Here is a 57374-nt window from a genome sequence, read left to right as displayed (position 1 = left end):
TCGCGGCCCCGGCGATCGGGACTCCCCTGGCGCCGGTGCCGGCGATGACCGACAGCATCCCGGAAGTGTTGACCTTGTCGATCTGGTTGTTCCTCATGTCGGCGACGTAGACGTTGCCGCTCGCGTCGACGGCCACCCCGTACGGGAGGTTGAGGGGGGAGGCAGTGGCGGTCCCGGTGATCGTGGCGCCTGCGACGCCGGTGCCGGCGATGACCGACAGCATCCCGTGAGTGTCAACTTTTTCGACCCGGTGGTTCCTCGTGTCCGCGATGTAGACGTTGCCGGCCGCATCGATGGCCACTCCCGACGGATTGTTGAGGGGGGAGGCGGTGGCGGTTCCGCTGATCGGGATGCCTGCGACGCCGGTGCCGGCGATGACCGACAGGTTCCCGGAAGTGTCGATCTTCTCGACCCGGTGGTTCCTGGTGTCCGCGATGTAGACGTTGCCGGTCGCATCGACGGCCACCCCGTACGGGAGGTTGAGGGGGGAGGCGGATGCTTGACCGGCTGCGGAGGCACCGGCGGTACCGGTGCCGGCCACGACGGACAACGTGTAACCGGCGGGAGCCGGTGTGGCGTGGGCAGCACTCGCGGAGGCGATCAGGGAGATCGGGGCGATCGCTGCCAGCGCCCAGCACACCGCTGCGCGACGGGAACGTCGAGGCGGGCGGGTGGTCAGCGGCTGGGGTGCCGGGCTGGACGTCATGGTGCTCTATCGGTGACTGCACCGTGGGCTTGATCGTTTCGGGTGGTTTGAAGCGGTGATGGGCCCCCATTACCAGGATGGCGGTCGTTGTACGGGGTGCCAGTGGTCCCCGCTGACCGCCGTACTTCGGTGGCCAGGAGGTTTCACCCTCGCTGGGACGTTGCTGTCGGACCCTCGGTGGTGTGAAGTCGCTGGCACACCTCGGCGTGCCCGTGCGACGTTGGCGAGGTGTCTTCCGATCTTCGCCCCACGACCGAGCAGTTGACCGCGGCGCATGCCGACACCCTCCTGGTCCGGGTCCACCGCGGCACGGGTGATGACGCGGGTGCGGGCGACATGGACTGGCTGGAGGGTTACGTCGTGGCCATCGGCCGGCGCTGGCTGCTCCTGGCCCGGGTCTCCAACGACATCTGGCTCACCGGCTGGAGCGCGGTGCGCCTGCGCGACGTGAGTGTGGTCGAGCCCCGCGCCAACGCCCGCTTCACCACTGAAGCCTTGCGTCGGCGTGAGCAGTGGCCGCTGCCGCCCGTTCCGCTCGATGTGGACTTGGACTCCCGCCGGGGACTGCTGTCCAGCCTGGTCGGCGGTGAAGTTGACGGTGAGGAGGTCGTCGCGTTGCACCCGGAGCGGCGAGATCCCGATGTCTGCTTCGTCGGTGTAGTGCGTGCGGTGGGTCGGCACTGGGTAGATCTGTTGGAGGTCACCATCGCGGCGCAGTGGGAGAGGGAGACCACCCGGCGTGCGGTGGAGGCCATCACCCGGGTCGACATCGCCGGCGGCTACGAGAGCGCCCTGCGCCTGGTGGCCGGGCCGGCCCCGAGATGAGCCACGTCGTGGCAGTGGGGGGCTTGGCCGGGCCCTCGCTCCCGGACGGGCCGTTCCCGCTGACGGGTCAGCCGGTCCCGGTGCGACTTGATGGGCGGACCCGCTACGTGTGGTGGGGGCAGGACCGCCATGGCAATGACTGTCTGGCCACCCGAGAGGGGCGGTTGGTGGTCGCGGACTCTGAGGTCGATCTCCTCGGGGCGGCGGTGTCGTACGGGTGGCAGGCCACGGATGAGGAGGCGCCGGGCGAGGAGGTCGTCAACGTGGGGGTCGCGGATGAGGCCGAGGACACGGTGGTGATCGATGTCGATGAGGTTCGGGGCTGGCTGTCCCACGCGGGGAGGGCGGTGCCGGTGGCGGCGGCGCTGAACGTGTGGAACCTGGCGACTGACGTCGCGTACAGCAGAGGCTGGGTGCGGAGTGATCGGGGGTATTGGGCGGATCGGGCATACGACAAGCTGTTCGCGGCCAATGTGCCATGGGCCCTGGGGTTGGCGGCCTATCGTCCGCGCTGGACGTCTCAGGAGCTGACGGCGTTGCGTCGCATCGAAGGCGAGGCCGTGGGCCTGCTGCGGACCACGTTCACTGGCGTCTGAGACTCGCGCGGATTGCGGGATGACCGTGCGTCTCGGAAACCAGCCCGGCTTGCCCCGGCGGTGTCGGGCGGGCAGCGTCGCGGCATGACGCAGCCGCTGGAAGGCCCCTCGACCTGGGGGTTGATTACCTCGCTGCCAATACCCGGGGAAGTGGAGGCGGTACTGAGGTCGCTGGCACCCCCACCACACCCGCACGGGCGCAAGCGTCTATCGGATGACTCGCTGAGCGGGTTCTACGCTCTGGTGGACGAACAGGACGTCCGCCAACGCCTCGGCTTTGCCCCACCCACCCTGTCTGCTCTGTGCAGCTCGGAGGTCTGCGAGCACTTCGGGGCCCCGGTCTACCGGCCGCTGCCCTCGGCCGAGGACATCACCGCCGGTGCCTGGCACCACCTTTCCATCCTCTACGTCCCGCGGGCGCTGCAGTGGGAGCAGGTTCAAGCGGCCCGCGCGGTGAATCACGGCGTGACCCACCTGTCCCTGACGTATGAACCCGGCAGCGCCTGGCCCGAACACCCGCCGCTGCACCGGCCGATAGTCCGCCGATTGCCCGTCAGCGGGGACTCCCTGCGCATCGACATCGCCGGCACCCGCATCGGAGTGCAGCATCGCCTGGCTGGTCAGACACGCCTGGCGTGGGTGCACCGTGCTCCGCACGGCGTCTACAACGTCGAGGTGCTCACTCCCCAGGAGCCGGTCGCCGCAGTAGAGACGCCCATCAAGAGCTGGCACGAGACCTGACGCCGCACTCCATCAGCGGGATGACCGTGAAGTCACCGAAACCCGTAGGCCTCTCTGAGACGCTGCCCGGATGGAGAGCTCCGGGTGGGTCGCGGTCCGCTACATCTTCCGTAGCCAGGCTGAGGACCACGGTGCTGAGGTCGTCTACGAGGAGCGTGTGACGTTGTGGCGGGAGGCCGACACGGACCGGGCCATCGAGAGGGCTGAGGCGGAGGCGCAGACCTACGCGACCGAGACGACGTGGCCGCCGGATCGGGTGACGGAGTACCTGGGGCTCGTCCAGGCCTACGCGCTGTTCGATGAGCCGGTGGACGGGGCGGAGGTGTTCAGCTTGATGCGGACGAGCAACCTGGCGTCGACGGCCTACCTGGACCGGTTCTTCGACACCGGACAAGAGCGTCAATGAGATGTCGATGAGTCCACCAAGCTGGGCTGAGACCGTCTTACGCCGTGAGGCAACGTCACGCGCACCGCGGGATGACCGTGCGTTTTGCGTGCACCGCAACGTGACCGCGCCTCCCGCAGCGCGACAGGACTGAGCGCGAGGAGGTGGGTGGTGAGGACTGCAGGCACCTGCTTGTCATCAGCCCGTAAGGCTGTCCGGCTGAATCACCCGCTCGTATTTCGCGCCGGTCAAGTGTGGGACCCATACGCGGTGTGCAGACCAACCCCATCCGGAGGTCTTTCGAGTTTTCAGGCCGCGTCAGCGAGGTTCCGCCGAGCTTGCTGCAGCTCTTCGATGACGGCGTCCAAATACTGGGTGCTCGTGAAATGACGGCTGTGGGCGCTCACCCGTGGTGTGGACTGGTCGGGGTGTGGACGATGGGCCTGCGTCCGAGTGCCGAACCGACGGGCCAACCGGGCCGAGCCTTGGGTAGGGGCGCGGCGTAGCTGTTTCGGGAGCTGGTGGCCAGTCCCAGCCGGGCGAGGCCTTCGGCGAGGACGACGGCGGCGGCGACGCCGTCCACCACCGGCACGCCCAGCTCAGCGCTCAGGCGGGTCTGCAGGTAGCTCATCCCCGCACAGCCCAGGATGAGGACGTCAGCGCCACCGTCGAGGGCCCGTCGAGCCGGCGTCATGAAAGCCGCCACGGTGGCGTCTTCGTCGCGTTCCAGGTCCAGCACGGGCAGGTCCACCGCCTCCACCGTGGAGCAACGTTCGAAGATCCCACTGCTGCGCAGGCTGTCCTCGATCAGGGGGATGGTGCGGGTCAGGGAGGTCACGATGGCGTACTTCTCACCGATCAGGAGCGCCAGCTGAGCTGCGGCTTCGGTGATGTCGACGACGGGGACCTCGAGGACCTCTCGGGCGGCCTGTCGTCCGTGCTCACCGAAACCGGCCATGATCAGCGCGTCGAAGGTGTTCCCGTCGCCCTGGTAGGCCAGGACTGCGTCCAAGACGGCGGTGGCGCTGATGAAGCTGTCCATCCACCCTTCGCACGATGCCGGACCCCAGGCGGGGGTCAGCCCCGTCACGATGGTGCCGGGTGCGGCCGCTGCTCGCGCCTGCTCGAGCATGACGTCGGTCATGGTGGCGGTGGTGTTGCAGTTGGTCAGGAGAAGTCGCATGGATCGGTGCCTTTGAGTGGGTGGTGCGAGCTGTGCAGCGTCGCGGTTTGGGCATCGAGCGCTTCGGCGTGCGCGCCCGAGGAACGTTCAGACGTCACCGCAGCGTTCAGACGTCGCCGCAGCGTTCGTGAGATGGCGGCGCGACGTTTGGGGCGCGACGTTTGGGGCTCGACGTTGGTGTCCGCGGCGGGAGCCTCAGAGGTCGTTGCTGAGGGCGGATCTGGCGCCGGTGGCGAGGTCTTGGGACGTGAGTGCCGTGGAGCGCACCGTGTCGCTGACGTCGTGGCCGGGTACCGACCCAGGTACCGACCCGGGTACCGACGTGAAGGCGTTGCGCAGTTTGGCCAGCGTCGGGGCCCGCCCGGCTTCGATGTGGGAGAAGGTCAGCGACTCAGCGAGCCGGTCGTTACCGGCGCGGACGGCGTCGAGGATGGCGGCGTGGTCTTCGCTTTGGCGGTGCAGGTCGCGGTTGGCGGTGAGGTAGAACAGCCAGGTCATGCGGCCTCCGACGACGCGCATGACGCTGTCCATGAGTTCGTTGCCGGCGGCCGCGACGAGGGCCAGGTGGATGGCGCAGTTGGCCTCGGCCTGGACGAACTCGTCGTCATCAGCTTCCAGCTGGGCTTCTGCCCGGGCCACCGCAGCCTCCAGGTCGAAGGGTTCAGCGCCCGCGGCGACCCGCCGCGCGGCACCCGCCGCGGCGGCGGTCTCCAGGCCGAGGCGGGTGTCGAAGACGTTGTTGATCCGCTGCTCGGTCCAGGTCGCGACCACGGCGCTGCGTCGGGGGGTGACCTCGATGAACCCTTCGTGTGCGAGCAGTGGCAACGCCTCGCGTACCGGCACCCGGGACACTTCCAGGTCAGCGGCTAGACGGGTCTCGTGCAAGACGCTGCCCTGGGGGTAGTGCCCTTCGATGATGGCCCGGCGCAGCCGCTGGTGCAGCTGCACGGCGAGCGGGATCGCGACTGTCTCCCGCTTGCCCATGGCTGGAGCCTAGCCAGCGGCGACGGTAGCGCTGAAGACGGTGGCGCTGGAGAGGCTGGCGGTGAAGCGGTCGTCGATCAGCGTGGCGTGGCTGGGGGGTGTGGGCACCAGACCACCCTCGGCCAGGATCCTGCTCCACCGTTCGCACGCGGCGGGGTCGGCGACGGTGGTGGCCCACACCTCACTCGCCCGCATCTCCTCCACGGCGCTGCGCAGGACGGTGAGGTCACCGTCGGGCCAGCGCGATACCAGGATCTCGTCGATGACGCTCGCCTCGACCTCGGGCAGCACCTCCATCGCTTCGGCGATCGCGGCGCTGAAGCGCCCGGCCCGGTCGCTGAGCTCTTCGAGGCGGTCGGTGCGGCAGTAGTAGACGCTGTTGGGCATCGTGCCGCCGCTGTCGAGGTGGCGGAAGACGATGGTTCCCGCGCCGGTCGCCTCGAGAGTCTTGGCGGTGACGAGGTCGGCGATGATGGCGTCACCGGTCCCGGCGCCGAAGAGCTCCACGAGCATGGCGGTGGAGAGGTCGCGGACGAAGCGGATCGCCGCGACGTCGACGCCGGCTTCGCGCAGTAGACCCGCGGTGAACTCATACGGCGCGCTGCCCCCGGCTCCCGGGGCGAGGACGACCTTTCCCTCCAGGCTGGAGAGGGTGAACTCCTCCGCCTCGGGGGTGCGCTGCACGATCGCCATGGGGAACTGGTTGTTCAGCTGGCAGAAGACGCTGAAGTGGCGGGGGCCGTTGGCATACATCGCGGGGACCCAGAGGCCGCCGAGGGCGATGTCGGCGGCGCCGGAGTCCAGGTCGTCCAGGACCCCGGTCCAGGGGTCGCAGGCGACGGTGGTGACCTGTAGGTCGCGTTGGGCGAAGAGGCCGATGTGGTCGGCGAGGTATTCGGGGAGGTAGTTCAGTCCGTTGGCGGTGGCGGAAACGGTGAGTTGATCCATGAGGTGCTCCTTCTGTCGGTGCGTCGAGCTGGTTGGTGCGTCGAGCTGGTTATTACCTCGAACGGTGGTGGGGTTCTTCAGACGGCGGCCCGCACGAGGACCTTGGCTTCGTTGACCTCTTCCAGGGTGCGCCCGCGGGTTTCGGGGGCGAAGCGGGAAGCGACGACGAGCAGGGCGTACATCACTGCGACCATGCCGAACACTCCGGCGAAGCCGTGGGAGTGGAACAGGGCGATCGCGGCGAAGGGCATGACGGCGCCGGCGACGTTGCCGATCCCGTTGACGATGGAGGTTCCGCTGGCGCGGATCGCGGTCGGGTACAGCTCCGGGGACCACACCGCGAGGGTGGTGTTGGTGATCATGGTGAAGAACTGGAACACCGCACCCAGGATGAGGATGGCCAGGGTCGCGTCGGCGAGGAGGGCGAAGGCCAGTGCGGTGAGGCAGCCCAGGGCGGCGGCGCCGCCCACGACGGTTCGGCGCCCGAGTCGGTTGGCTACCAGTGCTGCGGCGCAGGCTCCGAGCAGGGAACCGACGTTCATGATCATCGTGTAGAGCAGGCTGTCGCTGATGGAGTAGCCACGCCCGACCAGCATCGTCGGCATGAGGAAGTTCAGCGTCACCTGGGAGCCGAAGGCCATCCAGGACGCGAACCCGATGACCACGGTGCGGGGCAGGACCGCGCGGGCGAACACCGCGCGCGGGGAGGCGGTGACCTGGCGCTGCGGGATGTCCGCGGCGCTCAGCGGGCCGTCGATGACTGCGGTGGGTGCCTTCAGGGAGTCCGAGGTCAGGATGGCGAGGACCTGGTTGGCGTCCTGGACGCGTCCCTGGGAGAGCAGGTAGCGCGGGGATTCCGGGAGCTTGCGGCGAAAGACCACGATGAGCAGGGCGGGCACGGCCAGGAAGACGAACGTCCAGCGCCAGACCGCGCCGTCACCTCCGAGGCTGGGGGCCAGCGGGCCCAGCAGCAGGAAGAAGAGGCCGTAGGCGAGGAAGTTGCCGACGCCGCCGGAGCCGATGTTCAGGGTCGCCACCAGGGAGCCGCGGTGGCGGGTCGCGACCATCTCCGAGAGCATCGCGATGCCGATGGTGAACTCCCCGCCCAGGCCGATGCCGACGATGAAGCGACTCGCCAGCAGGACTTCGTAGTTCATCGCGAAGGCGCTGATCAGGCCACCGAGGGTGTAGACGAGCAGGTTCGCGCCCAGTGCGGTGCGCCGGCCCCACCGGTCGGCGATCCAGCCGCCGAGTAGGCGTCCGACGAGGCCGCCGAGGACGGTGGCGGTGTTGATGGTGGTCAGGTGGGTGTCGTCGAGGTTGAGGGAGCCTTTGATGTTGGAGGCCATCGCCCCGACGGAGTTCTGCTCGAGGGTGTCGAAGAACATCCCCGCGAGGATGAGGGCCATCACCCAGAACTGGGCCTTGGTGAAGCGGCTGCGGTCGAGGGCGGCCGAGAGACCGGCCGGTGCGTCCTGGAGCTGGTGCGGTGCGGTCATGGGACGTCTCCTGGGAGTCAGGGCGTCTCTCCGGGCGGTCGCCGGGAGCGAGGGGTGAAGCGGGGAGGCACCGGCAGAGTCGGTATCGACGATGCGTGTATACAGATTGACGGGCCGCAGTCGCCGAACTCAAGGGAGGTCGTGTTACATCGGCGTAAAATGTGCCGAGTCTGGCGGAGCCACCGCGAAACGCGTATACAGATGACATGACCACCCGCATCTTGCAGGCCGACGACTGCGAACGACTCCTCCGCCGCGCAGACGCGGTCGATGCCCTGGAGCGAGCTCACACCCAACTCGCGAGGGGTGGTGCGGTTCAGCCGCGCCCGCTCGCCATGCGCGATCCCCACGACAGTGCAGCGGATGCGCCGGCATTGGTCCCGATGACCGCTCTGGCGCCCTACCTGGGCCGTGGGCTGGTGAAGATGCTGGCCGACGCACCGGCGAATCGGGCTCTGGGGCGGGCGGCGCAGCGCTCGACGGCCGCGCTCTTCGCCACCGATGACGCCGAGTGCCTGGCCCTCATCGATGGGGCTGTCCTGACCCGGATGCGCACCGCGGCGGTCTCGGTGCTCGCCACCCGTGTCCTGGCCCGTCTCGACTCCGAGGTGCTGGGACTGGTGGGAGCCGGGCCGCTGGCGGTGGAGCACGCAGTGGCTCACCACGAGGTCCTCGGCATCAAGGAGGTGGTGGTCTGGTCACGCTCGCAGCATTCCCTCGACACCTTCCGCGACGCCGTCACCGCCCGCGCTGGGGGTCTTCGGGTAACGGGTGTGGAAGAGGTCTACCAGGTCTTCGAGACCGCCGACGTGGTCTGCACGCTGACCCCGTCGGAGTCCCCGCTGGTCACCGCCAAACTGCTGCGGCCCGGGTTGCACCTCTCGGCCGTGGGGTCGCCACCTCGACCGGAGTACTCCGAGCTCGACCCTGACGTCTTCGAGGACATCGATCGTGTGGTCGTCGATGACCATGCGGTAGCGCGGGGGGAGTCCGGCAACATCCGCAACGGTCTGGCTGCGGGGACCTTGGGGGATCACGAGATCACCTCGCTGGGAGAAGTGCTGGCCGGCAGCGCAGCAGGCCGGGCGCGTGACTCCGACGTCACCTTCTTCAATTCTGTGGGTTTGGGGCTACAGGACCTTGCGGTCCTCGACCTGCTCCACCGAGAGGCGGTAGCGGCCGACGCCGGCCAACAGGTCTCGCTGCGCCCCTGACGGCGCAGGAAGGTCCCAGAGCCACGCGTCCCACGTGCTGCTGGACCTCACGGCCATCGCCATGGTGATGTGTTCTGCGAGTCGGATCAGGCCGGACTGAGACCTCTGAGGGTCTTGATCGCAGGGACGTCCCCCCGGTGCGCTACTCGGACTTGGTGTCCCAGCGCAGAAGGAGGGCGTCGTGACCAAGGTTAGTCAGATGTCTCGTGGTGACAAGAGCCACAACGCCCGCCTGGGGCGGCTGCGGGAGTTGGTCCCGGGTAGCGCTCAATCGATGCGGAAGTCGATGCGGGAGTTGGCGGGAGCGGGTGCGGAGTGACTGCCGGCGTCCAGACTGATCTCCACGACGCGTGCGGTCAGGCGATCGGCCAGATCCGGGGGCAGGAGCAGCAGCCGGTCCTGGAGGGAACCGCGGGCCTGCAGCAGCTGGTGCAGCACCTCCAGCGTGAGGCCGTCGCCCTGGACGATGAGGTCGAGCGCGCGTCCGCGTTCGTCGTCGATGTAGACGGCGTCGGTCATGACCGTTTGCGCCGGGTCCTGACCCGGGGGTAGCTCCTCACCCCACAGCAGACGCAGCACGTCGACGGTGTGCGCGGCACGCTCAGCCTGGTCACCACCTCGGGGGTGGGGCTGGGGCCCGATGGGGTTGTCGTCCACTTCGTCATCCTCGGTGGGCGAGGGTGAGTTGCTGAAGCATCACCGTGGCCCCCTTTCGGGGCGCGTCCCGGAATCTCCCTCCTCGCCTGGGGTGAGGCGCTTAGGACACTTGGCCCGGTGTGGGGAGCGTGTCCCGCAGCAGCGCTGCAACGTCGGTGGGCAGACTCATCGTGCTGGCAACAACTCGGTCCCCGAAACAGGTGCCGCACGTGCAGATCGGGCAGGTGGGGCAGGTCGGCAGGTCGTCGGTACGTGTCGCTGGCCCGTTGCCCAGCTCCAGCCCCACTCAGCCGGAGACGCGCCTTCGCGTCAGTAGTCCACGCCGCTGAGTCGAGCAGACGCTGCCCACAGCTGCTGTGCGGCGTTCTCGTCGGTGGCGACGGCAGCGAAGGGGACGCCGAGGACGTCGAGGTGCGACCGGGAGCCGGTGGGTCCCCAGAACAATCCTGGGACCACCTGAGGTGAGGTCGCCGCGGCCAGGACGGCGACAGCGGCCGGTTCGGGGTCCCGGCCGATGAGCGTTGCGGCCAGCTTCGTCGCCCAGCGCGTGAGGGGTGAGGGGTAGCTCGTGTGTAGTGGGGTGCGGGCCATGCCCGGGTGGGCAGCGAAGCTTCGGACCGGACTGCCTGCCGCGTTCAGGCGGCGGCCCAGTTCTAGGGCGAACATCGTGTTCGCGAGCTTGGATCGGCTGTAGGCGCGTCCGGGTGAGTACCCACGGATGCTGGCGAGGTCTTCCGGGGCGTCATGGTCCTCCAGGTCTACGAGGTCCTCCAGACCCAGGACGCCGCTCTTGTAGAGCGCGGAGGAGACGGTGACTACGCGAGGATCCGTGCCCTCTTCCAGTGCGGGCAGCAAGTGAGCGGTCACAGCGAAGTGGCCCAGGTGGTTGGTGGCGAACTGGCTCTCGACACCCTGCGGGCTCAGGCGCAGCGCAACGCTGCTGATGCCGGCGTTCAAGATGAGGATGTCCAAGGGTCGGCGTGCTGCTTCTTCGGCGAAGCGGTGCACGGAAACGAGGTCGAGCAGGTCCAGGTGGGAGATCGTGACCCGGTCACCGCGTAGGTGCTCCTGCTCGATTAGGCGTCGGCGGACTCGTTCACCGCGGTCGGTGTCGCGGACACCGAGGAGCACGTCAGCACCCCAGCGGGTCAGGGTTCGCGCGGTGGCCAGGCCTAGGCCGCTGGCTCCGCCGGTGATCACGGCGGTGCGGCCGGTGAGGTCGGGCAGCGGGGACAGGGGGTCGGTGAGGCGGACACGACCGGACCCTCCGGTGACCAAAGATGCTTGAGGCTTCATGGATCGAACGGTAGAGTCTGACATCAGTGTCAGGGTCAAGCTGTGGCTGTTCTCAAGTCGGTGAGTGGTGGGGTGGCGCGGTGCAGATCGGTGAGTTGAGCGAGCTCAGTGGGGCCAGTGTCCGGTCGCTGCGTTACTACGAGCAGCAGGGTCTGCTGGTCTCTCAGCGCCGCTCGAACGGGTATCGGGACTACCCGGGCAACGCCGTGGCCACCGTGGCGACCATCCGCGCCCTGCTGGAGATCGGGTTGCCGACCGCGCTGCTGAAGGACGTCCTACCCTGCACGGTGGGGGAACGTTCAGACGCGGCCTGCCCGCAGCTTCTGGAGCGCATCGCCGTACTGCGCGATGACGTGCAGTCCAAGGCAGATCGGTTGTCGAGCATCAGCACGTCGCTGAGCGCTTACCTGCAGACCAGCGCCTGACCCGGCGCCGAACGGCATACTTTCGCTGGCGAGCTCAGGCTCACCTTTCCACCCACAGATCCAAGGAGCCTTTGTTCAGGCGGCTTGGGTTTCGCGGGTGTGGATGAGGCCAGCGGCTTCGAAGAGGGGAGCAAGGTCGAGGTCGCAGGCGTCGCAGAGGTGGTGCAGGTCGCTGAGGAGCTCCACGAGGGCTTCCTGCATGTCATCGGCGTCGCTGTGGCTGATTTGGCCGTGGCGGTGCAGGGCTTTGGCGGCGTAGGTGGCGCGGTCTTCACCATCAGGTGCGGCGTTGGGTAGGACGGTGACTCCGCCGGTGTGACCGGCGCTCGCGGACTGGTGGCTCACGGTGGTGGGAGTCGATCACGGGCACTTTCGGCGCACGTCGATGTGCTCGTCATCATCCCCGGTATTGGAGCGCTGCGGGAGGGTCGGGGACCGCCGTCGAAGATGCAGTCCACCGATGAGGTCGAGCCGGCGCGAAACGCGCGACCTGTCCTCCTACGAGCGTGCCGGGCGAACCGGAAGGCGTCGCCTACCGCGCCGGCGCCACCGCGGCGATGCCGTGCCCAGCGGCGAAGCCGTGCCCGGCGGCGGCGACGGTCTGGTCGCGGCCGCCGTGCTTGCCCTCGTACAGGGCGGCGTCGGCCCGGGCCAAGACGCTCTCGGCGCTCTCACCGGTCTCCCACTGCGCGAGTCCGACGGTGCAGCTCTGCCCCAGGGGAACGCTCGCGCGGATGCGGTCGGCGACGGTGACGGCGTCGGCGACGGTGCAGCCGGGCAGGGCCAGGGCGAACTCCTCCCCGCCCCAGCGGGCGAGGGTGTCGACCTCGCGCAGGTGGGTGGCGGCCGAGGCGGCGAAGGAGCGCAGCAGTTCGTCCCCGGCCAGGTGTCCGTGGGTGTCGTTGTAGGTCTTGAAGCGGTCCAGGTCGATGAGGGCGAAGGTGAGGTCGGTGCCGGTGCGGCTGGCGCGGGCGATCTCGTGGTGGGCGATCTCGTCCCAGCGGCGGCGGTTGGTCAGTCCGGTGAGTGCGTCGTGCTCGGCGGCCTGGGCGAGTTGGACGAGCAGGTCGGCGCGTTCGACGGTGTGCGCGGCCTCTCCGGCCAGGGTCTGCAGCATCGCGCTCACCGTGGCGGGTAGCTCGGGGACGCGTTGGCGCCAGATGACCCCGAGGACGCCGAGCGCTTCCCCGGAGGAGTGCAGCACCGGTTGCCACACCCCTGACACGGTGCCGGATGCGGTCAGCATCGCCGGGTCGGCGTGGGGGTGGGCGGCGACGTCGGCGACGAAGACCTGGTGGCGGGTCCGCAGTGCGTGCAGCGGCAGCCCGCTCCGCCCGTCCAGGGGCAGGCTGAGGTGGGTGCCCGCGGCGAGGCCGACCGTGGCGGTGGAGACCAGGGACCCGTGCCCGTCCGGTTGCATGAGGTAGGCGGCGTCGGCCCCGGTGAGTCGGCGCGTGGCTTCGCAGATGGCTTGGTGGGGGTCGGACGCGGTGACGACGGTGCGCAGGGCGGCGCTGAGGGTTTCCACCTGTCGGCTGTGGGTGGCCAGCTGCTCGTTGCGCCTCGCCAGCTCGGAGTGGATCCGTTCCAGCTCCGTGTGGGCGGCGCGCAGTTCCGCCTGGTGGCGGCGGGCTTCGGTGACGTCGTGCAGGGCCATGACCGCGCCCAGGACGGCGCCGTGGGCGTCGACGACGGTCCGCCCCGAGCACGTGATCGAGACGTCGGCTCGACCGGGGGCGCGCAGGAGCATCTCGACGTCACGGACCGCGCCCCGGTCCAGGACCTGGCGCAGGGGTAGGTCGGCCCCGGTGAGGGGTGTGCGCCCGTCGGCGCTGAGGAGGCCGTAGGTGCTGGCGTGCTCCTCGGCGGGCAGGCCGACGGTCGGTGCTCCCAGCCAGGCGCGGGCGGTGTCGTTGAAGGAGATCAGGCGCCCGTCGGGGTCGGCGACGACGATGCCGACGTCGACGCTGGCCAGCACGGCGGTGTTCAGCTCCGCGCGGTGCTCGGCCTCGGTCATGAGGAGCTCCACCAGGTCGCGCTGCTCCTGGGCCTCGGCGACCAGGTGAGCGTTGACGGCGGCTTGGCGGCGGCGTTCGAAGAGAGCGACCACGGCACCGGCCAGGTCCGTCAGGGCGCTCAGCTGGGCCGGGCTCAGCTGACGCGGTTCTTCGTCCGCGGCGCACAGGGTGCCTAGGGCGTGGCCGTCGGGGCTGATGAGGGGGATGGAGGCGTAGGAGCGGATCGAGGCGCGGCGTCCGTCCACCCAGGGGTGGCGGCTGTAGCGGGGGTCGGCGCGCAGGTCAGGTACGTGGACCGGTTCCCCGGCGGTGAAGTGGCTCGCGCACAACGACTCCTCCCGTGGGAGGTTCTGGCGGGGGGTGCCGATCGCGCTCAGGGGGCAGTGGTGATGGGCGTCGATGAGGTTGACGGTCACGGTGCTCGCGCCGGTGACGAGGGCGGTGACACGGGCCAGGGCGTCGATCTGCTCGTCGCCGGGCTCCCCGTGCGTTCTTCCGTGCGTTCCCACGGTTGCCGGGCCCACGGGCGGGTCGAACAGTTGGTAGCGGTGCACGGCGGCCACGCGATCTGTCTCGGTCCGCTCGACGTTGCCCTCCACCCGATCAGGTATCGGCAGGGGGCCTGCTTCCCTTGAGGGATCGGGATCGGGATCGGGAGCGGGAACCCGGTCGCTGCCCATGGTGGGGTGCAGGCGTCTCCCGTCCGTCCAGGGCCGTGGACTGGACCGCGAGAGGGCGAACCGGGAACCCGCGGGCCGGCGGCCGCAGGGCGGGTGGCGACGGGTTCAGAGGGCAGCGGGGTTGCAGGCGGCGGGCGCGCGCAGCACCATCTGCGTTGCTACCCAGGGACTGCGGTCGAATCTCGAGATGGCTGTCTGGTCCTGCGACCCTGACCAGAGCTGACGTCGCACGCGGTTCATCACGCGTCACGAGCTCTTCTCAGCTCGATGAGACCGCTGTGTGGACTGGAGCTGCGCCGATGGTTTCCGTCGTGATTGCTGTGTTGGTTTCTGTCCTGGCGGTTTTGCTGGTGGTCAACCAGTCGTCGAAAGCTTCGGCGGTCATGGGGCGGGCGTGGAGGTAGCCCTGGGTCTCGTCACAGCCCAGCGCGTGCAGGATGTCGAGCATCGAGGTGTCCTCGACACCCTCGGCGATGACACGCAACCCGAGGCGGTGAGCGAGGGCGACGGTACCGGCGATGATCTCCGCGGTGCGGGTGTTGGTGGTGACCTGCTCGGTGAGGGAGCGGTCCAGCTTGAGCTCGCTGGCGGGGAGGTCGTGGAGGTAGGCCAGGGAGGAGTACCCGCTGCCGTAGTCGTCGATGCTGATGTCGATGCCGCGTCCGGCGAGGTCGTGCAGACGGGCGATCGACTCCTGCGGGTCGGCCATGAGCGAGGTCTCGGTGACCTCCAGGACCAGGTGGGCGGCGTCGAGGCCGCTCACCTGCAGCACGTCGTCGATCAGGCCCGCCAGGCCGGAATGGGTGAGACAGGCCGCGGAGAGGTTCACCGACATCCGCAGGGGGTGACCACTCTCGTGCCATCGCACCGCCTGGCGGGCAGCCTGCCACAGCACCTTCTCCGTCATCGTCGGCATCAGGCCGTACTCCTCGACGAGGTCGAGGAAGCGGTCGGGGCTGAGGACGCCCAGGCGTGGGTTGCACCAGCGGACGAGGGCTTCGGCACCCACGACAACACCTGCGGCGCTCACCTGCGGCTGGTAGTGCACCACCAGTCGCCCGCCGTCGAGGTCGTCGCCGGCGTCGGGACTGCCCAGCAGCACCTTGAGCTCCTCCACCAGGTGTCCTCGCTCGACGGCGTGCACCGCGGCGTCCTCGTCGTGCACCGCGACCCCGGCCCCGCCGCTGCTCTTGGCCCGATACATCGCCGCGTCGGCGTGGCGCAGCAACTGTTCCGGGGTCTCACCGGGGGCGGCGGTGGCGATGCCGACGCTGGCACGTGCGAGCAAACGCCGGCCCTCGATCGACACCGGCGCTGCGCTCGCCTCAGCGAGGGTGGCGAACAGCGCCAGCGCGGTGTCGGGGGAGGCGTCGGGCAAGACGATGGCGAACTCGTCACCACCGAGGCGGACAGTCACCGCCGGCGGGGGAGCGACCCTCGACAGCAAAGCCCCGACGCGGCGCAGCAGTTCATCGCCGACGGTGTGGCCGAAGCGGTCGTTGACCTCCTTGAAGCCGTCGAGGTCGATGAGCATCAAGGTGACGGGACGGCCCGCACGGAGGTGCTCGCCCAGCGTGCGGTCCAGGGCGCGCCGGTTGGCGAGTCCGGTCAGGTCGTCGGTGAGTGCTTCGTGACGACTGGTGGCCAGGACGGCGAGGAGGCGGACCAGCTGCACCCCGCGCACGGTGACGCTCAACGCGCCCAGAGCGCCGGAGACCACGGCGGCGCGCACCATCGGTTCGGCCAGGTCGCCGCGCAGGGTGGCGGCGGCCGCGAGGACGGCGATGGAGGCCAGCAGGACGATGAACGCGCCGGAGGTGGGAGCTGCGGTGGTGGCTGGTCGTGACAGCGGGGGAGCGGCGCGGAGCACTGCAGCCACGGTCAAGGTCGCGATGGCCACGGTCCAGCCCACCTCGGAGAACGGGCCGTTGCCTGCTGCAGCGGCTTCGTCGTGCACGGCGGCGAGGTCGATGAGCACGACGAGGGAGAAGGCGAGCAGCAGCGCCCAGGCGCGCGCGTCGCGGACGAGGCCGCCGAGGTTGAGGACGGTGGCCGTGCTGCCCAGCAGCACGATCTCCGCCGACATCCGCAGCAGCCACAGCTGTTCCTGCCACAGCGGCCACTGCGCGATCGGAGAATCGAGAACGGGCAGCAGGAGGTTGCCGATGGCGGTCAGGGTGAAGGTGGCACCGACGCCGTTGAGCCAGTCACCAGGTGCGGACATCAGAGTTCCGTGACGGTTCCACCGCACGAGACCCTGATAGATCAGCGGGCACGCACTGAGGACACCCAGCCCCAGGACCAGTCCTCCGGCTCCAGAGGCACCTGAAGAGTTCTGCAGGGACAGGTAGTCGGTCGTGCCGGCCCCGACAGCGGCGGCAGTGGCGACCCAGGCTGCGCGGGCGAAGTAGCGCCAGACTGCCTCTTCGCTGCCCGCGGTCCGGGCTCGCCAGGTCAGCACCGCGGCAGCGGCTGCGAACATCACCACCCGTCCCACCCCGCGAAGCAGCAGCGTGGGCAGGGCCCAGGACTGCCCGCTGCTGGAGGACACGAGCACCGATCCGGTCGGCGAGACGACCTGACTCGCCAGAGCGGCCGCCGCGGTGAGGACGCACAGCAGCACCAGACGCACAGGTGCCCGGTCGATCACGTGACGTCGTGCTGGTTCCTCCACCTGGGAACTATCGGCAGACACCTGGTGACTCCCGAAGAGCCTGATCGGGTTACCTCTTCGACCGGATGGGGTTGCCCCGGCTTGGGCTGGCGTCACAACGACAACCAATTTCGCGCCGTCTCACGTTGATGGGCACAAGATTAGAGTACTCACGCCTCCTCAACGATCCGATCCATTCAACGGTCCGTTCTTCTCAACGAGGATCGGTCTCGCGAGCCATCGACGCGGAGAGGTGAGTGCGACGAGGAGAGGTGAGTGCGACGAGGAGGTCGGGTCGCAGTCACTCGACCAGAGAAACTTTGCTTCGGGGCAGGGCCAGATCCGCGGCGTCGACGGGTCGGGCGAAGAGGAACCCCTGTCCGCTGTCACAGGACGCGTCGATCAGGGACTGCAGCTGTCCGTCCTCCTCGATGCCTTCGGCCACGACTCCGAGGTGGAAGCTGTGGGCTGCGCTGATGACGAGGCGGACCAGGTCGGCGTGTCCTTCGCCGGGTGTCGAGACGAAGCTCCGGTCGATCTTCAGGACGTCGACGGGCAGTCGAGGGAGTTGGCCGATGGAGGTGTAGCCGGTGCCGAAGTCGTCGATGGCGATCCGGACCCCGAACTGGCGCAACGCGGTGAGCTGGTCCAGCGCGGTGGGTTCGTCCACCAGGACCGTCTCGGTGATCTCCAGCGTCAGTCGTGACGGGTCGATCCCGCTGCGCGCCAGCGCGTCGGCGACGTCGTCGAGGAGGTACCTGGCGGCGAGGTGGCGACCGGAGATGTTCACCGCGACGGTGAGACCTGCGAGTTCCCCGCCCGCGGTGTCCCACCAGCTCAGCTGGTCGAGGGCCCGGCCCAGGGCCCAGCGGCCGATGTCGCAGATGAGGTCGGAACGTTCGGCGGTGGGGATGAACTCATCGGGGGGCACGAGTCCGTGACCGGGGCGGTTCCAGCGCACCAGTGCCTCGACCCCGGCGGTGCCGCCGGTCGCGAGGTCCAGCACTGGTTGGTAGTGAAGTACGAGTTCCCCACCCAGCAGAGCCTCGCGCAGTGCTTCCTCCGTCTCGGCCTGGGCGCTGAGTTCTCGGCGCAGTTCGTCGTCGAAGACTTCCACGACACCCCGGCCGCTGCCCTTCGCGCGATACGCCGCGGCGTCGGCCTCCTGCAGGAGCCGCTCCGATGACGTCTGCGCACCACTCACGGCGACGCCGATGCTCGCCCCGACGCGCGCGGTTCGATCGCCGAGGAGCACGGGGGCGGAGACCGCGGCGATCAACCGCTCACCGAGTTCCACCAGCTGACGGTGATCCTCAGCCGGTTCGACCACGACGACGAACTCGTCCCCACCGAGGCGGCAGACGGCGTCCCCGCCCCGGACGGTCGCCTCCATCCGCGCGGAGACGACGCGGAGCAGTTCGTCACCCGCGGCGTGGCCGTAGGAGTCGTTGACCTGTTTGAAGTGGTCGAGGTCGACGAAGAGCAGACCGACGGGCTGGTCGTGGCGCGCGGAGCGGTGCAGCGCCCGCTCGATCAGGACGAGAGCTTCCGCACGGTTGGGCAGTTCAGTCAGAGCGTCGTGGGAAGCCTGGTGAGCCATGCTGGCCTGCAGCCGTTCCCGCTCGTGGATGGCGCTGATCATCTGCGTGATCGAGGCGTGCACGACCGCGCCCAAGGACCCGGCCAGGGGTTCCCGGACGAGGTCGGAGGTGATCTCCCCGTCGGCGACGGCCTGAGCCTGGGCGCGTACCCGCCGAAGGCTCGCGACGGTCGCGGCCAGTCCCCGGGCGACGGTGCGCACCTCACGCGGTCCCCCTTCGGCGACGTCGAGGAGTTCACCGTCGCGCACGGCTTCGGCCTGGGCGGCGAGGCGGTGCAGCGGACGGGCGATGAAGCGGTGCACCACCACCATCACGCTGGCGGTGACCACGAGCAGCACCAGCGCGGCGAGCAGCAGGTGGCGCAGGTCCTCAGCGGCCCGTCGGGCCGGTCGCGAGGTGGCCGCGACGGCCCGGTCGCCGATCTCGACGACGGCCCCGCGGATGGCCGCGTTGCGGGCGGTGTTCGCGGTGGTGAGGGTGAAGAACTGGGGGAGCGAGAGCGCAGTGCCGGACAGAGCGGCGGCGTTCGTGATCTCGTCGACCTGCTGCCCGGCGTCCCCGGTCGTCGCGGTGCGCCACCCGGTGACCGCGTCGGCACTGCCGTGTGCGGTGAGGTCGGCGTCCGCGGCCCGGTAGCCGCCCCAGGCCTGCAGGAAGGAGGAGCGCGCGTCCGCCGCGGTGGCGGGGTCGAGGGAGACCGAGCCGAGGTAGAGCGGCACCTCGAGGCTGGCGTAGGTCGTGGCCTCCTGCGCCCGGTCGAGGTCGGCGACCGCGCGGGCTCCCGGACCGTCCAGGGACTGATCGCGGGCGGCGTCGAGGTGGGCGTCGACCTGCCCCGTCAGGTCCGCGACCACCTGGCGGTAGGAGTCGAACGTGGCGGTGGCGTCGCCGCCGGTGGTGGCGCTCTTGCGCAGTGCGGCGACGGTCCGTGCGGCGGCTGTGGCTTCGGCTGCCGCGGGGGTCCCGGTGGTCGCGGTGACTGCCTCGTCGGTGGCGCTCTGGACGCTGCGCAGCTGCTGGGTGATCGCCGGCCCGGCGAGGGCGGCGATGCCGGCGATGCTGGAGGCGTCGAGGCCGAGCGCGGAGGCGGTGGCGGGCTCGCTCAGCACCGACTGGGCCAGAACCGGGACGACCTCCTGGGCCACGCTGCCGCGGACGGTGTCGAGCAGGACGGCCGCGCGCACCTGCGCGGCTGCTGCTTCTGCGGCCACTGAGACGTCTCGGCGTTGGTCGACGACGACGCCGACGACGCTCACCAACCCGACGACGGGGACGAGGACGAGGGCCATCAGGCTGCGCTGCAGGGTGGGAGACCGACGGGAGGGGGGACGCACGCGGGGGAATCGACACTGGATGCCGGTTGATCAAGCAATCAGAGGGGGATTCACCCGGATGCCGCCTCTTTGCCCGACGGAACAGCGTGATGGTGAGTAGTTCACCAGATCGCCAGGTGACGTGTCATCTCTCAACGTCGGCCAGTGTGGACCGGGTTTGGATGATCAGTGCTGCGACTCATGCACCGAGACAGCAGTTGCTGAAACGTTAAGGACGGCTGTCGGTGAGTCGATCGGTCCCTGTCTGGTGCCGCTCGGGTGCCCTGGTGATGGGCGGATGTCGTGTCGAACGGTGTACTGGCTGCAGTGCGCAACCTGCGGGTCTCCTCGAAGTTGTTCGCCGGGTTCGGTGTGGTGTGCCTCCTGCTGCTGGTCGTCACCGGCCTCGGCATCGCCCGCCTGGGGCAGGCTCAGACGAACCTGGACAACCTCTCCACCTCCGGGGTGGCCTCGGTGGACACCATCGACAAGGTCCAGACCGCCTACCTGCAGGTCCGCAAGGACCTCAGCGACGTCGCGGTGGCCCTGGACGCGGCCGCCACCCAGAAGGCTGCCGATCAGTTGAGCAAGGACCAGACGGCCCTGGATGACGCGTGGACGGCCTACCTGGCCACGGGTCCGGCCAGCACCCCTCAGCAGCAGGGCGTCTACACCCAGTCCTTGGCCCAGTGGCGCACCGCCAGCGAAGCGCTGCTGCCGTTGGCGGGCGAGGCGGATCTGACCGCGTTCGTCACCCAGCGCGCGGCCACGACCACCGAGGTCGGCAAGACGGTCAACTCCGCCCTGGACACCATGAACGACGTGGAAGCGCAGGCCGCGAAGACGATCGCCGATGACGGGGCGACGGCCTATCATCAGGCCGTCATCGTGCTGGCCGGCTGCGCGGGGGTGGCTCTGCTGCTGGCCGTGGTCATCGCCGTGGTCATCGCCCGTTCCATCGCCCGCCCTTTGGCGAAGGCCGTCACCGTGGTCGAGGGCCTGGCCCAGGGCCGGTTGGATCAGCGCATCGACTACGTCGGCAAGGACGAGGTCGGGCGTCTGGCCGCCGCGACCAACGCGTCGATGGATTCTCTGGCCGCGGTGATGCGTGAGGTCACCGACAACGCGAGCACCCTCGCTGCTTCCAGTGAGGAGTTGACCGCGGTTGCCACCCAGCTCTCCTCGGGTGCGGAGGAGTCCGCGTCGCAGTCGCAGGTGGTCTCCGCGGCCACGGAGCAGATCAGCGCGAACATCGGCACGGTCGCTGCGGCGGGGGAGGAGATGACGGCGGCAATCAACGAGATCGCCACCTCCACCGCGCAAGCCTCTTCGACGGCGGCGACCGCGGTCGCCGCCGCCGGCGACGCCGGGACCACGATCGAGCGTCTGGGGGCCTCGAGTCGGGAGATCGGTGATGTGGTGAAGTTGATCACCACGATCGCGGAGCAGACGAACCTGTTGGCGTTGAACGCGACGATCGAGGCGGCGCGGGCGGGGGAGATGGGTAAGGGGTTCGCGGTGGTGGCGGGTGAGGTGAAGGAACTGGCGCAGCAGACCGCGCGGGCCACGGAGGTGATCGTGGCGAAGGTGAACGCCACCCAGGCCGACGCGTCCGCGGCGACGGCGGTGATCGCGGAGATCGCGGAGGTCATCTCTCGGATCGATGGGTTGCAGGCGACGATCGCGGCGGCGGTGGAGGAGCAGTCGGCGACGACGGCGGAGATGGTCCGCAACGTCACCGAGGTCTCGACGGGGAGTCAGGAGATTTCGGCGAACATCGCGGGGATCGCGGCGGCGGCGGTGGAGACGACGACGTCGGCGTCGCACACTGCGACGACGGCTGCGGATGTGTCTCGTAGTGCCGCGCAGTTGCAGACGCTGGTGGGCCGCTTCACCTTCTGATCCGCTTCCGCCTCGGTGTCCGCGAGGTTCCCCCTTCCGGTGAACCCCGTCGCTGCGTCGGTTCCGGCTGACGCTGTTGGCCGCGTCTGACGCCGGCGACGTGGATGGTCAGGTTGGCGTTGGGTCGAGGAAACTATCCGTTCTGTATCGCCCACTGCCCACCAGTCACTGCCCGCCAGTTACTGCCCACCGCATACCTCGAGCTGTATCCGCATCCACGCAAATCCTGGGAGGTGAAACCAATGAAGTTACCGCGCGATGTGAACGTCGCCTCTCAGTTCCGCGACGGCGCCAGCGGAGGTGACGGAGCCGAAGCGTTTGACGTTGTCAAGGCGTTTGACGTCGTCGAGACGTTCGACGTCAGCGGCCGGTGGGTGTGGCGGGGATCCGGTGGCCGCAACGCCCATCTGGTGCGGGAGCGTTCGGTGCGTAGTTCCAGCCCGTGGTCGTTGTGCGGGAAGCGGGTCCGAGGGCCCCGCTTGGCTTGGCGCGGCGTGTGTCACGTCTGTCGTCGGCGAAGCGTGGACCTCGACACCGAACCCACCCCGGTGAATGACCGCGTGCTGATGACGACACCCGCTGTGGTGCGCGTCAACAGGTAGCTCGGCTCCAGCGGTTGCCGGCAGGGCCACGTCGATATCGCTAAGCCCTTCACGCACAGCACAACCTGACCGCTTGGTGTCCGAGGAAGCGGCTCAAGTTCCCGGCCCCGCCCACGGCGGTATGACCGCGAAGTCGCTGAAGCCCGTGGGCGTCGCTGGGGACTGTCCGCATGGAGGAAGCTCTAGGTGGGTCGCGCTCCGCTGCATCTTCCCCGGCCAGGTCGAGCACCTTACGGGCCAGGCGGGATGAGCAGCTGGGCTAGCGCTGCTGCGTCAGCGCCAACGACCGGGAAGTGATCACGCCGGAGTCATCGATGCTGAGCTGCAGCCTGCGGCGACGCGTCACGCGCATCGCAACGGTGCTCACCCAGGCCGAGGCCCAACCGCACAGGCTGCACGCCGAGGCAACGGCATGACGCCGGTGCGAGGTGCTGGGCCGGTAGCTGATGACCGCCTGGTGGGCGGACATCGACTCCAGCACCGCCCCGTGAGTCACCGCGTGTTGCACGGCTTGGTGCAGCAGCCGAGCCCGTTGCACGTCTCCCAACGGGTTGCTGGTGCCCAGCTCGAGCATGGGGTCGTCGACAGCTACAGCGGAGGAGTGGGTAGGCGACGCCATCGTCGATCGAGCACCCTGTCGCTGAAGTCTCCAGCGCGCGGGGAAGGACATGACGAGTCTCCAGAAGTGGTGAGGTACAAGTTTCTTCTAGATGGTTCGGAACTTCTCGTTGCCAGCTTGAGTACTTTTCCGGGGCTGAGCGCCACCATCCGCCTGCGGAAGGACCTGCGCGATGGCGGGTATCTGCTGGTGCCGTTCGCGTGCACGGACTGGCGCCGCCGACAAGACGGTGAAGCCGCCTACCGTGCGTCCGTGGGTGCCGCGGTATGACCGTGCGCCCGCACGCCTCCGCACCGAGTACCCGCGGACGGGGGCTGTCCGGGTGAGGCGCGGGGTCGGCGAGGGCCGCTGCGGGTCGCTGCGGGTACGGTCCCTCAGTGCGTGCACTTGTCACTGGAGCCACCGGCTACGTCGGCTCCCGTCTCGTCCCCGTCTTGCTGGAGGCGGGCTTCGACGTGCTCGCCGGTGCCCGTGATCCGGGGAAGCTCGCGGCCTTCGACACCTCACCGGAAGGCACGTCACCGGGACGAACCTCACCGGAAGACACGTCAGCGGCACGCACCGGATCCCAGGACCTCACCCCGTCTGGGACCGCGACCAGCGTGGAGCTGGACGTCATGGACGCCGACTCCTGCGCCCGCGCGTTGAGCGAGCACGGCCAGGTCGACGTGGCCTACTACCTCGTCCACGGTCTGGGTGAGGGTGACTTCGCCGAGACCGATCTGGTCGGCGCCCGCACCTTCGCCGCCGCAGCAGCGGCCGCCGGGGTTCGGCGCATCGTCTACCTCGGCGGGCTGGTCCCGCCGGGGCAGGAGCTGTCGGAGCACCTGGAGAGCCGTCGCGTGGTCGGGGAGACCCTGCGGGAGTTCGGGCCGGGGGTGGACCTGGTGTGGTTGCGGGCGGCGATCGTGCTGGGGGCGGGGTCCACCTCCTTCGAGCTGATCCGTCACCTGGTGGACCGGCTGCCGGTCGTCCCGGTACCGGTGTGGATGAAGCACCGGGTGCAGCCGATCGCCGTCGACGACGTGGTGCACTACCTGCGCCACAGTGCCGAGCCCGACGTGCCGGCCGGCGCCTACGACGTCGGCGGACCTGATGCGCTGCCCTACCGCGACCTCGTCGCCACCTACGCGCAGGTGAGTGGCCGTCGACGGTTCCTGCTGCCGGTCCGAGGGGTCAGCACCGCTCTGGCGGCGCGGGTCATCGGGTGGATCGTGCCGTTGCCGTCGCCGTTGGTGGCCGACCTGGTCGACAGCCTGAGCAACACCATGGTCGTGACCGAGGACACCATCTCAAGGTTCGTGCCGTCGCCGCCGGGCGGTGCGGCGGGGGTGCGGGAGGCGTTGCGTCGTTGTGCCACTCCGCCCGGGGTGGCGGTGGTGGGGCCCGGCGCGAGCGCTGATGCGTTGCGCCTCAACGACACCGACCCTGAGTGGGCGGGCTGAGCCTCACCGCGTCGGCGTCTGGTGTGACGGTGTTGAGGGGGTGCTGAACCCGCTGTAGCGCAGGCAGCCTGTCCGTCCGGTTGCGTGGGCAGCTCTGATCACGAGGCACCAGATGCGTCCTGGGCAGCCCTTCCGAGCGAAGCGCGGTGTGACTCTTGGTGTTCCCCGGTGAGTCGACATCAGCCGTGGGCGGTGACCGCCTGCGCGGAGCGGATGGCCTCGGCTGCGGTGAGCACTTCGTTCTTCCAGGAGCGGTAGTCGCTCTCGGTGATTCCGTGTTCCGCGCACAGCTCCGCCAGGGGGCATTCCTCCCGGATTCCGGCTAGGACGATGGCCAGCTTCTCCCGGGCGGGCAGTACCCGACTCTTCCGCTTCTGATCGAGGACGGCGGCGGCGATGACCAGGGCAGCGCCGAGGAGGACGACGTCTTTGAGGACGTACTGCCCCTCCAAGGTCGGTGCGTGGTGGGGCCCGGCGAAGAGACGGTGCGGCAGCAGGATGATCGGGGAGAGGATCCCCGCCAGCTGGGGCATCAGGAGGAACAGAGCAGCGGGCAGGAACTTCCCGCCGAGCAGCAGGCACGCACCGATGACCGTTTCCAGTGAGGCGACGCCGATCAGTGCGAGGTGGTCGGGGATCAGACCGAAGGTCAGTATGTGGGTGGTGGTGACCGCGAGGTCTTGCGCGGGGCTGACCCCAGGGAAGAATTTCAGGACGCCGAAGCCGAAGAACACCAAGCCCATGCTCAGCCGCAGCACCAGCAGACTCTGCGTCATCAACAGCGTGTAGGCCGCGGTACTTGCTCGGTGCAGGTGTTCCCGGGGCGTCATCACGGGGATCGTTCGGAGCGAACGACGTGGGCGATGGGTCCAGTGCGGTGTTACCAGGACCGGGGGGCGTTTTCACCCGACTGCTTAGCTCGCACAGGTCCTGGTTGGAGTCTCGGTGATGCGGGTCCGGGTGATGCGGGTCCTGCCCTGGGTGGCTGCGGTCGTCGCCAATCCGACGCTGATGACTGATGGGGTCCACGTCACGATGACGTCACCGCGGTCGGTGACGACGTGGGCTGGAACCTGTTGCGAAGCCCGAGGGTGCGCTGACCTGGGTGATCTTGAAGAACGCCATGAGTGCGGTGCGATGCGGTGCGGTGCGGTGATCTCCCGCTCACCGCACCGCACCGTCACATCATCACGTTCTTGCCCGGCGTTGAACGGATGGCTCGTGTCAGCTGACGAGTACCTTCAACGAGCCGGGGCCTTCCTAGGCGTTCTTACTGGACTGCTGCGGTGGCAGCATCAGCCGCGGCCTGGGGGACGGAGGGGGTTCCACCGAAGATCCAGCCGGTGCCGCGACCGGTGTAGCTGGTCTTGTGCGCGGAGAGGTAGCTGGTCGTCGTGGCGCCGAGGGAGCCGTCGAAGTCGATGAAGACCAACGGCACCCCCTGCGACCCAGCGACCGGCGCGGCGGAGAGGGCATCGGCTGCGGTGGTGTCGGAGCCGCCGACCAGGGCCACGGACTGGGTGTCGAAGTTCTGGCTGGCGGTGGCGTAGTCGGCGATCTTGGTGGCGGTGTCCTGTCGGCTGGTGCCGCCCAGGCGCTGGGTTCCACCGGCCTGGGAATACACCGCGTCGGAGACCGAGGCGGAGCTACCGAGGACGACGCGGTTGCTGCTGCCCAGCTCCTCCAGCGCGGTCTTGGTCACCGCCGGAAGGGTGCCGGCTTCGGTGAGCAGGATCGGGTAGTTACGCGCCCACGCGATCGGCCCGGCGGCCAAGGCGTCGGCGGTGGAGGTGCCGGAGGCGAGGAAGACCTGCTCGGGGGCGTTGCCGTTGGGGTTGTCCCCGTCTTCGGCGGTGCCGCCGGCTTCGGCGACCAGGGCGGCGGTCTCGTAGCGGTCGGCGCCGGCGATGCGGGTGACGTCCTTGCCCGCGGCCTTCCAGGCGTCTTCCTGGGCGGTGGAGACGCGGTCGCTACCGCCGATGATCCAGACGTTCTTCGCGCCCAGGCGGGCGATCTCGGCGGCGGTGACGGCGGGGACCGCCGTGGTGTCGGTGTAGAGGATGGGTGCGGACTTCAGCCCCGCGAGGTAGGAGGCGGTGAGGCCGTCGACGGTGGCGTAGCCGTTGACGATGACGACGTCGGTGGCGGCGCCGTCGGTGGGTTCGAGCAGCTTGGAGGATTCCACGGCGGTGGCGAAGCGGTCGGCTCCGGCGATGCGGTGGTCGAATGTGAAGCCGGTGGCGGCCTGGGCGGGGGCGGCGATGGCGGCGGCGCCGCCGAGGCCGACGAGTAGGGCCAGCCCGGCGCTGAGGGCGGTGTGCTTCTTCACGAGTGTGTACTCCAAAGTGGCGAAAGTAGGTGGGTGGAGCGGGGGAGTGCCCTGTGACGCGAGCCCATGCGAGAGTCCATCTCCGGGCCCATCTCCAGGCCAGCCCGCAGACGGGACGAGGGATCAGTAGGACGGGTCCCGTAGTGGTTGATCACCAGCGGCGGGGCAGGTACTGAGGGGTGTGGCTCAGCTGGTCTTGATCTCGCCGTTGAGCCCGGCGGGGTAGAACCCACCCTTGCTGACACCGGTGCCCGAGGTCAGGTACACGATGTTGAGGACTTCCTGGGGCGAGCGGCTGAACGCGATCGAGTTCGCGTCGGTGGGGACGAGGTTCGCGCGCCCGGAATCACCGGTGGTGATGCCCTGGTCCTTGTCCGCGCCGGTCCCGTCGAGGGAGTCACGGGCATCGGAGATGAGGTTGGTGGGGGCGGAGAGGCCGTTTTCGTAGAGCAGGGTGCGCACGATGCCGGAGTGGTAAGCCTCCACGGCGAGGATGCCGGCGGCGGCCTCGAGGTAGTCCTTGTTCTGGATGAGCGGCGCTGCGCCCTTGTAGGCGGTGACCCCGACGTCTTCGAAAAGGAAGGCCCCGAGCAGGAAGAACGCCTCGGAGGAGAAGGGGTCGAAGGTCTCGCCCGCCTTGATGACCCCGGCGGCCTGCGCGGCACCGGTGAAGGAGCTCTGCAGGTCGATGGCCGGGCGGGAGACGGCGGCGCTGCCGAGGGCCGTACGCAGGAACTTCACGTGGGCGATCTCGTCGTTGGCGATCTCTTCGGCGTAGTAGCGCATCGCCTTGGACTTGAAGGGGACCCGGTGTCCGCCGGTGACGCCACCCATGGTGCCGGTGCCGCCGGCCATCGCTTCGGAGAGGCCGTGGCCGTAGGCGGCGTAGCAGTAGAACTCCGCTTCGAGGTATTCCAAGTTGAGGGCGAAGTTGAGGACGCTGGCATCGCTAGGAGCGTCGGCCGCTTCCGCGGGGGCAGCGACGGAAGCACTGAGGAGGCCGGCGCCGACGGTTCCGGCGGAGAGCAGGCCCATGCCGCGCAGGAAGTTGCGGCGGTCGGCGGGGGTCTCGGAGCTGCGGTTGATCATGTTGACGAGGAGGGACTTCTTGAACATGGCCAGCTTCCTGTCCGGGCACCCCCGTTCGTGGGGGTGCCGTCATCACGCCACGGGGTGCATCCAGTGGCAGCTTTTCCGTGCCTTCGACCCCTCGGGATGGGAACCATCGGGAACCAGTGAGACGTCGCAGGCGGTGATCATTCGGATCATGGGGCGCGGTGGATGGTGTCCCTTCGCTGCCCGGATCACTGGTGATCACTACAGACCAGAGTGCCGCACCTTCGGCCCCATCACCACCCCTAGTCACACTTCGATCACTTGCAGTAGGCAAAAGTTGGCTTGAGGTGGCCTCCTGGACGGGGCGAACGGACGGGCGTAGCGGAAGTCGAGGCGAAGGTCCTCGACGGGATCTGAGTCGAGGGGAGCTGAGTCATGGCGGGATGCGTCCGAGCTGGCTGGACCCCTTGGGCCGCGCTCGTGTGTCGAGCTCGTATGTCGAGCCCGTGTGTCGAGGTGCGCCGAGCGTCATGTTGACCGTGTCGGAAGCTCAAGTCCGGGCCGGGAGCTGTCGATAGAGCGCCAGGGAGCACGCTGCTTCGATTTTCTGGGAGGGCACTGGATGAGCGAGTGGCGTCACCGTGCTGTCTGCCGAGACCAGATCGAGTTGTTCGATCAGACGTTTGACGTCAATCGCCGCCACCACGACGCCGCGGTCGCGGTCTGCTGGCAGTGCCCGGTCCGCCAAGCCTGCCTCGAGGACGCGATGGCCTACGAGATGCGGGGCCCGGGTCGCTTCGGTGTCCGTGGTGGTCTCACCGCGCGTGATCGTGAGCGGATGATCCGCCTCGAGCGCAGCGCGTAACGCACGGCGTGCCCACACGCCCCGTCAGATCCAGGCCGGTAAGCGGCTTGCCTTGAGTCCAGGAACACAAGCCGTGGTCAACGGATGGGTCTGACCTCAGCGCGTAGGGGGCGGAACGGCTTCGACGAAGTGATGCGCTCTGGCTGCGAGGCTACGAGCAAACTGAGCGTGGATCCGTGCGGGTCAATGGATTCGGTGATGATGGTGACTGTGAGCGTCATCGGCCCTCAGCAGCACCTGCCGGGAATCTTCGCTGCCCTGCCCTTCCCCTGCATGCTCTTAGACCCCGACCTGGTGATCCTCGAGGTCAGCGGTGCCTACCTCCAGGCCATGGGTCGCCCCCGTGCGGAGCTGGTCGGTCGCTACCTCTTCGAGGCCTTCCCCTTGGCGCAGGCAGCTCTTCCAGCCCTACCGGGCCACGAGATCGGCAGTGGCGGCGGCGATGGGGGCGGCGATGGCGGCGGCAATGGCGGCGGCAATGGCGGCGGCAATGGCGGCGGCGAAGCAGACGCGCAAGATCCGCTGGTCCTGGTGCGGGCTTCGATGCTGCGGGTGCTGGCCAGCGGGGTCGCTGACCCGGTGCCGCTGCAGAAGTACGACATCCCCGACGCTGACAGTCCCACCGGCTTCAGCGAACGGTGGTGGAGCTTCACCACCTTTCCCGTCTTCGGCGCCGGCGCCGGTCCCAGTGCTGGTGCTGGTGGGCAGGTCACCGCGTTGCTGCACGTGACCGAGGACGTCACCAAGGAGATCACCCGCACCAACACCACCCTTTCAGGTGGGGGTGCGACGCAGGAGGAGGTCGAGCAGGAGGTCCAGCGCTCCACCGCGGCCCTGCGTGGTCGAGCCCAGCAGTTGGAGGCCGACCTCTACGAGCGCGCCGTCCAGGTGCAGGCCCTGACCGCGGCCCGGGAGCAGGCCGTGGCGCGCCTGGCCGGGTTGGCACGCACCGCCCTGGCCCTGGCCGAAGCCGGCAGCGTCCTGGAGCTGACCGACCTGATCACCGAGCACGGCTTGGCCGCGACCGGCTGCGACAGCGGCGCTGTGGCCGTCTTCATCCCTGACGATGCCTCGGTGATGGATCTGACCATCTCCGACGGGTTCGGCGCGGCCGCTCAACGTGACTACGCCCGGCTGCCCGCCGACAGCGCGTTGCCGGCCTGCGTGGCGGCGAGCACCGGACGCACGGTGCTGCTGAGCGATGCCGCGGCGTGTCTGGCGTGGTCACCGCAGATGCGGGCGGTGATGGATTCCACCGGTTCTCAGGCCTTCGCCTGCCTGCCCCTGGTCGCCGACGGGCGGGTGCTGGGTTCGTTGACCGCGGGGTGGCATCAGCCGCAGACTTTCGACGTTGAGCAGATGGAACTGCTGGATGCCTTCGCCGCCCAGTGCGCGCAGGTGCTGGACCGGTTGCTGGTGCACGAGGCCGAGGTCGCCGCCCACGCCGAGGCGGCTGCGGCGTGGGAGACGCTGCAGCGCTCGATGCTCACCGAGCCACCCGAACCGGACCACCTGCAGGTGGTCGTCCGCTATCGCGCCGCCGCGCGCACGGCGCAGATCGGTGGGGACTGGTACGACGCCTTCTTCCAACCCGACGGCTCCACCGTGCTGGTCATCGGCGACGTCATCGGGCACGACACGATCGCCGCGGCGGCGATGGGACAGGTGCGCACCATGCTCCGCGCGGTCGCGGCGCACACCGGGGACGGGCCGGCCGCAGTGCTCAGTGCTACTGACCGGCTCCTAAGGCTCCTGATGCTGTCCACCAGCGCCACCGCGGTGGTGGCCCGCCTGGAGCAGGACGCCGAGGAGCACGAGCAGGGTGTCAGTCGGCTGCGGTGGTCTAACGCCGGCCACCTTCCTCCGCTGGTCGTCGACCCCGACGCGCGCGTGCGTTTGCTGGAGACGCAAGAGGCGAACTTGTTGCTGGGCTTCGACCTGGACACCGCCCGGCAGGAGTCGGTGGTCACCCTCGAGCGCGGCTCTACGGTCCTGCTGTACACCGACGGGCTCATCGAGCGGCGTACGGAGTCTCTGCAGACCGGGCTCAACCGCCTCGTCCAGACCGCCGAGGAGCTGGCGCTGGAGAGCGCAGACCTTGACGCCCTCGTCGACGGGCTTCTCGAGAGGCTGGTACCCGAGCGACCTGAGGACGACGTCGCCCTCATCGCCGTTCAGCTGCACCCTCAGGATGTTCCCCGTCCCGCGGTGGCCGGCCCGAACCGCATCCCCGACGTCGTCCCGCCGGAGTAGTGACGCCGGATCCGTGATGGCGAAGTAGTGACCGAGAAGTAGTGACGCCGGATCCGTGTCGGCGGAGTAGTGACGGCGGAGTAGTGACGATGAAGCCGTGACAGCGCCTCAACGACCTGATCCGGATGTCGTCAGGCGGTGCCGGTGGCGCGGTGTCACTGTTCACCGACCCCCGCCCCGGGGGGTTCGCGGTAGAAGAGGTGGATCTGTGCTGGTCGATGGTGGTGTGGTGGTGGTGTCTGGCAGGGCTGGGGCTGCCGTGGTCTCGGTGACTTCGGTCGTGATCGGGGTGCGCAGGTGAGGGGCCGCGCGATGCGGCTGCGGGCGGCAGTGACCGCTGCGCGGACCTCGTTGTGGCCGGTGCCGGTGGCCTGCGTGATGCTCGGCCTGCTGGCCGGGATCTTCCTGCCCCGCCTGGACCGCCTCGCCGACGACCACGTCCCCGCCTGGATCTCGGACCTGCTCTTCAGCGGCGGTCCCGGGGCGGCGCGCACCATCCTCGACGCCATCAGCAGTTCCCTCATCACCGTGACGTCGTTGACGTTTTCCCTCACGGTGGTGACCTTGCAGCTGGCCAGCAGTCAGTTCTCCCCCCGGCTGCTGCGCACCTTCACCCGGGACCGCTTCGTCCACGTCACGTTGGGGATCTTCCTGGCCACCTTCACCTACGCCTTGACGGTGGAGCGGACGGTGCGCTCGGCTGATGAGGAGGGCGCCGCGTTCGTGCCGCAGTTCTCGGTGACGGTGGCCTTCGTGCTGACCATCGCCAGTGTCATCGCCCTGGTCCTCTTCTTGGCCCACCTGGCGGGGGAGATTCGGGTGGAGACGATGCTGCGGACCGTGCATGAGGACGCCAGCGACACCGCCCGGGCGGTGCTGGATGGCCCCCGACCCCGCGGTCCCGTCGCGACCGGCTTGACCGGTGACCCCGCCGCGGACCTGCATCCCCCGCGGAGTGCGGTGCCGCTGCTGGCCCGCCGTTCGGGGTTTTTGGTCCGGGTCGATGAGGACGCGGTGTTGGCTGCTGCGGTGCGAGCGGACGTGCTGGTTGTCGTCGAGCCGCTGCCGGGAGCCTCGGTGGTGGCCGGTACTCCCATCGCCTGGGTGTGGCCGGCCGGTAGCGGCACGGTGGTGGGGCAGGAAGTGCTGAGTGAGTTGGAGGAGGCGGTGGCCGATGCGGTGGTCATCGGACCTGAGCGCACCGAGGCTCAGGACGTCGCCTTCGGGTTGCGCCAGTTGAGCGATGTGGCGACGAAGGCGCTGTCGCCGGGGATCAACGATCCGACGACCGCGGTGCATGCGCTGGGGCATTCTTCGGCTTTGTTGTGTGAACTTGTGGGTCGCCCTCTGGGCCCGAAGGGCCTGTACGACGGCGAGGACGGCAACGGCAACGGCAACGGCAACGGCGATGATGACGGCGACAGCGACAGTGAAGGCGGCAGGAATCCTCGGGGGCTACGGGTCCTGGTGGCCCGGCCCTCGATCTCGGGCCTGCTCGACCTGGCCGTGGCCCAACCGCGACGCTACGGCGCGGCCGATCCCAGCGTTCTGGCCGCTCTGTATGAGTTGTTGCGGGCGCTGGCTTGGTGCGCACGCGCGGATACCCCTCAGGCGGCCGAAGCGGTCACCGCGGTCGGGAACCAGCTGGCCCGTCTGGACGCCACCGCGGCCGCGGCGGCTCGGGACGGGGATCACGACGAGAGCGAAGCGGCCGCTCTACGTGCCCAGGGTGAGCAGGTGCGCCGGGCTCTGCAGGGGGTGTGGCGATCCACCACCACCGAGAACCCCGCACCGTTCAGTGACGGGCAGCGGTGAACGCGGAACTGGTTTCGGGCATCGCGAGCACTGCAACCGAGACGGGTGTGGATCCCTCGGGTGCGGTGCACATCCTGGGGGTCACGCTGGTCGGGGTCAGTGCCACCACCGGAGTGAAAGTGCTGTTCAGTCCGGCGCTGATCGTTGTCGTGGTGGCGTTGCAGGCTGCGGCGCGAGTGGTGCTACCCGGCAGGTGGAAGAAGTTTTCAGGAGCAGATCAGTGCGCACGCCAGGTGCAGCAGAACCAGGTGCAGACCAGCTCGCACTTCGTAGTGGAGCCGCAGCCTTGAACTGGTACAGCCAGGAGACCCCGTTCTAGGACCCAGGAGTGTGTTCTCGTCCTGAGCCGTGGACGATGCCGCGGCCGGCGATGCCACGCTCTCGCACGGCGCGGCCGTGAACGTCATAACCGTAGCCTCGCTGATGTCATAGTCGGTGTCGAGGTAGGGCCTGCACGGGAGCAAGCCAGTTCGGTTGTCACTGATCAGCGCAGCAGACCCCGCACCGTGGGATGACCGTGCTGTCGAGAGTCGATGGCTGCTTCTACAGGGTTGAGCAGGTGGCGATGTCAGCGGTCGGGGCGTCCAGCGGTCCGGCGGGGATGACCAGCGAAGCTGTCTGCAGCGAGGATGGGGATTGTGAGCCGCTGCGTAACGTTGGAGGAGATCACCGCGCTGGAAGCGCTGTACACCGCAGGTGCCAGCAAGACCCTCGCCCCGGCTCGAGCTCAGCTAGCTGGACGTTGGCGGGCGGGTGAGCGTGATCGTGAGACAGCGCTGCGCTTGGCGTTCTTGGACTGGTACTCCTGCTCCGAACCGCAGTTTCTGACGGGGCTACCCGATGTGTCCAGCTCCCAAGCGGTGGAAGAGGGCTTCTTCCTGCCAACCTGCGAGCACCTGCTGGCGGCTCACCCGGGCGACGTCGAGGTGCTCTTCGCCCTCGGATGGATGCTCACCTCCCATCCCTGGTGCGCTGGCGGTGCGTCGACGAGCGACGTCGAGGCCCGCGGGCGCGTGGTGTGGACGGCCTACCTCACCTCCCCGATCGAGCTCGGCGATGCGGTCTTCAACGATCGCGGCACCTACGGGATCTACTTCGCGCACATCCAGGCGACTAAGCGCCGGTGAGCGTCGTCGCGACGCAGCGTGAGGTCGTGCTCCTTCAGGTACTTGAGGCATCGTCCGCTTTTCGACACGACCGCGACGTCGCCGGCAGCTCAGGACCGCACAACGCGGGATGAGCGCGAAGTCGCCCGCAGGACGTCAGAGGCTGGTCAGCTCGTCCAGGCGAGCAGTTGGCGTGGTGCGTCCGGACCGCTGGAGGGCCAAAGACGGATGCGCCAGGCATCGCCGGGGGCGGTGCTTCCGGGCCAGCCGCGGCTGATGAAGCCCCTGCCGGTGATCAGAGCGTGGTACTCCCCGGCGGGGACGGGCAGCTGGGTGCCCTCCAGGGTCGGGGATTGGTAGTAGAGGCCGTATTCATTCACGCTCACGTGCGCTTCGTACGCCTCCTGCCAGTCCTGCAGGTCCTCTTGCGGTGCGGCGTCCCAGCGCTCCAAGCGCAGCGGCATCTCGAAGTTGTTCTGGTGAGGGCAGGTGATGATCAGCAGGTGGTCTTCTTGCGCGATGTGGTTGCCGTTCAGGGCCCGTTGGAGGACGGCTTCGGTGTCGAGGTCGTCGCTCCAGTAGTCGGTCCACAGCTCGAATTGGCCGTAGTTCATGGCCACGAGGTGGTCGTGGGCGTCGAGGAGATGGGCTTGATCCACGTCTTGCACCTTGGCATATCGGCCTCGGGCATGTGCTCGATCTCGCAGCTTGTTTCAACCTCGCTCGTCGGCAGATGAGTGAAGTCGAGAGGCGTCAGTGACAACGTCCGCATCGGGATGATCGGACGGTTGGTCCCGGCTGGTGATGCCTCAGCGCCTGCCGTTACTCCAACCGGTCGCGACCTGGATCCCCTTCCGAGCGGGCCGCTCGGATACCGTCTCTGACGCCAGCGCGCACGACGCGGTAGGCGACGTAGGCGGTGATGGCCACGCCGACGGCCCATACGACGATCGGGACGAGCACCGACAACAGGAGCCAGGGGCCGGGTTGCTGAAACATGGACCGAAGGTACCGACGGTGATCACGATGTCGGGTCCGTTCAGATGGATCCGTGGGGAGCTGACGGGTGTTGCCGGCGCGAGGACGTCGACAGGTTCGGAGGGTCTGCAACGTCTATGACGGCGCCCAAGCCGCGACGTCACGCGCAGCGCGGGATGACCGTGACTTGCGACGAGTCGGTTCGCTGGGGTCGGAAACGCTTTGCCAGGGAACGGGCGGACCCGGCAAGATCGTCGTCATGCTCGTCGACGAGGTGGCCGAAAAGGTCGACTGCGTCTTCTGTCAGCTCATCGCCGGTGCACCCGCCCGATGGGTCGCTCAGGAAGACCTCGCCGTGGCGTTCAGTCCCCGCCCCCAGGGGCAGTTGGCGGAGGGCCACACCCTCGTCGTTCCTCGGCTGCACTGCGAGGGGGTGCTCGATGCGCCAGCTGAGGCGCTCCAGGCCACGACGGCGTTGGTTCAGCGAGTGGGGCGAGCGATGCAGCAAGCCTTGGGCGCTTCGGGTGTCGTCGTCTTGAACGCCAGCGGTCCGGCTAGTGGGCAGAGCGTGCCGCACCTGCACTTCCATGTTGTGCCCTGCTGGCCCGATGACGGCGTCACGCACTGGCCCAATGGTCGCTCTGCGCACCGCCTCGACGGGGACGACGAAGTTCACGCTCGAATCGCTGCAGCCATCGGCTGGGAATCCTAGGCGCCCGGTCCTGCTCACGAGCCCTGATGTCTCCCCGAGCGCGCACCGCGGGATGACCGGGCGTCTGATGGGCTGGGTTGAAGCGCGGTGACACCGGGAATGCCGCTGCCCAGCGACGGCTTGTGGAGGATGGTCGATCCGCTGCATGTCCCCGGGCCTCACCTTCAGCCGCCTCGAGCGGCCCATCGCCGAGAGGCGACTGCCGGATCGACCACCACGTCACGGCCGCCGGGCTACTCAGCCCGGCGGCCGTCGCGCGTCCTGAGCCTGGATCCACCGTCCCGTGATGCTGCGGGGGCCAGTACGTGAGGCGGCGGGTGGCTTCTGACCTGCAACGATGGGACTTCTCTACGGTTCCAACGCAGCAGCAAGGAAGACACCCGCCAAATGCAAGTCTCGCACGCCCTCCCCACCACCGCGGCGGCGTCCTCGATCACCTTCGACGACCCAAACCTCATCGCCCACGCCGGCCTGGCCCCGGCCCTGCAACTGGCCCAGACCGCGGGCCTGCACGACCTGCTCGGCCAGCACCTCACCCTCGCCGGGCCCGGGTCGGCTAACGCTGCGGCCAAGGCCACCGGCCTGGTCGCCGGGATGTTAGTCGGCGCCGACAGCATCGACGACATGGACGTCCTGCGACACGGCGCGAGCACGAAACTGTTCGACGACGTCCGCGCCCCCTCGACCTTGGGGACGTTCCTGCGGACCTTCACTCACGGCCACGTCCGCCAACTCGACGCCGTCGCGGCCCGGTTCCTGACCGGCCTGCAGACCACGACCGCCGCGGTTGGGTCACCGCTACTGGCCGATGCCGACCAGATCCTCTACGTCGATGTCGACGACACCATCCGCCAGACCTACGGCTACGCCAAGCAGGGCGCCGGATACGGCTACTCGAAAGTCAAAGGCCTGAACGCGATGCTGGTGACCGCGACCACCCCGGCCAGCACGCCGGTGATCGTGGGAACCCGCTTGCGAAAGGGATCGGTCGCCAGCGCTAAGGGTGCGCCGAAACTACTGGGCGATGCCCTGGCGACCCTCAAACGCACCGGCACCGGCACCGGCACCGGCGCCGGCACCGGCACCGGCACCGGTGCTGGTGCTGGTGCTGGTGCGGCTACCGGTGGCGGGTTGGTGATCGTGCGGGCCGATTCGGCTTACTACAACCACGCCGTGATCGCCGCCGCCCGCCGCGGCCGGGCCCGCTTCTCCCTCACCGCTCGCAGCAATCCCGCTGTCCGGCGGGCGATCGCGGGCATCGCCGACGATGCCTGGACGCCGATCAAGTACACCGACGCGGTCTGGGATGAAGACGACCGGCGCTGGGTTTCTGATGCCGAGGTCGCCGAGACGACCTACACCGCGTTCACCGGCCGCAGGAAGGCTGAGCACGTGAGGGCGCGGTTGATCGTCCGCCGCGTCAAACGGTTGAACCCCGCCGCTCTCGGTCGGGGGCAGGGTGAGTTGTTCGAGACCTATCGCTATCACGCGGTGTTCACCGACTCCCCGCTGCCGATGCTGGTCGCGGAGAAAGATCACCGCGCGCACGCGGTGATCGAGTCGGTGATCGCCGAGGCCAAGGACGGGCCGTTGGCGCATCTGCCGTCGGGGAAGTTCCAGGCCAACGCTGCCTGGTTGGTGTTGGCCGCGATCACGCACAACCTGACCCGAGCCATTGCCGCGTTGGCGGGGACGACCCACCGTCGCGAACGTGCTGGGACGATCCGGGGCAAGCTGATCAGCTTGCCTGCGCGGGTCGCGTTCTCGGCTCGTCGGCTGCGGTTGCACGCCCCGTCCGGCTGGCCCTGGCAGTCCGGCTTGGAGAACGTGTTGGCCGCCATCGTTGAGATCGACCGGCATCAGCCGGTCGTGACCCGCCGGATCTGAGCACTGCCCGACGCCCACCGCCCGAGAGGGCACGACCAGGAATCGCCGTGGAAGAGCCGACACCCGGTCGGCGGCTATCTGATGCCCTGCTCGTGGTGACCTGCCTTCGGCAGGTCACCACGAGCTCATCGGTCATTCGGTGGTGGATCCAGGCTGAGCGGCGTCCGACTCATCACCTCCGACGCCCACGCCGGCGTGGTCGCAGCGATCGGGGCGCCCCTGCCCGGCGCCAGCTAGCAGTGGTGCCGGACGCACTACGCCGCGAACCTCATGTCGGTTACACCGAAGACGTTGTGGCCTTGGGTGAAGACGTTGCTGCACAGCGTCTACGACCAGCCGGACGCGGACTCGTTGCACGCCCAATTCGACCGCCTGTTGGACGCCGTGGAGCAGAAACTGCCGAAGGTCGCCGCCCATCTGGACGCGGCCCGCGCCGACGTTCTCGCGTTCACCGCGTTCCCGAAGGAGGTCTGGCGTCAGGTCTGGTCGAACAACCCGCAGGAACGGTTGAATCGGGAGATCCGCCGCCGCACCGACGTCGTGGCTATCTTCCCCGACCGCGACTCCCTGATCCGCCTCGTCGGGGCCGTCTTGGCTGAGCAGGACGATGAGTGGACCGAGGGCCGGCGCTACCTCGGCCTGGACCTGCTGGGCCGTTGTCGGTTGATCGCGATGCCCGGCGGAGCCGACACCATCGAGACCGCGTCGGAGGTGAACTCCGACCTCACTCTGCAGGCCCTGACGGCCTGATCACACGGAGCATCTCGCGGCGAACGTCGTACACCACCTCCATGGACTTGACCTTCGGGAGGTACTGGCGCAGTAGTAGCTTCGTCAGCACTCCTCGATGTGCGTCTACGGGTGGAGGTCGTATGTTCAAGTCCTTAACCATCGGGTCGTCGCCGGTGGCGACCGTCGACCTAAACCTGATCTCCGTTGAAGCGGCGCAGGCCACGTTCACGCTGAACGTTCGTCACACCAGCCCCGTGACGCATGACGTCACCTCTGACCTGTTCGATGAAGCTGGCGCTTTCGGCGAGGATCCAGGCGGGCCAGCGAGGCTACGACTGACGTTGAACTTCTCTGACGGGCAGTCGGTGGGCAACGTGTCCTCACTACAGCGGCAAGCCCCCACCAGCGGTAGTAGCGAACACTCCTCACCATCGGCCGGCGACTTGCCCCTGCTGGCCGGCGGTGAAGGCGGCTCGTACATGACCGACGACGACCCGACGCGAACCGCAGAACGGACTCTCCGGCTGCAGCCGCTGCCGGCGGGGAAGCTGGTGAGCATCGACTTGCGGTGGCCGGGACTGCAGATCCCTGACACGCGCACCGGTTGGACGTAACCCTTCTCGAGTCCGCCGTAGTTCCGTCGCGATTTCGTGGTGGTTCGACTCACGTCGTGGCGCGGTTCATCGAAGGCGCAGCATGATGCAAGCGAGGATCACCTTGAAGCGTCACGGCTTTGATGCCGCTTCCTGATGGGTCAGGATGACGATCATGCCCAAGCAGTACCCCGCCGAGATCAAAGACCGAGCAGTGCGGATGGTCCTGGACCACCAAGGCGACTACCCCTCCCTGCGCGCAGCGTGCGTAGCCATCAGCGAACGCCTCGGCGTCTCCCGCGCCAGCCTGCAGCGCTGGGTCGACCAGGCTCAGGTCGATGCCGGCGCCAAGCCCGGTCTCAGCAGCGCCGAGGTGGAGGAGATCAAGGCGCTGAAGGCGGAGAACAAGCGCCTGCGTGAGGCCAACGAGATACTCCGTTCCGCCTCGATTTTCTTCTCGTGGGAGCTCGTCCCCCGCAAGCGGGAGGTGCCCCCACCGCGCCAGCGTTGATCATCGCCTTCGTCAACGAGATGAGGGTCAGGGGTTTCGCGGTCGAGTCGATCTGCGCCGTGCTCACCGAGCAGGGTTACCAGGTCGCCGCGAGAACCTACCGGGCCTGGGAGCAGGGCCCGGTCCCGTCGATGAGAACCGTGTCCGACGCGCATGTCGTCAACGCCCTGCGCAGCACTGTTGGGCAACCGGAGTCGCTGTACGGGCGGCGGAAGATGGTTGCCCATCTGCGCCGGGCGGGCCTGGCGGTGGCGCACTGCACCGTGGACCGATTGATGCGCGCAGAAGGCATGAACGGGGCCCGGCGGGCGAAGAAGATCCGCACCACCGTCCCCGGCAAGGACGGGGTGCGGGCCGGGGACCTGCTGAACCGGAAGTTCAGCGCCCCGGCGCCGAACGTTGTCTGGGTGGCGGACTTCACGTATGTCTGGACGTGGGCGGGGTTCGTCTACCCCACCCTTGCGGTCGCTTTCATCGTCGACGTGTTTGCTCAGCGGATCGTGGGCTGGCACGCGAGGACCAGCAAGCGCACCGAGCTGGTCCTGACCTGTCTGCGGATGGCGACCTGGGGACGGGAGCATGCGGGGACACCTGTGGCGCCGGGGTTGATCGTGCACTCGGATGCCGGGTCGCAGTACAAGAGTTTGAGGCTGACCGAGCATCTGTTCATCGAGGGTTTCGCGGCGTCGATCGGTTCGGTCGGTGACGCCTACGACAACGCCCTGATGGAGACGGTGATCGGCCTCTACAAGACCGAGTGCATCCGCACCGGTCCCTTTCACGCCGGGCCGTTGAAGACTCTCTCCGATGTGGAGTACGCCACGGCTACCTGGGTGGAGTGGTGGAACAACTCCCGGCTGCACTCCCGGTTGGATTACCGTCCACCTGCTGAGGCTGAGGCCGCCCACTACGCTGACCTCAGCGACTCCATCCAGGAGTTGTGCCCCATGTGAAGACGGCGGAGAAGCCGTGACGCTTCAGACTGATATAGCGCGGTGATGTCCCTCGACTGGGTGCGGTTCTTTGGGTGACCGCAGCGCGGTATGAGCGTGCGGTCGCAGCGTCCATAACCCGACGACGTATATCAATCTCTGAGTTGCCCCGATGATCTGGCCTCAACCGTCGCTCCGCGAAAGATCGAGGCTAGACATCGACGGTGGCCACGACGGTCGACCTCGCGGCGACGACGATCTCGACCGCGACGAGGGACTCCGTCGGCAGGCTGGACGCGGCCACAAGACCGCCTGCGGTGCCGTCCACGGCGCTCCACGTCGCGACGACGGTGCGGGTGCCGTCGTTGGCGATGGCCACGAGGTCGTACACCCGTGACGATGCGGTGCCCCTGTCATCTCGAAAGGTCCAGTCGAACCGTGTTCCCCAGCTCTTGGCGCTGACGGCCAGTTCGGCGCTGATCGCGGACCCCTGCGTGGGCGTCATCGCTTTCGCCGAGCTGGCAGACAGCGCGGCAGATGGCGCGGGGGCTGCAGGATCGCCTGCAGCGCCGATCGCGTATCCGCCTGCACCGACGACGACCACGGCGGCGGTACCCAACGCCACCAGCACGCGTCGTGGACGTCGGATGCTGGCCCAGTGCCGTCCCAGCAACGGTCTCCTGACGGCTACCTGCCGTGGCGCGGTCTCGTGGGGGGCCTCGTCCAAGAGCTCGACCGCTTCGTCGATCGGTACCGATGCCAGGAGGCCGGGCACGCCGGCGAGCTCGGCGACCGATGCGGTACAGGCTGCGCAGCTCTCGAGGTGGCGCTCGTAGGTGGCTCGCTCCCGGCTGGTCAGTCCTCCCAGCACGTAGGCGGCGTCCCACTCGTGCATCTCCCGCGGCGCATCGCTCACCGGACTGCTCCTCGCTCTTGCAGGGCCAATTTGAGGGCCTTGAGGCCGTAGTGCAGCCGGGACTTGATGGTGCCCGCAGGAACCCCCTCACTGGCCGCGATCTCAACGACGGTGCGCCGGAGGTAGTAGCAGCTCACCACTGCCCGACGGTGCTCCAAGGACAGCGACGACAGCGCGTCGGTGACCAGCCAGCGCTGCAGGAGCACGTCCGTCGCGTCGTCGACCGCGGTGTCCGGCGGATCCGCCGTCATCAGCTCACGCCTGTACCGGGCGCGACGGTGTTCGTCGATGGCGAGGTGCCTGACGACGGTGAACAACCACCGCCGGGCCGCTTCGTCGTCCACGTCCAAGATCGCGGGAGAGCGCCAGGCACGCAGGAGAGCCTCCTGGGTGATGTCCTGCGCCGTCACCGGGTCCCCGCACAAGCGCAGCGCGAAGCGCTCAAGCGCCGGTGCGTGGTTGTCGTGCAACAACGCGAGGCGGTCGGCGTGCTCGCTGGTCATCAACACCTCCTGCCCTAACGACGGTGCGGTGACCCGAAGCGTTCAGCGGACTCGCACCGGATCTGCCTGGCCGCAAGACGGGCTGCCCGCCGAAGCGACCGGCGCCGCGGGTCGCCAGGTGAACCCTTCACGGAGGCGGTCCGTCGTAGAGAGCGTTGGGTCCACCGCGCACCGGTGCGGATGGATCCCGGCCGACCCAGGAAGCAGGACCCATGAAGATCCGGTACATCCTCCCCGCCGTCAGCGCCGCCTCCCTCCTCGCCCTCGCCGGATGTGGCTCCTCCGATACGACCGCAGCAGCGCCCAGCTCCTCCGCGGCGTCCTCTTCTGCGGCGTCCTCATCTGATACCCCCTCTGCTTCCTCTTCCTCGAGCAGTCCGGCAGGGACGTCCACGGCTGACCTCGCGGTCGCGCAGACCTCTCTGGGTGAGGTGCTCGTCGATGGCCAGGGAAAGACGGTGTACGTCTTCGACAAGGACGCCATGGGCGCGACCGCCAGCGCCTGCACGGACCAGTGCGCCACGACGTGGCCGGCGGTGGTCGCGACTGCTGCGACCCCTACCGGTGATGGTGTGGACGCCGACCTCGCGAGCATCACCGGGGTCAGTGGTGAGCCTCAGGTGACCGTGGATGGTCTGCCTGTCTACACCTTCGCCAAGGACACTGCTCCTGGTGACGTCATGGGTCAGGGCGTCATGGGCAAGTGGTGGGTCCTCTCGCCGACCGGGGAGAAGATCACGGCCAGCTGAGCTCGGCGGTGCGGGAAGGGCCCGGTGAGCGGTCGCCAGTGGGATGAACCGATCGGGCTGATCACCGCACAGTCGATCTCGTGAGTTCTCCAGGTGCCCGTGACGTCTTCGACGACCGCGAGTCGGCGACCTCTTCGTGATCGGCTTTCCGCGGATGCGGTGCAGGAGGTCGGTGAGGTCAGCGCCCCGGGACATCAAGGGCCTCGCACCACCGGCGGTGACTGCGCCTTCGGCGGGTAGCCCGGTGGCCGCAGATCAGAATGCGGTCACCGAGCTCGTGCCCGCCGGGGGGTCGTGTTGACGATGGCGAGCAGGTCCTGGGCGGGGCCCCGGGGGCGCTGGCCACTCGGCCACACCGCGCGCAGCGTGCGCCGCAGATCCACCCCCTCGACCTGCACGAGCACCAGACGTCCCGCGGCGACGTCCTGTTCGACGGCGAGGTGGCTGAGCACCGCCGGGCCGGCGCCCTCGGCGACGGCTGCGCGCACCGCGGTGGTGGTCGAGAGTTCCAGCACCGGCCGGGCCGGTGCCATCTCGTGCCACCCGCCGCCGGGCTGCTTGCTCCGCAGGGCGGCCCGCAGCGCCGCCTCGGCCGCGGCGCGGGTGCCCGACGTCGCCTCGCGGGCCACCAGACGGGTTCCGGCCAGCTCGGCGGCGTCGATGCCCCGCCGGCGCCGGGTCCACGGGTGGCCGGGAGCGACGACGACGACCAGGCGGTCGCTGCCGATGCTCCTGGTCTCCAGCCCGGCAGGGACGTCCGGGCCCTCGACGAATCCGATGTCGGCGTCGCCCGCCAGGACCGCGGCGGCGACCTCGGTGGAGTTCATCGCCTGCAAGCTGACGGCGGTACCCGGGCTGGCCGCGGCCAGGCGCACCAACCAGCTCGGCAGCAGGTGCTCGGCGACCGTCATGCTCGCCGCGACCCGCAGCCGGCTGGCGCTCTCGGCGTTCAGGGACGCGATGCCCGCCCCCAGTCCGGCGGCGGCCGCGAGGACATCGCGGGCCCAGCCGACGACCAGCGCCCCGGCCGGGGTCAGGATCGAGCCGCGGGCCGAGCGCTGCACCAGGGCGGTCCCCATCCGGCGCTCCATGCCGAGCACACGGGCACTGGCGGCGGGCTGACCGATGCCGTGCGCACGCCCGGCACGGCTGAGGCTGCCCAGCTCGGCCACCCGCACCAGCAGCTGCAGAGAATCCAGGTCCGGTACCCGACGCAGGTCGACGTCCACCCCCCCACGCTACGGCAGTCATCGAGACCTTCGATGACTACATCATCAGGACACCGCTACCGGTCGCGGCGGTACCGGCCCACAGTGGTGGCGTGAGCGAAGAGAACGTCTCGATCCCCTCGACCGGCACACCCCGCACCGCCGCGACGCCGTCTTCTCCATCGGCCTCGACGGGTCCCGCCCCGCGCCCCGAGCGTGCGTCCCCGTGGCCCGGGCTGCTCGTCGTGGCTGCGGCCACCGCCGCGGCCTACGGCATCGCCTGGCTCGTGCCTGCCGTCAACGCCACCACGGCCGGGGTCGTGCTCGGTGTGCTGCTGGTCAACTGCGGCTTGCACCGCCCCGTTCTGCGCCCGGGCACGCGGATCGCGTCCAAGCGCCTGTTGCGCATCGCCGTCGTCCTGCTCGGTCTGCAGCTGTCCCTGGCGCAGCTGGCCTCCCTGGGCCTGGGCGGGTTGGCCGTCGTCGTGGTCACGGTCGCGGTCACCTTCACCGGAACCCAGCTGCTCGGGCGTGCGCTGGGCGTGGGGCGGGCCCGGTCGCTGCTGATCGCCACCGGCTTCTCCATCTGCGGGGCCTCGGCGGTCGCGGCGATGGAACCCGTCGCCGACGGAGACGAGGAGGACACCAGTGTCGCCATCGCGCTGGTCACGCTCTGCGGCAGCCTCGCGATCTTCCTCCTGCCGGTGCTGCGGGGGCCGCTGCACCTGGACCCGACCGCGTTCGGCAGCTGGGTCGGCGCCAGCGTGCACGACGTGGGACAGACCGTCGCCACGGCCAGCCGCGTCCCCGGAGCCCTCACCGCAGCGGTGGTGGTCAAGCTCAGCCGCGTGGTCCTGCTCGCCCCCCTGGTCACCGGCGTGGCGCTCGTACGGACCCGGCGCCTGCGCCGCGCCGCTGCTGAGCAGCCCTCACGCGAGGGCGCACCCGGCGCCCAGGCGCGGCGGCCGCCCGTCCTGCCGCTCTTCGTCGCGGGCTTCCTGGCCGCCATCGTCGTGAGCAGCACCGGTGTGCTGCCGGCGGCGGCCCTGGCCGACGTCAAGGTCGTCCAGCAGGTCCTGCTCGTCGCCGCCCTGGTCGGGCTCGGCACCGGCATCCACCTGCCGGCGCTGCGCCGCACGGGTGGGCGCGCCCTGCTCCTCGGGCTGGCCTCCTGGATCCTCGTCGCCGCTGTCGCCTACGCCGGGGTGACCCTCCTCGACCGCTGAACCAGGTCCGGCGCTAGCCCGGCTGCCTGGGGCCCGCTGGACCGGCCCGCCCCGTCGCTGCTGCCTTGATCCTTGATCATGGCGTGTCGGGCGATCATGGCGTGTCGGGCGCGGCCGGGACCACGACCACCGTCGCGGGCTGGCGCGAACTCAGGTGCACTGCCACCGAGCCCTCTACCAGCTCGTGCAGCGAAGCCCGCCAACCGTGGGCCCGAGCCCCGACCACGACGAACCGCGCATCGACCTCGAGGGCCAGCTGAGCCAGGGTCGTCGCGGGTTCTCCCAGGAGCCCTCGCACTTCGATGGCCACGTCCTCGACACCACTGTCGGTCATGATGCCTTCGACCCGTGCCCCGACCTCGGCGACCTGCGGTGCGGGAGCGTCGTCGATGATCTCGCTGGTGTCGGAATCGACGGGCACGACGATGGGACTCCCATCCGCGCGGCGCCCTTCGACGAAGCGGGAAGGGTCGCTGAAGACCACGATCAACGGCACGTCGTAAGCCCGGGCCAGGCTGGCAGCTTCTAGGAGGATCCGCGGGGAAGCCGTGGGGGTGAAACCGACGACGACCGGGCGTCTCGGCGGGCTCACAGCCACCACCCGAGGCCTAGACCCGTGCCGCCTGCGGCCGTCGCGGCCACCAGGGTGCCCAGGGCGTACGTCATGCTCGCGATGGTGGCCTTGCCCTGTGCCAACCGCAACGTCTCGACCATGGCTGTGCTGAAGGTGGTGTAGCCACCGCAGAATCCCGTACCGACGACCGTCTTCCACACCGTCGGCTCCCCGTGCGCCACGACGACACCGGTGACGATCCCCAGCAGCAGCGAGCCGGTGACGTTGATGACGAGCGTCGCCCACGGGAACGACGACGGCCGGCGTCGGCGGATCTCCCCGTCGACGACGAAGCGGCTCACCGCTCCCAGCGAGCCGGCCAGGCACGCGGCCGCGAAGACCCAGATGGTCATCGCTTCCCTCCTGCTGCGGGGCTGGTGTCGACCGCGTCCGGGTCCTGCGGCAAGCGGCTCAAACGCCACCGGTGGTGACCTGCGGCCAGCGCTATCCCGGCCAGTGCGACGATCAGCCCCGCGGCGACACTGGCGAGGGAGTAGGCCACAGCCAGGGCGGGTCGGGCAGCGTGCACCAGCATGTCGGTCTCGACGGCCAGCGAACTGTAGGTGGTGAACGCCCCCAGGAAGCCGGTACCGACCCCGAGTCGCACGAGCCGTCGACGGCCGGCGTCCTCACCCCGGCGCGCCAACGCCTCCAGCAGGAAGCCCAAGGCGAAAGCGCCGATCAGGTTCACGGTGAACGTCGCCCACGGCCAGGCTGCGGTGCGCACGGGCCAGTGCAGCGCGAGACCGTAGCGCGCGGCGGTCCCCAGCAGTGCCCCGCCGGCCACGATGGCGATCATCGGGGCCGACAGATGCACGGGACGAGGCCTAGCGCGTGGTGCAGGAGCGCCGCCCGCAGGCTGGGTGTTGGCAGACACGAGGTGGAACCTTCCGGCATGAAGGCGGGGGCGGCAGCAACAGGGCTGGTAGCGGGAGTGGTGGCCGACCCCGAACGAGAGTAATCTCTGGCGTGGTGATGGATCCCGCCTGAGCGTACAACCGCTCGAACCGCCGAGTCGGCTGATGGTTCCTGTCCCTGATCGAGTCAGAGGGGCAGGTCTGTTGTGCGCGAGTATGCTGCGGATGGCGTGGCGGGATTGGTCCTGCTGCGTCACGGTGAGAGTTCAGCCAACGCTGCCGGTCGCTTCACCGGGCACTGGGATGTCTCACTTTCTCCCGATGGGGTCCGTCAAGCGGCTGTAGCCGCGGAGTTGCTGCACCACAGTGGGTGGCGGCCGGGCATCGTCTTCTCTTCTCCTCTGCAGCGAGCCACCCGCACCGCTGACCTCGTGCTCGACGTGCTGTATCCCACCGGTGCTCGACCTGAGATCCATGTTGACGCGGAGCTGATCGAACGTGGGTACGGCGTCCTCACGGGGATGCGCAAGAGTCGGGTTCGAGCGGAGTTCGGTGCGGACCTGGCCCACATCTGGCGGAGGTCACTTTCGGTGCGCCCACCTACTCCCAGCGAGCTGCAACGCACTGGTCCTGCAGTCGACTGGGACGGTGCGCCCGGTCAAGGCCCGCCCGCCGCAGCCTCGGAGATCAGTGAGTCCTTGACCGACGTGCTTGCCCGTATCGATTGCTGGCTCGACGAGGCTCTCTACCCCGCCCTCGCCCTGCGGATGCGGGTGCTGACCGTGGCTCACGGAAACTCATTGCGTGCGCTCCTCATGCGTCTGGACCACCTTTCTGAGGAACAGGTCATCGAACTCAATGTCCCAACGGGCCAGCCGCTGGTCTATGACGTCGGCGGGCGCGGGGTGGTGCCGGGCAGCGGGCGCTACCTGGACCCGAAGGCTGCTGCAGTTGCTGCCCGGGCCGTGGCGGAGGAGGGGGGCACCTGAGCGTCCTCACCTGCTCGCGACCTGCACGACACCGAGACCTTGCCTGACACCTTGCCAGAGACCTTGCCTGACACCTTGCCCGAGACCTTGCCCGAGACCCTGGAGCCCATCGTGAAGTTCGACCGTCTGGATGCCCGTCAGATTCTGGACTCCCGGGGTTACCCGACCCTGGAGGTCCGCCTGCATCTGCCCGACGGGTCGAGCATGATCGCCAGTACCCCCTCCGGTGCCTCAACCGGTGCACACGAAGTGGTGGAACTACGGGACGGCTCAGGTACAGACGGGCCGCCACCCAGCGGACGGGAGTCTGATCCGTGGCAACGAGTCGGAGGTTTCGATGGGCGAGGGGTGAATCTTGCTCTGACTGCGGCTACAGGTCCCGTCGCCGACCTGCTGTGCTCTGGTCGCGACTGGAGCGATCAACGCGAGGTCGACGACGCGCTGCACGCCCTCGACGGGACACCGAACCTGTCGCGACTGGGCGCCAACACCGTCATCGCGGTGTCGATGGCCACCGCTCGTGCGTTTGCCGCGGCCGCTGGTCTCACTGTGGCGCAGTGGATCGCCAGGCAGAGCGGGCAAGTTCCCCGTATGCCGGTTCCTCACTTCAACGTCATCAACGGCGGCGCTCACGCCGCCAACGGTCTCGCTTTCCAGGAGTTCATGATCGCCCCGGTCGGTGCACCGGACACCGTCTCGGCGTTGCAGTGCGGCGCCGAGATCCATCACCGCTTGAAGGTCTTGTTGCAGCAAGCTGGGCACGACACCGGCCTGGGTGATGAGGGTGGGTTCGCTCCGCGTCTGACCTGCCCCGAAGAAGTCCTCGACCTGCTGGTCGAAGCGATCGAGGCCGCCGGCTACACCGCAGAGCGTGATCAGGTGGCTATCGCGTTGGATCCGGCCGCCAACAGCTTCCATCGCGACGGTTCCTACCACCTGACCTCGGACAAACGCGTGAACGCCAGCGGGCTCATCGACCTCTACGAGGAACTGCTGGATCGCTACCCGATCCGCAGCATCGAGGACGGTTGCGCAGAGGATGACCTCGACGGTTGGCAAGAGATGACCCGGCGGCTGGGGGAGCGGATCCAGATCGTCGGCGATGACCTGCTGGTCACCGATCCCGGCCGCATCCGAGCCGCCGCACGTGAGAACTTGGCGACGTCCGCCCTCATCAAGCCGAACCAGATCGGCACCGTCTCACGCACCTTGGATGCCTTGGCCGCCGCCCGTGACGTCGGTTTCACCACAATGGTCTCCCACCGTTCGGGAGAGACCCTGGACACGTTCGTCGCCGACCTCGCCGTGGGCGGCGCCACGGGGCAGATCAAGGCGGGCGCCCCCGCTCGTGGGGAGCGCCTCGCCAAGTACAACCGACTGAGCGAGCTCAGCGCCGACTACCCGCAGTGGGCCTACGGGCTTCCCGTCGATCCTTCATCCTCGAGGTAGGAGTTCTCGGTCGAGGTAGGAGTTCTCGGTCGAGGTGGGAGTACCTGAAGGAGGAAGAAGTGCTCGAGTGAGGTGGGAGTGCTCGGGCATCAGCGCAGCTGGTCGAGCCGGGCAACGTCGCGCACGGCCCCCTTGTCGGCTGAGAGGGCGAGGGCTGCGTAGGCCCGCAGGGCACTGGACACCTTCCGGGGGCGCACGTGGCGGGGGCGGTAGCCGCCGCTGGCCTCCAGCGCAGCCCGTCGCTGCTGGAGAGTCTCTTCGGGCACGTCCAGGTGCAGACGGCGGGTGGGGATGTCGATGACGACGGTGTCGCCGTCCTCGACGAGGGCGATGGTGCCGCCGGAAGCCGCCTCGGGTGAGACGTGGCCGATCGAGAGTCCCGAGGTACCTCCGGAGAAGCGCCCATCGGTGATCAATGCGCAGGTCTTTCCCAGGCCGCGGCCTTTGAGGTAGGAGGTCGGGTAGAGCATCTCCTGCATACCCGGCCCACCTCGTGGGCCCTCATAGCGGATGACCACGACGTCGCCGGGGCTGATGCGCCCGGACAGGATCGCCTCGACGGCGTCCTCCTGGGACTCCACCACGACGGCCGGACCGGAGAAGGTCCACACGGACTCGTCCACGCCCGCGGTCTTCACCACGGCCCCGTCTGGGGACAGATTGCCGCGCAGCACCGCCAGCCCGCCGTCGGCGGAGTGGGCGTGGGTGACGTCGCGGATGCAGCCAGCCGCGGCGTCGACGTCGAGGGATTCCCATCGCTGCGACTGCGAGAACGCCGTGGCCGAGCGGACACAGCCGGGGGCGGCGTGGAACATCTCCACCGCCTCCGGTGAGGGCGATCCGCTGCGCACGTCCCAGTTCTTCAGCCAGTCCGCCACCGAGGCCGAGTGCACGGTGTGGACCTGGTGGTCGATGAGGCCGCCGCGGTCCAGCTCGCCGAGGATCGCGGGGATCCCGCCGGCGCGGTGGACGTCCTCCATCAGGTAGACCCCGTTGGGGGCGACCTTGGTCAGGCAGGGGACCTGACGTGAGCGCTGCTCGATGTCGTGCAGCGTGTAGTCCAGGCCCGCCTCCTGGGCCGCGGCCAGCAGGTGCAGGATCGTGTTGGTCGACCCGCCCATGGCGATGTCCAGCGACATGGCGTTGTCGAAGGCGGCGCGCGAGGCGATGGTGCGCGGCAGGACGGTCTCGTCGTCTTGCTCGTAGTAGCGCCGGGTGATGTCGACGACGGTGCGGCCGGCGTCCTGGTAAAGCGCCTTGCGGGCGGTGTGGGTGGCCAGCACCGACCCGTTGCCGGGCAGCGCCAGGCCGAGGGCCTCGGTGAGGCAGTTCATCGAGTTCGCGGTGAACATCCCCGAGCAGGAGCCGCAGGTGGGGCAGGCCGCCTCCTCGATACGCGCGATGTCGGCGTCGGAGACGTCCGTGGCGACCGCGTCGGCGATCGCGGAGACCAGGTTGAGGCGGGTGCGGACGGTGCCATCGACCAGGACGGCTGTGCCGCCCTCCATGGGGCCACCGGAGACGAAGACGGTGGGGATGTTCAACCGCAGCGCGGCCATCAGCATCCCGGGGGTGATCTTGTCGCAGTTGCTGATGCAGATCAGCGCATCCGCGCAGTGTGCCTCGACCATGTACTCCACCGAGTCGGCGATGAGGTCGCGCGAGGGCAGGGAGTACAGCATCCCGTCGTGGCCCATGGCGATGCCGTCGTCGACGGCGATGGTGTTGAACTCCCGCGCGATACCGCCTGCGGCGTGGATCGCCTCGGAGACGATGCGCCCCACCGGCTGCAGGTGGGTGTGGCCGGGGACGAACTCGGTGAAGCTGTTGGCCACCGCGATGATCGGCTTGCCGAAGTCCTCACGGGCGACGCCGGCCGCGCGCAGCAGCGCACGAGCACCGGCCATGTTCCGTCCGTGGGTGACGGTCCTGGATCTCAGAGGGGGCATGGCCGCACTGTGCCGCCTCGTGCAGCCAGGAGGAAGACGCCGCTGCTACTAGTAGTGACACCACTATCCTGCTGTGGTGAGCAGCGAGAGCCGTCGACGCGAGCTGGGGGATCTCCTGCGCAGCCGCCGCGGCCAGCTCAGCGCCTCAGACCTCGGCCTGCCCGAGGGGGCACGCCGGCGTAGCGCCGGGCTGCGCCGGGAGGAGGTCGCTGCGCTCTCCGGTGTCTCCGTGACCTGGTACACCTGGCTGGAGCAAGGCCGAGACACCCACCCCTCGCGGCAGGTTCTCGATGCCCTGGCACGCACCCTGCATCTGTCGGGTACGGAGCACGCCTACGTGCTCTCCCTCGCCGGCTACGCCGCTCCCTTGCCTGAAGAAGAGCACACGCCGCGAACTGTCCCCGCCCACGTGCAGCGGCTCTTGGACGCCCAGGTCGGCTTGCCCAGCTTCGCCATCGCCCACGACTGGCAGATCGTGGGCTGGAACGACGCCTACGCCACGCTCTACCCCGGCGTCGAGACCGTCACCCCTGAGGACCGCAACCTCCTGTGGCTGGTGTTCACCGATCCCTACGTGCGCCGACTGTTACCCAATTGGCAGCAGGACAGCCGGCGTTTCCTGGCGGAGTTCCGCGCCGAGGCCGGTCCCCGACTCGGTGAGCCGGGTATCGCCGCGCTCATTCAGCGGCTGCGCGACACCAGCCCTGCCTTCGCGGCGGGGTGGAGCGACCACGACATCCAAGGCTTCAGCTCACGCGAGCGGTTGTTCCACCACCCCAGCACCGGTGACCTGCTCCTTGAGCATCACCAGTTGACGCCAAGTGACCAGCCGGACCTCCACATCGTGATCTACACACCCGTCAAGGACGGGCGTACCCCGCAGCGATGGTCAGACCTAAGACGACCCTCTCAAGACTGAGCTCCTTTGGTGGACGTAGAAGACGACCGACTTCACCCGTGACTACCGCGACCCTTGGCGGCCCCCTCGGCCACTGATTGGTCGAGGCAGAAACCGGCCTTGTTCCCCGCCCACGTAGTGTTTCTTCTATGTGCTGGTCATGGACTTCAGAGGCTTACGATCCATTGCTAGACAGACGTCGTCCACGCCGACCGGGGCACCTCGATGACGTCGAAACCGGTGGCTCAACTGCTGGTTGACCTCGTCACCCGTTCCCACTCCCGTCCGCGGGTGTCGGACGACAATCCGTACAGCGAGGCGCAGTTCAAAGCGTTGAAGTACGCCCCGGCCTTCCCAGCCCGCTTCGCCACTCTGCACGACGCGCGGAAGTTCTGCGCGGTGTTCTTCAACCACTACAACTACGTCCACCGCCACTGCGGGATCGGGCTGCACACCCCGGCCTCGGTGCATCACGGCACCGCAGGTCAGGTCCGAGCGGCCCGCCAGGTCACCCTGGACGGCGCCTACGCCGCCCACCCCGAACGGTTTGGATCCCGCCGGCCCCACCCGCCGGCGTTGCCGACATCGGCCTGGATCAACCAACCCAGCCGAGAGGCCTAGATTCAAAGTGCGTAGATAGTCCGTGTCTCACCGGGCTTGACAGCTTCCGCCCGACCCGGCTCCACTGCCGTGAGCGCGCTGACGGCCGCCGTTGGTCACGACCTAGTGCTCCTGCGCCACGGGCAGACCGCGTGGAACTTGAGCGGCCAGTACACCGGCACCACCGACATCCCCCTCACTCCGCAGGGGGAGGCCCAGGCGCGGTCGCTGGCGCCCGTGCTGGCCCGATGGGATTTCGCGGCCGCCTGGTCGAGCCCGCGCCTGCGAGCTCGACGCACCGCGCAGCTCGCCGGCGTCCGTGATGCCAGGTCAGCGATGACCTGGTCGAGTGGGACTACGGGGACTACGGGGACTACGGGGCCTACGAGGGCCGGCGCACGGTCGACATCCAGGCCGAGCGCGCTGCCACCGGCTGACCCCCGTGGGTCCTGTGGCGCCACGGCGTGCCTGCCGGGGTGACGCCGGGGGACGCCGCCGGCGTCGGGGTGCGGGTCGACCGCTTCCTGGACCGGGTCCGCGACCGGGTCCGCGACCGGGTCCGCGACCGGGTCCGCGACCGGGTCCGCGACCCGGTCCGCGACCGGGTCCGCGAGGCACTGGGGCGCGGGCCCGTCCTCGTCGTCGCCCACGCGCACGTGCTGCGGGTGCTGGCCGCGTACTGGCTCGCCCTGCCGCTGCAGCAGGGGTCGGCCTTCCCCGTGCAGGTCGGTCACCTCTGCGTCCTCAGCAACGAGCACGACCTGGCGACGATCGCCCTGTGGAACGCCCCGCCGCCCGTCAGCCGCCGCGACCCCGCAGCGCTCCCGCGCGCCGCCGGGACCCCGCAGCGCTCCCGCGCGCCGCCGGGCGCCCGCGGTGACACCCTCGTGTCGAGGGGAGACCCCGCCCGAGCCCGCACCACCAGGAGGACCTCGCCGATGACGACGCAGGACAAGCGGGCGGACATGCTCGTGCACCAGCAGGAGCCCTACAACGCCGAGCCGCCGCTGGGCGCCCTGGCCGGCGCGCCGCTCACCGACGTCGCGACCTTCTACAGCCGCAACCACGGCCCCGTCCCCGACCTGGACCCCCGGACGTGGCGGCTGGTCGTCGACGGACTGGTGCAGCGGTCGCTGGAGCTGTCCCTGGGCGACCTGCGCGAGCGGTTCGCCGAGCACACCCTGCCCGCGACGCTGCAGTGCGCCGGCAACCGCCGTTCCGGCCTGATCGCCGAGCGCGACATCCCCGGGGAGGCGCCCTGGCGCGGCGGTGCCACCTCCACGGCCACGTGGACGGGGGTGCGCCTGGCCGACGTCCTGGCCGCTGCCGGGCTGTCCGACGACGCCGCGCACGTGTGCTTCGAGGCCCCCGACGTCTCCGACATCCCCTCCCCCCCGCAGCCCTACTCGGTCTCGGTCCCGGTCGCCAAGGCCACCAGCACTGAGGTGCTGCTGGCCTGGGGGATGAACGGCGAGCCGCTCACCCCGCTGCACGGGGCGCCTCTGCGCGTGGTCGTGCCCGGGTGGATCGGTGCCCGCAGCGTCAAGTGGCTCACGCGCGTCACCGCCGCGGTGGAACCGTCGCCGGGCCACTTCCAAGCCACCGCCTACCGGCTGCTGCCTCCGGGCGCCGACCCCGCCACCGCCACGGACGCTGACGGGCCCCAGCTGGGCCCGGTCGCCCTCAACTGCGAGGTCCTCTTCCCGGCCGAGGGGGCGCGGGTTGAGGTGGGCCCGACGACGGTCACCGGGTATGCCTATGCCGGTGAGGACCGCCGGGTGGTCCGCGTGGACGTCTCCGTCGACGCCGGCGCCACCTGGCGCGAGGCGGACCTCGATGCCGGTGGCGGGCCGTGGACGTGGCAGCACTGGCGGCTCTCCGTCGACCTGGACGCGGGTGAGGTCGAGGTGGTGGCGCGCGCGTGGGACTCCACCGGCGCCCTGCAGCCCGAGCGCGCCGCCGACCTATGGAACCCGAAGGGGTACGTCAACAACTCCTGGGCCCACGCCCGCCTGCGGGTCGGCTGAGGCCCGTCGTGCCGGTGGCGTCGACAGCGGCTGCGCGGGTACCAGCAGCGGCCGTGGACTGGACCGCGCGGCGGCAGCGGCTCAACGAGCCGCACGTCGCGCCCCTCAACGCCTTGGTCCGCCGGGAGCAGCGGGAGCAGCGGGAGCAGCGGGAGCAGCGGGCGCGCCGCGGGCCGCTGAGCTGACCGAGGCCGCCACCTGCCTGCGCGAGGTGCTGGAGCGCCTGGCCTGCCGCACTGCGGCTGCTCGTCGCCTTCGGGAGCACGGCGCTGAGCGTGCACGGGCTCGCCTCCACGCCCACCACGCCCACCACGCCCACCACGCCCACCACGCCCACCACGCCCACCACGCCCTGCCTGGCGCTGTCCGCCCTCGCCGTGCCGAACCCTCACCCCCCTCAGCGCGATCCCCAGGCCCGCTCGCGGGCCCTGGAGCGGGTGGACGTCGCGCTGGCGCACGCCGCGCTGCTCTACGCGTGAGGGACGGGGTGCAGTTCCTGCCCGCGGGGCGCCGGTGAGAGCTCTGGGCCGGTGGACTGCCGCGAAGCGGTGGGAGACTGACGTGTGCGCATCCACATCGCCAGCGACCACGCGGCCTTTGACCTGAAGGAGCACCTCGTTGTCCACCTGCGCGAAGGCGGCAACGAGGTCGTCGACCACGGTCCACCGTCCTACCAGCCCGAGGACGACTACCCGGTGCACATCATCCCCGCCGCGCAGGCCGTCCTGGTCGACCCCGGGAGCCGGGGGATCGTGCTCGGCGGCTCGGGCAACGGCGAGCAGATGGCCGCCCACCGCGTTCCTGGGATCCGGGCGGCACTGGTCTGGAGCGTGGAGACGGCCCGCCTCGCTCGCGCCCACAACGACGCCCAGGTGATGGGAATCGGTGCCCGGATGCACACGCTGGACGAGGCGACCAGCCTCGTCGACGTCTTCCTGTCCGAGCCCTTCAGCGAGGACCCCCGCCACGTGCGCCGGCTGCAGATCATGGCCGACTGGGAGGCCGCGCACGTGACCGTCCGCTGACGGCGGCCCTCAGCGCCTGCCAACCCCGCGATGCGGCCCGCGGCGCGAGCGGCCTTGGCCATTGGTCAGCGCGGGGCCGGCGGGGCCCTGGGTGGACAGGCTGGCTCTCGGGAGCCATGGCGCTCGAGCCGTCCCCGGTGTGGGGACTGCTGTCGGTTCGGTTGACGGCGGTTGTGGGTGATCATGCCGCGATTGCGGCGTCCTGGGTGGTGAAGGCGAGCTCGTACTCGACTGGGGTGAGCTTGCCGAGGGCGCGTTGACGACGGCGGCGGTTGTAGGTGTGTTCGATCCGGTAGACGATCTCCTGGTGTAGTTCGGCGCGAGTGCGTCATTGGCGGCGGTCCAGGACGTTCTTCTGCAGCAGTGCGTTCCAGGACTCCATCGCCGCGTTGTCCCCAGTGGAGGCCACTCGACCCATCGAGCCCTGCAGGCCGGCGGCGGCCAGGACGGCCCGGAAGGTTCGTGCTCGAAATTGGGACCCGCGGTCGGAGTGAACGATCACCACACCGCTGGGCTGAGCTCCTCTCGTCATTGAGGCCGATCCTGGACCTCGTCGGACATCTTGAGCAGCCCCGCCCGTCGTTGCTTCAACCCGATCACACACTGCTGGGCGCGAGCCCCGTAACGCTATGCAGGGCACCAACGACGAGCGAGGCAACCCACCTCGGGCTTGACGCAGAACTCCTCACACTGATGTCCGGACGTCGGTGCGTCTTGATTCCCGGTGTGGGTGGCATTGCCGGCGCTCGCGGGCTGGTGCGTGGTGTACTGGATGGCTACGCTTGTAGCCATGCAGAGCATCAATGCCCGGGATTTGCGCAACGACTACGCGCGGGTGCTGCGGGAGGTGGAGGCGGGGGAGTCCTTCACGGTGACCAACCGGGGTCGTCCGGTGGCGGAGATCGCCCCGGTGGGTGCGTTCAGCGCCCGGCTGGGTGGCGGTGGTCCGCGGGATGCGGTGCCGTTGAGTGAGGTGGTGGGGGCGCTGCACTTCATGGGGCCGGGGAAGGCGATGGAGTTGCGCCGTGAGGTGGACGAGACGCTGGACACCGACGCTCGCGATCCCTTCCCCTCGAGTGAGCGGTCGTCGAGTGAGCAGTCGAGAAGTAAGAAGCCGTCGGGGGAGTCGCCCGGGGAGTCGCGCGGTGAGCCGCGCCGCCGGTCGCGTCGGGCTGGCCGATGACTCACCTGCTGGATACCAATGCCGTCATCAGCGTGTTGGAGGCGGTGCCGGGGGAGAGCTTCGCTGGGGTCCCAGCGACGGTGAGTACGCAGTTGAGCATCGTCACGATCGTGGAGTTGACCTTCGGGGTGGAGAGCGCCCGCCGGTCTGGGAGTGGCGATCTGGTGTTGCGGGAGAATCAGCGGTTGTTCGCGACCAGTCAGTGGCGTCCGATCCCGGTGGACATGGCGGTGGCGTTGGCGTTTGGGCAGGTGAGCCAGGCGGCGTTGGGTGCGGGGCAGCATCCTCGTAAGCGGATGAATGATTTGATGATCGCCGCGACTGCGCTGGTGCACGGTCTCGTCTTGGTGACTGACGATGAAGCGTTGGCGCGGGCGGTGGAGGGGGTCGTGGCGGTCACCGCTTTGCGTTGACTGGGGGTGCGGTCAAGCTGTTACTGGTTGGGTACCAGACCCTGGGCCTCATCGATCTCCAGTAGGTCCGTTCTGGGGATGAGACGGTTTCCGTCGGGCGCATTGAGCCTTTGTCAGTAGAGGTTGTCCGTGACTCACTCGGGGTGGTGCTCCTGGTCGTGAGCGAGACGACCCTGCTCAGCCTCGTCCTGCGTTTCGATGTCTTGACTATCAACTCCGCAGACGTAGCAACGCCATCGATGGGTTTTCCATAGGTGAGGCGGGTAGGAGTCGGTGTAGACGGGCATGCTCCGTAGTTTGCCTGGTCGTCACGATCGGAAACAGCTGTTCACCTTTGGTAGAGGTTCCCTAGTCGCCCATTCCATGGTTGTCGGGGCGTAGTTTCTTGGTTTCTGTTGTCGGTGAGGTAGCCGTTCTGACTCGGGGCCGTCAGGCCTCGTCGGCAACTTGTGTGTGGGGAGCGCGAAGCGCGACGATAGTCCCCCTGCGGAACTTGAAACTTTTGTACTTGGCGGGTTTTGATCCGCGCCAGCGGAGCAAAACCCGCTGCACCGCAACCACTTCCTAACTTTTAGGCCGCGCCAGCGGCCCTGCGGTGCGCTGCTCGCGCGCCAGCGCGAGGGCACGAGGCGGCGCGCCACGCCGCCTCGTTGCCCCCAGGTAGCCTCTATGGGTCCCAAGAGACTCGTTTTAACCTTAGCAATTGAG

General features: G+C 69.0%; 53 protein-coding genes, 4 pseudogenes and 1 riboswitch (1 of these 58 running past the window's edge). Of the genes and pseudogenes, 32 read left to right on the top strand and 25 right to left on the bottom strand.

From position 1 onward, the window contains the following. Nucleotides 1-541 carry the start of a cell wall-binding repeat-containing protein gene (locus SJY07_RS00285; protein WP_380156155.1) on the bottom strand. It extends 2126 nt beyond the left edge of the window, so the window shows 541 of its 2667 coding nt (coding positions 1-541); it begins with the start codon at nucleotides 539-541; its stop codon lies beyond the left edge, outside the window. A gap of 393 nt (nucleotides 542-934) precedes the next feature. Between SJY07_RS00285 and SJY07_RS00280 the strand changes: the two genes are divergently transcribed. The 4 genes from SJY07_RS00280 (at nucleotide 935) to SJY07_RS00265 (ending at nucleotide 3274) form a co-directional block, all read left to right on the top strand. Further along, nucleotides 935-1531: a hypothetical protein gene (locus SJY07_RS00280; protein ID WP_380156153.1), complete on the top strand. Its 597-nt coding sequence runs from the start codon at nucleotides 935-937 to the stop codon at nucleotides 1529-1531. A 167-nt stretch (nucleotides 1532-1698) separates the two neighbouring features. Further along, on the top strand, nucleotides 1699-2127 hold the full coding sequence (locus tag SJY07_RS00275; protein ID WP_380156151.1) for a hypothetical protein: 429 nt from the start codon (nucleotides 1699-1701) through the stop codon (nucleotides 2125-2127). A gap of 84 nt (nucleotides 2128-2211) precedes the next feature. Then, nucleotides 2212-2868 carry a hypothetical protein gene (locus tag SJY07_RS00270; protein ID WP_380156149.1) on the top strand — a complete coding sequence of 219 codons (657 nt, stop codon included), beginning with the start codon at nucleotides 2212-2214 and terminating at the stop codon, nucleotides 2866-2868. 70 nt (nucleotides 2869-2938) lie between these two features. Beyond that, nucleotides 2939-3274, top strand: a complete 336-nt coding sequence (locus SJY07_RS00265; protein WP_380156147.1) for a hypothetical protein — start codon at nucleotides 2939-2941, stop codon at nucleotides 3272-3274. Between the two features lie 382 nt (nucleotides 3275-3656). Here the strand turns inward: SJY07_RS00265 and SJY07_RS00260 are convergent, their stop codons facing one another. The 4 genes from SJY07_RS00260 to SJY07_RS00245 all read right to left on the bottom strand — a co-directional run bounded on the left by SJY07_RS00260 (nucleotide 3657) and on the right by SJY07_RS00245 (nucleotide 7867). Next, on the bottom strand, nucleotides 3657-4436 hold the full coding sequence (locus SJY07_RS00260; protein ID WP_380156145.1) for an aspartate/glutamate racemase family protein: 780 nt from the start codon (nucleotides 4434-4436) through the stop codon (nucleotides 3657-3659). A 195-nt stretch (nucleotides 4437-4631) separates the two neighbouring features. Continuing rightward, entirely contained in the window at nucleotides 4632-5420 is a 789-nt protein-coding gene (locus SJY07_RS00255) for a GntR family transcriptional regulator (RefSeq protein WP_380156143.1), read from the bottom strand. A 9-nt stretch (nucleotides 5421-5429) separates the two neighbouring features. Further along, nucleotides 5430-6368 (bottom strand): ABC transporter substrate-binding protein, encoded by a 939-nt coding sequence (locus SJY07_RS00250; protein ID WP_380156141.1) that lies wholly within the window; start codon nucleotides 6366-6368, stop codon nucleotides 5430-5432. A 77-nt stretch (nucleotides 6369-6445) separates the two neighbouring features. Beyond that, a complete protein-coding gene (locus SJY07_RS00245; protein ID WP_380156139.1) occupies nucleotides 6446-7867 on the bottom strand; it encodes an MFS transporter in 1422 nt (473 codons plus the stop codon). 206 nt (nucleotides 7868-8073) lie between these two features. On the opposite strand from SJY07_RS00245, the gene SJY07_RS00240 reads away from it, so the two are divergent. Continuing rightward, nucleotides 8074-9081 (top strand): ornithine cyclodeaminase family protein, encoded by a 1008-nt coding sequence (locus tag SJY07_RS00240; protein WP_380156137.1) that lies wholly within the window; start codon nucleotides 8074-8076, stop codon nucleotides 9079-9081. A gap of 267 nt (nucleotides 9082-9348) precedes the next feature. Here SJY07_RS00240 and SJY07_RS00235 read toward each other — a convergent pair whose 3' ends face one another. Further along, nucleotides 9349-9738 (bottom strand): hypothetical protein, encoded by a 390-nt coding sequence (locus tag SJY07_RS00235; RefSeq protein ID WP_380156135.1) that lies wholly within the window; start codon nucleotides 9736-9738, stop codon nucleotides 9349-9351. 309 nt (nucleotides 9739-10047) lie between these two features. Further along, nucleotides 10048-11034, bottom strand: a complete 987-nt coding sequence (locus SJY07_RS00230) for an SDR family NAD(P)-dependent oxidoreductase (protein WP_380156133.1) — start codon at nucleotides 11032-11034, stop codon at nucleotides 10048-10050. A gap of 80 nt (nucleotides 11035-11114) precedes the next feature. Between SJY07_RS00230 and SJY07_RS00225 the strand changes: the two genes are divergently transcribed. Then, a complete protein-coding gene (locus SJY07_RS00225; RefSeq protein ID WP_380156131.1) occupies nucleotides 11115-11459 on the top strand; it encodes a MerR family DNA-binding transcriptional regulator in 345 nt (114 codons plus the stop codon). Nucleotides 11460-11534: 75 nt separating this feature from the next. Here the strand turns inward: SJY07_RS00225 and SJY07_RS00220 are convergent, their stop codons facing one another. The 4 genes from SJY07_RS00220 to SJY07_RS00205 form a co-directional block, all read right to left on the bottom strand. Further along, complete coding sequence (locus tag SJY07_RS00220; protein WP_380156129.1) at nucleotides 11535-11804, bottom strand: hypothetical protein; 270 nt, start codon at nucleotides 11802-11804, stop codon at nucleotides 11535-11537. Nucleotides 11805-11991: 187 nt separating this feature from the next. Further along, nucleotides 11992-14040, bottom strand: a complete 2049-nt coding sequence (locus tag SJY07_RS00215) for a diguanylate cyclase domain-containing protein (protein ID WP_380156127.1) — start codon at nucleotides 14038-14040, stop codon at nucleotides 11992-11994. A 376-nt stretch (nucleotides 14041-14416) separates the two neighbouring features. Next, complete coding sequence (locus SJY07_RS00210) at nucleotides 14417-16831, bottom strand: putative bifunctional diguanylate cyclase/phosphodiesterase (RefSeq protein WP_380156125.1); 2415 nt, start codon at nucleotides 16829-16831, stop codon at nucleotides 14417-14419. A gap of 280 nt (nucleotides 16832-17111) precedes the next feature. Then, entirely contained in the window at nucleotides 17112-19745 is a 2634-nt protein-coding gene (locus SJY07_RS00205; protein ID WP_380156123.1) for a putative bifunctional diguanylate cyclase/phosphodiesterase, read from the bottom strand. A gap of 306 nt (nucleotides 19746-20051) precedes the next feature. On the opposite strand from SJY07_RS00205, the gene SJY07_RS00200 reads away from it, so the two are divergent. Next, nucleotides 20052-21626, top strand: a complete 1575-nt coding sequence (locus SJY07_RS00200) for a methyl-accepting chemotaxis protein (protein WP_380156121.1) — start codon at nucleotides 20052-20054, stop codon at nucleotides 21624-21626. A gap of 861 nt (nucleotides 21627-22487) precedes the next feature. Here SJY07_RS00200 and SJY07_RS00195 read toward each other — a convergent pair. Continuing rightward, nucleotides 22488-22802 carry a hypothetical protein gene (locus SJY07_RS00195; protein WP_380156119.1) on the bottom strand — a complete coding sequence of 105 codons (315 nt, stop codon included), beginning with the start codon at nucleotides 22800-22802 and terminating at the stop codon, nucleotides 22488-22490. A 422-nt stretch (nucleotides 22803-23224) separates the two neighbouring features. Between SJY07_RS00195 and SJY07_RS00190 the strand changes: the two genes are divergently transcribed. Beyond that, nucleotides 23225-24292, top strand: a complete 1068-nt coding sequence (locus SJY07_RS00190) for an NAD-dependent epimerase/dehydratase family protein (RefSeq protein ID WP_380156117.1) — start codon at nucleotides 23225-23227, stop codon at nucleotides 24290-24292. Nucleotides 24293-24471: 179 nt separating this feature from the next. On the opposite strand, the gene SJY07_RS00185 is transcribed toward SJY07_RS00190, so the two are convergent. The 3 genes from SJY07_RS00185 to SJY07_RS00175 form a co-directional block, all read right to left on the bottom strand. After that, on the bottom strand, nucleotides 24472-25122 hold the full coding sequence (locus tag SJY07_RS00185) for a DoxX family membrane protein (RefSeq protein ID WP_380156115.1): 651 nt from the start codon (nucleotides 25120-25122) through the stop codon (nucleotides 24472-24474). A gap of 440 nt (nucleotides 25123-25562) precedes the next feature. After that, complete coding sequence (locus SJY07_RS00180; RefSeq protein WP_380156113.1) at nucleotides 25563-26621, bottom strand: cell wall-binding repeat-containing protein; 1059 nt, start codon at nucleotides 26619-26621, stop codon at nucleotides 25563-25565. 186 nt (nucleotides 26622-26807) lie between these two features. Then, on the bottom strand, nucleotides 26808-27737 hold the full coding sequence (locus SJY07_RS00175) for a ferritin-like domain-containing protein (protein ID WP_380156111.1): 930 nt from the start codon (nucleotides 27735-27737) through the stop codon (nucleotides 26808-26810). A gap of 562 nt (nucleotides 27738-28299) precedes the next feature. Here SJY07_RS00175 and SJY07_RS00170 point away from each other — a divergent pair. The 5 genes from SJY07_RS00170 to SJY07_RS00150 all read left to right on the top strand — a co-directional run bounded on the left by SJY07_RS00170 (nucleotide 28300) and on the right by SJY07_RS00150 (nucleotide 33737). Continuing rightward, nucleotides 28300-28542, top strand: a complete 243-nt coding sequence (locus SJY07_RS00170; RefSeq protein WP_380156109.1) for a WhiB family transcriptional regulator — start codon at nucleotides 28300-28302, stop codon at nucleotides 28540-28542. Between the two features lie 168 nt (nucleotides 28543-28710). Further along, nucleotides 28711-30795 (top strand): SpoIIE family protein phosphatase, encoded by a 2085-nt coding sequence (locus SJY07_RS00165; protein WP_380156107.1) that lies wholly within the window; start codon nucleotides 28711-28713, stop codon nucleotides 30793-30795. Between the two features lie 312 nt (nucleotides 30796-31107). Then, nucleotides 31108-32610, top strand: a complete 1503-nt coding sequence (locus tag SJY07_RS00160; protein WP_380156105.1) for a DUF2254 domain-containing protein — start codon at nucleotides 31108-31110, stop codon at nucleotides 32608-32610. Continuing rightward, complete coding sequence (locus SJY07_RS00155; protein WP_380156103.1) at nucleotides 32607-32900, top strand: hypothetical protein; 294 nt, start codon at nucleotides 32607-32609, stop codon at nucleotides 32898-32900. The genes SJY07_RS00160 and SJY07_RS00155 overlap by 4 nt, the downstream gene beginning before the upstream one ends. Nucleotides 32901-33248: 348 nt before the next feature. Continuing rightward, nucleotides 33249-33737 (top strand): hypothetical protein, encoded by a 489-nt coding sequence (locus tag SJY07_RS00150; protein WP_380156101.1) that lies wholly within the window; start codon nucleotides 33249-33251, stop codon nucleotides 33735-33737. A gap of 146 nt (nucleotides 33738-33883) precedes the next feature. Here the strand turns inward: SJY07_RS00150 and SJY07_RS00145 are convergent, their stop codons facing one another. Then, nucleotides 33884-34375, bottom strand: a complete 492-nt coding sequence (locus SJY07_RS00145) for a hypothetical protein (protein WP_380156099.1) — start codon at nucleotides 34373-34375, stop codon at nucleotides 33884-33886. A 578-nt stretch (nucleotides 34376-34953) separates the two neighbouring features. Between SJY07_RS00145 and SJY07_RS00140 the strand changes: the two genes are divergently transcribed. The 5 genes and pseudogenes from SJY07_RS00140 (at nucleotide 34954) to SJY07_RS00120 (ending at nucleotide 40082) form a co-directional block, all read left to right on the top strand. Further along, a complete protein-coding gene (locus SJY07_RS00140) occupies nucleotides 34954-35406 on the top strand; it encodes an HIT family protein (RefSeq protein WP_380156097.1) in 453 nt (150 codons plus the stop codon). 387 nt (nucleotides 35407-35793) lie between these two features. Further along, nucleotides 35794-37293: an IS1380 family transposase gene (locus SJY07_RS00135; RefSeq protein WP_380156095.1), complete on the top strand. Its 1500-nt coding sequence runs from the start codon at nucleotides 35794-35796 to the stop codon at nucleotides 37291-37293. A gap of 153 nt (nucleotides 37294-37446) precedes the next feature. Further along, nucleotides 37447-38043: pseudogene (locus tag SJY07_RS00130) on the top strand (transposase); the annotation flags it as partial. A 155-nt stretch (nucleotides 38044-38198) separates the two neighbouring features. Next, nucleotides 38199-38639, top strand: coding sequence for a hypothetical protein (locus SJY07_RS00125; protein ID WP_380156093.1), 441 nt, complete (start codon nucleotides 38199-38201; stop codon nucleotides 38637-38639). A 154-nt stretch (nucleotides 38640-38793) separates the two neighbouring features. Further along, a protein-coding gene (locus tag SJY07_RS00120) for an IS3 family transposase (RefSeq protein ID WP_380156091.1) occupies nucleotides 38794-40082 on the top strand; the annotation gives its coding sequence in 2 pieces (ribosomal slippage) (nucleotides 38794-39067 and nucleotides 39067-40082; 1290 coding nt in all). A 190-nt stretch (nucleotides 40083-40272) separates the two neighbouring features. Here the strand turns inward: SJY07_RS00120 and SJY07_RS00115 are convergent. The 3 genes from SJY07_RS00115 to SJY07_RS00105 form a co-directional block, all read right to left on the bottom strand. Beyond that, a complete protein-coding gene (locus tag SJY07_RS00115) occupies nucleotides 40273-40977 on the bottom strand; it encodes a zf-HC2 domain-containing protein (protein WP_328291169.1) in 705 nt (234 codons plus the stop codon). After that, a complete protein-coding gene (locus tag SJY07_RS00110; protein ID WP_328291168.1) occupies nucleotides 40974-41480 on the bottom strand; it encodes a sigma-70 family RNA polymerase sigma factor in 507 nt (168 codons plus the stop codon). Before SJY07_RS00110 ends, SJY07_RS00115 begins: the two co-directional genes overlap by 4 nt. A 127-nt stretch (nucleotides 41481-41607) precedes the next feature. Further along, nucleotides 41608-41874 carry a hypothetical protein gene (locus SJY07_RS00105; protein WP_328296298.1) on the bottom strand — a complete coding sequence of 89 codons (267 nt, stop codon included), beginning with the start codon at nucleotides 41872-41874 and terminating at the stop codon, nucleotides 41608-41610. A gap of 25 nt (nucleotides 41875-41899) precedes the next feature. Between SJY07_RS00105 and SJY07_RS00100 the strand changes: the two are divergent. Both SJY07_RS00100 and SJY07_RS00095 read left to right on the top strand, forming a co-directional pair. Further along, nucleotides 41900-42007 (top strand): annotated as a pseudogene (locus SJY07_RS00100) (hypothetical protein); the annotation flags it as partial. Between the two features lie 9 nt (nucleotides 42008-42016). Next, a complete protein-coding gene (locus SJY07_RS00095; RefSeq protein WP_328296200.1) occupies nucleotides 42017-42229 on the top strand; it encodes a hypothetical protein in 213 nt (70 codons plus the stop codon). A gap of 266 nt (nucleotides 42230-42495) precedes the next feature. Here SJY07_RS00095 and SJY07_RS00090 read toward each other — a convergent pair whose 3' ends face one another. Further along, entirely contained in the window at nucleotides 42496-43458 is a 963-nt protein-coding gene (locus SJY07_RS00090; protein WP_380156088.1) for a LysR family transcriptional regulator, read from the bottom strand. 92 nt (nucleotides 43459-43550) lie between these two features. Between SJY07_RS00090 and SJY07_RS00085 the strand changes: the two genes are divergently transcribed. Next, nucleotides 43551-44663: a putative sulfate exporter family transporter gene (locus tag SJY07_RS00085; RefSeq protein WP_328291166.1), complete on the top strand. Its 1113-nt coding sequence runs from the start codon at nucleotides 43551-43553 to the stop codon at nucleotides 44661-44663. Nucleotides 44664-44757: 94 nt separating this feature from the next. On the opposite strand, the gene SJY07_RS00080 is transcribed toward SJY07_RS00085, so the two are convergent. From SJY07_RS00080 to SJY07_RS00070, 3 genes are read right to left on the bottom strand one after another with little or no spacing between them, the layout of a single operon-like run. Further along, nucleotides 44758-45255, bottom strand: coding sequence for a universal stress protein (locus tag SJY07_RS00080; protein ID WP_328291165.1), 498 nt, complete (start codon nucleotides 45253-45255; stop codon nucleotides 44758-44760). After that, nucleotides 45252-45629 carry a CrcB family protein gene (locus SJY07_RS00075; RefSeq protein WP_328291164.1) on the bottom strand — a complete coding sequence of 126 codons (378 nt, stop codon included), beginning with the start codon at nucleotides 45627-45629 and terminating at the stop codon, nucleotides 45252-45254. The genes SJY07_RS00080 and SJY07_RS00075 overlap by 4 nt, the downstream gene beginning before the upstream one ends. Then, complete coding sequence (locus SJY07_RS00070; protein ID WP_380156085.1) at nucleotides 45626-46093, bottom strand: fluoride efflux transporter FluC; 468 nt, start codon at nucleotides 46091-46093, stop codon at nucleotides 45626-45628. The genes SJY07_RS00075 and SJY07_RS00070 overlap by 4 nt, the downstream gene beginning before the upstream one ends. A gap of 145 nt (nucleotides 46094-46238) precedes the next feature. Continuing rightward, a riboswitch (Fluoride riboswitch) is annotated at nucleotides 46239-46315 on the top strand. Between the two features lie 24 nt (nucleotides 46316-46339). Between SJY07_RS00070 and SJY07_RS00065 the strand changes: the two genes are divergently transcribed. After that, nucleotides 46340-47122 (top strand): 2,3-bisphosphoglycerate-dependent phosphoglycerate mutase, encoded by a 783-nt coding sequence (locus SJY07_RS00065; protein ID WP_380156083.1) that lies wholly within the window; start codon nucleotides 46340-46342, stop codon nucleotides 47120-47122. A 75-nt stretch (nucleotides 47123-47197) separates the two neighbouring features. Continuing rightward, nucleotides 47198-48571, top strand: a complete 1374-nt coding sequence (gene eno, locus SJY07_RS00060) for a phosphopyruvate hydratase (protein ID WP_328291161.1) — start codon at nucleotides 47198-47200, stop codon at nucleotides 48569-48571. 89 nt (nucleotides 48572-48660) lie between these two features. Here eno and ilvD read toward each other — a convergent pair whose 3' ends face one another. Then, a complete protein-coding gene (gene ilvD / locus SJY07_RS00055) occupies nucleotides 48661-50520 on the bottom strand; it encodes a dihydroxy-acid dehydratase (protein WP_328291160.1) in 1860 nt (619 codons plus the stop codon). Nucleotides 50521-50596: 76 nt separating this feature from the next. Here ilvD and SJY07_RS00050 point away from each other — a divergent pair, with 76 nt between their 5' ends. From SJY07_RS00050 to SJY07_RS00020, 7 genes and pseudogenes are all read left to right on the top strand, one after another. Beyond that, complete coding sequence (locus tag SJY07_RS00050; RefSeq protein ID WP_328291159.1) at nucleotides 50597-51439, top strand: helix-turn-helix transcriptional regulator; 843 nt, start codon at nucleotides 50597-50599, stop codon at nucleotides 51437-51439. Nucleotides 51440-51616: 177 nt separating this feature from the next. Beyond that, a pseudogene (locus SJY07_RS00045) lies at nucleotides 51617-52039 on the top strand (integrase core domain-containing protein); the annotation flags it as partial. 69 nt (nucleotides 52040-52108) lie between these two features. Continuing rightward, nucleotides 52109-52498, top strand: a complete 390-nt coding sequence (locus SJY07_RS00040) for a histidine phosphatase family protein (protein ID WP_380156080.1) — start codon at nucleotides 52109-52111, stop codon at nucleotides 52496-52498. Next, a complete protein-coding gene (locus SJY07_RS00035) occupies nucleotides 52483-54045 on the top strand; it encodes a molybdopterin-dependent oxidoreductase (protein ID WP_380156078.1) in 1563 nt (520 codons plus the stop codon). Before SJY07_RS00040 ends, SJY07_RS00035 begins: the two co-directional genes overlap by 16 nt. Before the next feature lie 53 nt (nucleotides 54046-54098). After that, complete coding sequence (locus SJY07_RS00030) at nucleotides 54099-54230, top strand: hypothetical protein (RefSeq protein ID WP_380156076.1); 132 nt, start codon at nucleotides 54099-54101, stop codon at nucleotides 54228-54230. Nucleotides 54231-54320: 90 nt separating this feature from the next. Next, nucleotides 54321-54524, top strand: a complete 204-nt coding sequence (locus SJY07_RS00025; RefSeq protein ID WP_380156074.1) for a hypothetical protein — start codon at nucleotides 54321-54323, stop codon at nucleotides 54522-54524. 84 nt (nucleotides 54525-54608) lie between these two features. Next, entirely contained in the window at nucleotides 54609-55070 is a 462-nt protein-coding gene (locus SJY07_RS00020; RefSeq protein ID WP_328291155.1) for a ribose-5-phosphate isomerase, read from the top strand. A gap of 181 nt (nucleotides 55071-55251) precedes the next feature. On the opposite strand, the pseudogene SJY07_RS00015 reads toward SJY07_RS00020, so the two are convergent. Continuing rightward, a pseudogene (locus SJY07_RS00015) lies at nucleotides 55252-55569 on the bottom strand (integrase core domain-containing protein); the annotation flags it as partial. Between the two features lie 291 nt (nucleotides 55570-55860). Between SJY07_RS00015 and SJY07_RS00010 the strand changes: the two are divergent. Together SJY07_RS00010 and SJY07_RS00005 are read left to right on the top strand one after the other, a co-directional pair. After that, nucleotides 55861-56253: a type II toxin-antitoxin system prevent-host-death family antitoxin gene (locus SJY07_RS00010; RefSeq protein WP_328291154.1), complete on the top strand. Its 393-nt coding sequence runs from the start codon at nucleotides 55861-55863 to the stop codon at nucleotides 56251-56253. Then, on the top strand, nucleotides 56250-56666 hold the full coding sequence (locus tag SJY07_RS00005; protein WP_328291153.1) for a PIN domain-containing protein: 417 nt from the start codon (nucleotides 56250-56252) through the stop codon (nucleotides 56664-56666). Before SJY07_RS00010 ends, SJY07_RS00005 begins: the two co-directional genes overlap by 4 nt. Nucleotides 56667-57374: the final 708 nt, after the last annotated feature.

Origin of the sequence: Kineococcus sp. R86509 (genome assembly GCF_042466365.1) — a bacterium.
GTDB lineage: Bacteria > Actinomycetota > Actinomycetes > Actinomycetales > Kineococcaceae > Kineococcus.
The sequence above is the reverse complement of the archived record's forward strand: the minus strand, read 5'-3'. Positions and strand labels throughout refer to the sequence as shown.

Excerpts from the sequence above, each read along its gene's own strand:
- SJY07_RS00270 (WP_380156149.1), top strand. The coding sequence starts at position 2,212 with ATGACGCAGCCGCTGGAAGGCCCCTCGACCTGGGGGTTGATTACCTCG.
- SJY07_RS00265 (WP_380156147.1), top strand. The coding sequence starts at position 2,939 with ATGGAGAGCTCCGGGTGGGTCGCGGTCCGCTACATCTTCCGTAGCCAG.
- SJY07_RS00260 (WP_380156145.1), bottom strand. The coding sequence starts at position 4,436 with ATGCGACTTCTCCTGACCAACTGCAACACCACCGCCACCATGACCGAC.
- SJY07_RS00255 (WP_380156143.1), bottom strand. The coding sequence starts at position 5,420 with ATGGGCAAGCGGGAGACAGTCGCGATCCCGCTCGCCGTGCAGCTGCAC.
- SJY07_RS00250 (WP_380156141.1), bottom strand. The coding sequence starts at position 6,368 with ATGGATCAACTCACCGTTTCCGCCACCGCCAACGGACTGAACTACCTC.
- SJY07_RS00245 (WP_380156139.1), bottom strand. The coding sequence starts at position 7,867 with ATGACCGCACCGCACCAGCTCCAGGACGCACCGGCCGGTCTCTCGGCC.
- SJY07_RS00240 (WP_380156137.1), top strand. The coding sequence starts at position 8,074 with ATGACCACCCGCATCTTGCAGGCCGACGACTGCGAACGACTCCTCCGC.
- SJY07_RS00230 (WP_380156133.1), bottom strand. The coding sequence starts at position 11,034 with ATGAAGCCTCAAGCATCTTTGGTCACCGGAGGGTCCGGTCGTGTCCGC.
- SJY07_RS00195 (WP_380156119.1), bottom strand. The coding sequence starts at position 22,802 with ATGCTCGAGCTGGGCACCAGCAACCCGTTGGGAGACGTGCAACGGGCT.
- SJY07_RS00185 (WP_380156115.1), bottom strand. The coding sequence starts at position 25,122 with ATGACGCCCCGGGAACACCTGCACCGAGCAAGTACCGCGGCCTACACG.
- SJY07_RS00175 (WP_380156111.1), bottom strand. The coding sequence starts at position 27,737 with ATGTTCAAGAAGTCCCTCCTCGTCAACATGATCAACCGCAGCTCCGAG.
- SJY07_RS00170 (WP_380156109.1), top strand. The coding sequence starts at position 28,300 with ATGAGCGAGTGGCGTCACCGTGCTGTCTGCCGAGACCAGATCGAGTTG.
- SJY07_RS00160 (WP_380156105.1), top strand. The coding sequence starts at position 31,108 with ATGCGGCTGCGGGCGGCAGTGACCGCTGCGCGGACCTCGTTGTGGCCG.
- SJY07_RS00140 (WP_380156097.1), top strand. The coding sequence starts at position 34,954 with ATGCTCGTCGACGAGGTGGCCGAAAAGGTCGACTGCGTCTTCTGTCAG.
- SJY07_RS00135 (WP_380156095.1), top strand. The coding sequence starts at position 35,794 with ATGCAAGTCTCGCACGCCCTCCCCACCACCGCGGCGGCGTCCTCGATC.
- SJY07_RS00110 (WP_328291168.1), bottom strand. The coding sequence starts at position 41,480 with ATGACCAGCGAGCACGCCGACCGCCTCGCGTTGTTGCACGACAACCAC.
- SJY07_RS00075 (WP_328291164.1), bottom strand. The coding sequence starts at position 45,629 with ATGACCATCTGGGTCTTCGCGGCCGCGTGCCTGGCCGGCTCGCTGGGA.
- ilvD (WP_328291160.1), bottom strand. The coding sequence starts at position 50,520 with ATGCCCCCTCTGAGATCCAGGACCGTCACCCACGGACGGAACATGGCC.
- SJY07_RS00010 (WP_328291154.1), top strand. The coding sequence starts at position 55,861 with ATGCAGAGCATCAATGCCCGGGATTTGCGCAACGACTACGCGCGGGTG.
- SJY07_RS00005 (WP_328291153.1), top strand. The coding sequence starts at position 56,250 with ATGACTCACCTGCTGGATACCAATGCCGTCATCAGCGTGTTGGAGGCG.